Source organism: Streptomyces luteolus (genome assembly GCF_029968015.1).
In the GTDB taxonomy this organism is placed as follows: Bacteria; Actinomycetota; Actinomycetes; order Streptomycetales; family Streptomycetaceae; genus Streptomyces; species Streptomyces luteolus.
Window position 1 is genome coordinate 1 of record NZ_JASCIS010000041.1, and the last position, 57,671, is coordinate 57,671.

42 protein-coding genes and 3 tRNA genes (1 of these 45 running past the window's edge) are annotated in these 57,671 nt (G+C 68.8%); 22 read left to right on the forward strand and 23 right to left on the reverse strand.

The genetic code is table 11. The features are described from left to right. The 3 genes from QIT00_RS29830 to QIT00_RS29840 form a co-directional block, all read right to left on the reverse strand. Window positions 1–1,720: ABC transporter ATP-binding protein (locus QIT00_RS29830; protein ID WP_282538550.1), on the reverse strand; the 1,720-nt coding region annotated here is incomplete at its 3' end. 104 nt (window positions 1,721–1,824) lie between these two features. Further along, window positions 1,825–3,282 carry an FGGY family carbohydrate kinase gene (locus tag QIT00_RS29835; protein ID WP_282538551.1) on the reverse strand — a complete coding sequence of 486 codons (1,458 nt, stop codon included), beginning with the start codon at window positions 3,280–3,282 and terminating at the stop codon, window positions 1,825–1,827. A gap of 143 nt (window positions 3,283–3,425) precedes the next feature. After that, a complete protein-coding gene (locus tag QIT00_RS29840) occupies window positions 3,426–3,725 on the reverse strand; it encodes a YtxH domain-containing protein (RefSeq protein WP_282538552.1) in 300 nt (99 codons plus the stop codon). Between the two features lie 155 nt (window positions 3,726–3,880). Between QIT00_RS29840 and QIT00_RS29845 the strand changes: the two genes are divergently transcribed. The 3 genes from QIT00_RS29845 to QIT00_RS29855 all read left to right on the forward strand — a co-directional run bounded on the left by QIT00_RS29845 (window position 3,881) and on the right by QIT00_RS29855 (window position 4,271). After that, window positions 3,881–3,953: transfer RNA gene (locus QIT00_RS29845), tRNA-Asn, on the forward strand. Window positions 3,954–3,958: 5 nt separating this feature from the next. Further along, window positions 3,959–4,031: transfer RNA gene (locus QIT00_RS29850), tRNA-Asn, on the forward strand. Window positions 4,032–4,197: 166 nt separating this feature from the next. Continuing rightward, window positions 4,198–4,271, forward strand: a tRNA-Ile gene (locus QIT00_RS29855). Between the two features lie 637 nt (window positions 4,272–4,908). Here the strand turns inward: QIT00_RS29855 and QIT00_RS29860 are convergent. Continuing rightward, the gene (locus QIT00_RS29860) at window positions 4,909–6,678 is read right to left on the reverse strand and encodes a stealth family protein (protein WP_282538553.1); all 1,770 of its coding nucleotides are present in this window, start codon (window positions 6,676–6,678) and stop codon (window positions 4,909–4,911) included. A 139-nt stretch (window positions 6,679–6,817) separates the two neighbouring features. Next, window positions 6,818–7,711, reverse strand: coding sequence for an alpha/beta fold hydrolase (locus tag QIT00_RS29865; RefSeq protein ID WP_282538554.1), 894 nt, complete (start codon window positions 7,709–7,711; stop codon window positions 6,818–6,820). Between the two features lie 410 nt (window positions 7,712–8,121). Here QIT00_RS29865 and QIT00_RS29870 point away from each other — a divergent pair, with 410 nt between their 5' ends. From QIT00_RS29870 to QIT00_RS29885, 4 genes are all read left to right on the forward strand, one after another. Then, a complete protein-coding gene (locus tag QIT00_RS29870; RefSeq protein WP_282538555.1) occupies window positions 8,122–9,696 on the forward strand; it encodes an FG-GAP and VCBS repeat-containing protein in 1,575 nt (524 codons plus the stop codon). Between the two features lie 68 nt (window positions 9,697–9,764). Next, window positions 9,765–13,379: a LamG-like jellyroll fold domain-containing protein gene (locus QIT00_RS29875; RefSeq protein ID WP_282538556.1), complete on the forward strand. Its 3,615-nt coding sequence runs from the start codon at window positions 9,765–9,767 to the stop codon at window positions 13,377–13,379. A 131-nt stretch (window positions 13,380–13,510) separates the two neighbouring features. Next, window positions 13,511–20,446: a polymorphic toxin-type HINT domain-containing protein gene (locus QIT00_RS29880; protein WP_282538557.1), complete on the forward strand. Its 6,936-nt coding sequence runs from the start codon at window positions 13,511–13,513 to the stop codon at window positions 20,444–20,446. After that, the gene (locus QIT00_RS29885; RefSeq protein WP_282538558.1) at window positions 20,419–20,862 is read left to right on the forward strand and encodes an Imm10 family immunity protein; all 444 of its coding nucleotides are present in this window, start codon (window positions 20,419–20,421) and stop codon (window positions 20,860–20,862) included. Before QIT00_RS29880 ends, QIT00_RS29885 begins: the two co-directional genes overlap by 28 nt. Window positions 20,863–21,758: 896 nt before the next feature. On the opposite strand, the gene QIT00_RS29890 is transcribed toward QIT00_RS29885, so the two are convergent. After that, entirely contained in the window at window positions 21,759–22,247 is a 489-nt protein-coding gene (locus QIT00_RS29890; RefSeq protein ID WP_282538559.1) for a hypothetical protein, read from the reverse strand. A 217-nt stretch (window positions 22,248–22,464) separates the two neighbouring features. Here QIT00_RS29890 and QIT00_RS29895 point away from each other — a divergent pair, with 217 nt between their 5' ends. Next, window positions 22,465–22,671, forward strand: coding sequence for a hypothetical protein (locus tag QIT00_RS29895; RefSeq protein WP_282538560.1), 207 nt, complete (start codon window positions 22,465–22,467; stop codon window positions 22,669–22,671). A gap of 93 nt (window positions 22,672–22,764) precedes the next feature. Here QIT00_RS29895 and QIT00_RS29900 read toward each other — a convergent pair whose 3' ends face one another. After that, entirely contained in the window at window positions 22,765–23,262 is a 498-nt protein-coding gene (locus QIT00_RS29900; protein WP_282538561.1) for a GbsR/MarR family transcriptional regulator, read from the reverse strand. Between the two features lie 135 nt (window positions 23,263–23,397). On the opposite strand from QIT00_RS29900, the gene QIT00_RS29905 reads away from it, so the two are divergent. From QIT00_RS29905 to QIT00_RS29915, 3 genes are all read left to right on the forward strand, one after another. Beyond that, entirely contained in the window at window positions 23,398–24,018 is a 621-nt protein-coding gene (locus QIT00_RS29905) for a DUF6653 family protein (protein ID WP_282538562.1), read from the forward strand. A gap of 82 nt (window positions 24,019–24,100) precedes the next feature. Further along, window positions 24,101–25,471 (forward strand): TrkH family potassium uptake protein, encoded by a 1,371-nt coding sequence (locus QIT00_RS29910; protein WP_282538563.1) that lies wholly within the window; start codon window positions 24,101–24,103, stop codon window positions 25,469–25,471. After that, window positions 25,464–26,189, forward strand: a complete 726-nt coding sequence (locus QIT00_RS29915; protein ID WP_282538564.1) for a potassium channel family protein — start codon at window positions 25,464–25,466, stop codon at window positions 26,187–26,189. The genes QIT00_RS29910 and QIT00_RS29915 overlap by 8 nt, the downstream gene beginning before the upstream one ends. Window positions 26,190–26,199: 10 nt before the next feature. On the opposite strand, the gene QIT00_RS29920 is transcribed toward QIT00_RS29915, so the two are convergent. The 3 genes from QIT00_RS29920 to QIT00_RS29930 are packed head-to-tail and all read right to left on the reverse strand — an operon-like array spanning window position 26,200 to window position 29,283. Further along, window positions 26,200–26,463 carry a tryptophan-rich sensory protein gene (locus tag QIT00_RS29920; protein WP_349017214.1) on the reverse strand — a complete coding sequence of 88 codons (264 nt, stop codon included), beginning with the start codon at window positions 26,461–26,463 and terminating at the stop codon, window positions 26,200–26,202. Window positions 26,464–26,494: 31 nt separating this feature from the next. Beyond that, entirely contained in the window at window positions 26,495–27,331 is an 837-nt protein-coding gene (locus tag QIT00_RS29925) for an alpha/beta fold hydrolase (protein ID WP_282538565.1), read from the reverse strand. 50 nt (window positions 27,332–27,381) lie between these two features. Continuing rightward, window positions 27,382–29,283, reverse strand: coding sequence for a potassium channel family protein (locus tag QIT00_RS29930; protein ID WP_282538566.1), 1,902 nt, complete (start codon window positions 29,281–29,283; stop codon window positions 27,382–27,384). Window positions 29,284–29,576: 293 nt separating this feature from the next. Here QIT00_RS29930 and QIT00_RS29935 point away from each other — a divergent pair, with 293 nt between their 5' ends. The 5 genes from QIT00_RS29935 (at window position 29,577) to QIT00_RS29955 (ending at window position 36,708) form a co-directional block, all read left to right on the forward strand. Then, window positions 29,577–30,857 carry a cation:proton antiporter gene (locus QIT00_RS29935; RefSeq protein WP_282538567.1) on the forward strand — a complete coding sequence of 427 codons (1,281 nt, stop codon included), beginning with the start codon at window positions 29,577–29,579 and terminating at the stop codon, window positions 30,855–30,857. A 553-nt stretch (window positions 30,858–31,410) separates the two neighbouring features. After that, the gene (locus QIT00_RS29940) at window positions 31,411–31,923 is read left to right on the forward strand and encodes a hypothetical protein (protein WP_282538568.1); all 513 of its coding nucleotides are present in this window, start codon (window positions 31,411–31,413) and stop codon (window positions 31,921–31,923) included. A 13-nt stretch (window positions 31,924–31,936) separates the two neighbouring features. After that, window positions 31,937–34,093, forward strand: a complete 2,157-nt coding sequence (locus tag QIT00_RS29945; RefSeq protein ID WP_282538569.1) for a DUF6571 family protein — start codon at window positions 31,937–31,939, stop codon at window positions 34,091–34,093. 32 nt (window positions 34,094–34,125) lie between these two features. Next, window positions 34,126–34,671 carry a hypothetical protein gene (locus QIT00_RS29950; protein WP_282538570.1) on the forward strand — a complete coding sequence of 182 codons (546 nt, stop codon included), beginning with the start codon at window positions 34,126–34,128 and terminating at the stop codon, window positions 34,669–34,671. A gap of 1,740 nt (window positions 34,672–36,411) precedes the next feature. Beyond that, window positions 36,412–36,708: a hypothetical protein gene (locus tag QIT00_RS29955; RefSeq protein WP_282538571.1), complete on the forward strand. Its 297-nt coding sequence runs from the start codon at window positions 36,412–36,414 to the stop codon at window positions 36,706–36,708. 10 nt (window positions 36,709–36,718) lie between these two features. On the opposite strand, the gene QIT00_RS29960 is transcribed toward QIT00_RS29955, so the two are convergent. The 8 genes from QIT00_RS29960 to QIT00_RS29995 all read right to left on the reverse strand — a co-directional run bounded on the left by QIT00_RS29960 (window position 36,719) and on the right by QIT00_RS29995 (window position 43,322). Further along, a complete protein-coding gene (locus tag QIT00_RS29960) occupies window positions 36,719–37,606 on the reverse strand; it encodes a cytochrome c biogenesis CcdA family protein (protein ID WP_282538572.1) in 888 nt (295 codons plus the stop codon). A 6-nt stretch (window positions 37,607–37,612) separates the two neighbouring features. Then, window positions 37,613–38,200, reverse strand: coding sequence for a redoxin family protein (locus QIT00_RS29965; protein WP_282538573.1), 588 nt, complete (start codon window positions 38,198–38,200; stop codon window positions 37,613–37,615). A gap of 87 nt (window positions 38,201–38,287) precedes the next feature. Continuing rightward, window positions 38,288–39,010, reverse strand: coding sequence for a Crp/Fnr family transcriptional regulator (locus QIT00_RS29970; RefSeq protein ID WP_282538574.1), 723 nt, complete (start codon window positions 39,008–39,010; stop codon window positions 38,288–38,290). 191 nt (window positions 39,011–39,201) lie between these two features. Continuing rightward, window positions 39,202–39,687: a hypothetical protein gene (locus QIT00_RS29975; RefSeq protein WP_282538575.1), complete on the reverse strand. Its 486-nt coding sequence runs from the start codon at window positions 39,685–39,687 to the stop codon at window positions 39,202–39,204. An 82-nt stretch (window positions 39,688–39,769) separates the two neighbouring features. After that, window positions 39,770–40,588, reverse strand: coding sequence for a class I SAM-dependent methyltransferase (locus QIT00_RS29980; protein ID WP_282538576.1), 819 nt, complete (start codon window positions 40,586–40,588; stop codon window positions 39,770–39,772). Continuing rightward, on the reverse strand, window positions 40,585–42,183 hold the full coding sequence (locus QIT00_RS29985) for a radical SAM protein (protein WP_282538577.1): 1,599 nt from the start codon (window positions 42,181–42,183) through the stop codon (window positions 40,585–40,587). Before QIT00_RS29985 ends, QIT00_RS29980 begins: the two co-directional genes overlap by 4 nt. Continuing rightward, entirely contained in the window at window positions 42,180–42,656 is a 477-nt protein-coding gene (locus QIT00_RS29990) for a MauE/DoxX family redox-associated membrane protein (protein ID WP_282538578.1), read from the reverse strand. The genes QIT00_RS29985 and QIT00_RS29990 overlap by 4 nt, the downstream gene beginning before the upstream one ends. Before the next feature lie 90 nt (window positions 42,657–42,746). Beyond that, complete coding sequence (locus QIT00_RS29995; RefSeq protein WP_282538579.1) at window positions 42,747–43,322, reverse strand: SRPBCC family protein; 576 nt, start codon at window positions 43,320–43,322, stop codon at window positions 42,747–42,749. A 237-nt stretch (window positions 43,323–43,559) separates the two neighbouring features. Between QIT00_RS29995 and QIT00_RS30000 the strand changes: the two genes are divergently transcribed. Continuing rightward, on the forward strand, window positions 43,560–43,943 hold the full coding sequence (locus QIT00_RS30000) for a tyrosinase family oxidase copper chaperone (protein ID WP_282538595.1): 384 nt from the start codon (window positions 43,560–43,562) through the stop codon (window positions 43,941–43,943). Further along, a complete protein-coding gene (locus tag QIT00_RS30005; protein WP_282538580.1) occupies window positions 43,927–44,793 on the forward strand; it encodes a tyrosinase family protein in 867 nt (288 codons plus the stop codon). Before QIT00_RS30000 ends, QIT00_RS30005 begins: the two co-directional genes overlap by 17 nt. Before the next feature lie 48 nt (window positions 44,794–44,841). Here the strand turns inward: QIT00_RS30005 and QIT00_RS30010 are convergent, their stop codons facing one another. Beyond that, window positions 44,842–45,141, reverse strand: coding sequence for a chaplin (locus QIT00_RS30010; protein ID WP_282538581.1), 300 nt, complete (start codon window positions 45,139–45,141; stop codon window positions 44,842–44,844). A gap of 219 nt (window positions 45,142–45,360) precedes the next feature. Here QIT00_RS30010 and QIT00_RS30015 point away from each other — a divergent pair, with 219 nt between their 5' ends. Next, on the forward strand, window positions 45,361–46,446 hold the full coding sequence (locus QIT00_RS30015) for an MSCRAMM family protein (RefSeq protein ID WP_282538582.1): 1,086 nt from the start codon (window positions 45,361–45,363) through the stop codon (window positions 46,444–46,446). A gap of 92 nt (window positions 46,447–46,538) precedes the next feature. Here the strand turns inward: QIT00_RS30015 and QIT00_RS30020 are convergent, their stop codons facing one another. From QIT00_RS30020 to mreB, 4 genes are all read right to left on the reverse strand, one after another. Beyond that, a complete protein-coding gene (locus tag QIT00_RS30020) occupies window positions 46,539–47,273 on the reverse strand; it encodes a D-Ala-D-Ala carboxypeptidase family metallohydrolase (RefSeq protein WP_282538583.1) in 735 nt (244 codons plus the stop codon). A 159-nt stretch (window positions 47,274–47,432) separates the two neighbouring features. Further along, window positions 47,433–49,022 (reverse strand): GAF domain-containing protein, encoded by a 1,590-nt coding sequence (locus QIT00_RS30025; protein WP_282538584.1) that lies wholly within the window; start codon window positions 49,020–49,022, stop codon window positions 47,433–47,435. 25 nt (window positions 49,023–49,047) lie between these two features. Further along, a complete protein-coding gene (locus QIT00_RS30030) occupies window positions 49,048–49,317 on the reverse strand; it encodes a CBU_0592 family membrane protein (protein ID WP_282538585.1) in 270 nt (89 codons plus the stop codon). A 14-nt stretch (window positions 49,318–49,331) separates the two neighbouring features. Continuing rightward, complete coding sequence (gene mreB, locus QIT00_RS30035; RefSeq protein WP_282538586.1) at window positions 49,332–50,369, reverse strand: rod shape-determining protein; 1,038 nt, start codon at window positions 50,367–50,369, stop codon at window positions 49,332–49,334. 523 nt (window positions 50,370–50,892) lie between these two features. On the opposite strand from mreB, the gene QIT00_RS30040 reads away from it, so the two are divergent. The 3 genes from QIT00_RS30040 to QIT00_RS30050 all read left to right on the forward strand — a co-directional run. Continuing rightward, a complete protein-coding gene (locus tag QIT00_RS30040) occupies window positions 50,893–52,422 on the forward strand; it encodes a hypothetical protein (RefSeq protein ID WP_282538587.1) in 1,530 nt (509 codons plus the stop codon). 81 nt (window positions 52,423–52,503) lie between these two features. Then, window positions 52,504–53,787: an MFS transporter gene (locus tag QIT00_RS30045; RefSeq protein WP_282538596.1), complete on the forward strand. Its 1,284-nt coding sequence runs from the start codon at window positions 52,504–52,506 to the stop codon at window positions 53,785–53,787. Between the two features lie 481 nt (window positions 53,788–54,268). Beyond that, window positions 54,269–57,671: the 5' portion of a S8 family serine peptidase gene (locus tag QIT00_RS30050; protein ID WP_282538588.1), read on the forward strand. It continues 284 nt past the right edge of the window; 3,403 of the gene's 3,687 nt are visible here — the first part of the coding sequence; it begins with the start codon at window positions 54,269–54,271; its stop codon lies off the right edge, out of view.

Consider the following 57,671-nt stretch of genomic DNA (forward strand, 5'->3'; position numbering starts at 1 on the left):
CTTCCGTGAGCTGGGAGAGCACGATCTCCCGGTAGGTCTCGTTGTCGGCCATCAGCTCGTGATGGCGCCCGGTGCCGACGACCCGGCCCTCGTCGAGGACCACGATCCGGTCGGCGTCCCGGATGGTCGACACCCGCTGGGCGACGATCACCACGGTCGCCTCGGCGGTCTCGTGCCCGAGCGCGGAACGCAGCGCCGCGTCGGTCGCGTAGTCGAGCGCCGAGAACGAGTCGTCGAAGAGATAGATCTCCGGCCGCCGTACGAGCGTCCGCGCGATCGCGAGCCGCTGCCGCTGCCCACCGGACACGTTGGTGCCGCCCTGGGAGATGGGGGAGTCGAGCCCGTTCTCCAGCTTCCGCACGAACTCCGCCGCCTGCGCCACCTCAAGCGCGTGCCACAACTCCTCGTCGGTGGCGTCCGGATTCCCGTACCGCAGATTCGTCGCGACGGTCCCGGAGAACAGATAAGGCTTCTGCGGTACGAGCCCCACGGTGCGGGCCAGCAGCGCCGGATCGAGGGTGCGTACGTCCACACCGTCCACGAGGACCTCGCCCTCGGTGGCGTCGAACAGCCGCGGTACGAGTCCGAGCAGCGTCGACTTGCCGCTGCCCGTCGACCCGATCACGGCCGTGGTCTCCCCGGGCCGCGCCACCAGGTCGATCGCCTTGAGCACCGGCTCCTCGGCCCCCGGGTAGGCGAAGCCGGCGGCCCGCACCTCCAGGTGACCGTGGCGCTTCAGCTCCCGTACGGGATCGGTGGGCGGCACGACGCTCGACGAGGTGTCGAGGACCTCCTCGATGCGCTCGGCGCAGACCTCCGCGCGCGGCACCATCATGAACATGAAGGTGGCCATCATCACGGACATGACGATCTGCATCAGATAGGCGAGGAACGCGGTCAGCGCGCCGATCTCCATGCCGCCGCTGTCGATCCGCTGCGCCCCGAACCAGACCACCGCGATCGACGACACGTTCACCACGGTCATCACGATCGGGAACATCAGGGCGAGCAGCCGCCCCGTCCCGAGCGACACCTCGGTCAGCTCGGTGTTGGCCCCCTTGAACCGCTCCTTCTCGTACGCGTCCCGCACGAACGCCCGGATCACACGGTTGCCGGTGATCTGCTCGCGCAGCACCCGGTTCACCGTGTCGAGCCGCTCCTGCATGGTGCGGAACAGGGGCCGCAGCTTCTTCACGATCAGGCTGACCGCGATGCCGAGCACCGGCACGACGGCGATGAGCACCGACGACAGCGGCACGTCCAGACTGAGCGCCATCACGATGCCGCCGACGCACATGATCGGCGCCGACACCATCAGCGTGAACGCCATCAGGACCAGCATCTGCACCTGCTGGACGTCGTTGGTGGTGCGGGTGATCAGGGACGGCGCCCCGAACTGCCCGACCTCACGCGCCGAGAACGACTGCACCCGGTCGAAGATCGCGCCGCGCACGTCCCGCCCGAGCGCCGCCGCCGTACGCGCGCCGTAGTACACGGCACCGATGTTGCACAGCACCTGCACCACGGTGACCCCGATCATCAGGGCACCGAAGGTGAGGATGTAGCCCGTGTCCCCCCGCACGACACCGCGGTCGATGATGTCGGCGTTGAGGGTGGGCAGATAGAGAGTGGCGCAGGTCTGCAGAAACTGCAGCAGCACCAGAAAGACTATGGAGTTCTTGTACGGAGCGAGATGGCTCCGCAGGAGTCGTATGAGCACGCGATACCCATCGCAGTAGCCGGAGAAAGCGTTTCAAAGGGTCGCTCCATCCTCCGACACTCCCCGGGCCGGGGCTCAACTCATTAACCGGGCAGGGGCTCAGCTCATTGAACCGACCCGGTCGGCCAGCCCTCGAACGCCCCGGGATGCGTCTGCTCCCGCACCGCCACGTACTGCTGCCGCACGGCCTTCCCGACCGGAAGCTCCTCGCCCGGCTCGCAGACCTGCGCGGACGGCCCCTGCCACACCGGCGGCTGCTGCGGACCGAGCGTGCCCTGCGACACCCCGAGCGCCCACGCCGCCTGCCGCGCCGCACCGAGCGCCGCGTAGTCCGCCGCCTGCGGCACGACAACCTGCGCCCCAAGCAGCATCGGCGCCGCCGCCTGCACCGCGGGCAGCTCGGCGGCCGGCCCGAGCAGGAACACCCGCCGCACCTCCACCCCGCGCCCCCGCAGCACGTCGAGCGCGTCGGCCAGCGAGCACAGCATCCCCTCGAACGCGGCCCGCGCCAGGTGCTCCGGCTTCATGGACTCCCGCCGCAGACCGCTCAACGTACCGGCGGTGTGCGGGAGTTGAGGCGTGCGCTCACCCTCCAGATAGGGCAGCAGCACCAGGCCGTGCGCACCAGGAGTGGACTCCATGGCCAGCCGCGAGAGCCCCTCCAGGTCCGTGCCGAGCAGTTCCGCCGTCCCGCGCAGCGCCCGTACGGCATTGGACGTGTGCACCACCGGCAGATGCATCCCGGTCGCGTCGGCGAGCGAGGTGATCATCCCGTGCGGGTCGGCGAGCGCCTCGTGGTGCACGGCCATCACGGACCCGGACGCCCCGAGCGACACCACGGCGTCCCCGACGCCGATGCCGAGCCCGAACGCGGCGGCCATCGTCTCGCCCGTACCGGCCGAGATCAGCAGCCCCTCCGGCGTCGTCCCCGCGGCCTCGGACGGACCGAGCACCTCCGGCAGCGCCGTCTGCTGCCCGAGCGCCAGCTCCACAAGATCAGGACGGTACGAGGCGTCCGCCGCGGACCAGTAGCCCGTACCGGAGGCGCCGCCGCGGTCCGCGGTGCGCCGGGCCGGCCGGCCGAGCAGCTGCCACACCAGCCAGTCGTGCGCCTGCAGCACCGAGGCGGTGCGCTGCGCCGCCTCCGGCTCGGTCCGCGCCAGCCAGCGCAGCTTCGTCACGGGCTGCGGCGCCTGCGGGACCACGCCCACGGCCTCGGCCCAGGCCTGCCGACCGCCGAGCGCGTCGATCAGATCGACCGCGGCGACCTGCGCCCGCTTGTCCCCGCCGACCATCGCGGGCCGTACGGTGCCGCCCTGCGCGTCCAGCGGGACGACCGCGTTCTGCTGCGCCGAGACGCCGATGGCCTGCACGCCTTCGAGAAGCCCGCCCGCGGCGGCCTCACCCAGCGACAGCAGCCAGGCCTGCGGATCGACGTCCGACGGCCTGCCCTCCAGCGGATGAGGGGCGTACCCCTGCCTGATCACGGCACCGGTGTCGGTGTCGCAGACGACGATGCGTGTGGACTCGGAAGAGCTGTCCAATCCGGCGACTATCCCCATGCCAGATGATTTTGCCCTACGACCACACGCCCCGGCCCCGCCGGAGGGTTCGGGCCCTCCCGGCGGGGCCGGGGCACGTGTGCGTTATGCCACTTCTGGGGTTCGGTTCCTGGGGTTCGGTCCTTCAGGCGGAGCTCCGCCCCTCAGGTGTTGCTGGTACCCCAGTCGTCCTCGTCGCCCTGGCTCTTCTCGCGCAGCGACCGCACCCGGCAGGCCACCGAGTCCGGGACGCGGTCACCGACCTTGTCGCTCACCGTGGCGAAGGCCTTGCCCGCGAACTCGCGGCCGCTCTGGGCGGCGGACTCCACCGTGTTGCGCACGGCGGGGTTCTGTGCGACCTGGCGGGCCGACTTCTTCAACTGTTCGTAACGCTCGCGTCCGGCCCGCGTGCCGATCACGTAGCCCAGGGCCAGTCCGGCGACGAACGTGAGCTTGTACCGCATGGCTGCCACCCTTCCCTTACGCCTGACGTCCAGTGCAGGGCGCCTGCCCGATACCGATTGGCGGAGCACCCCCCTGCTTGCGCTAATGTATGTGTCGCAGCGAACGCGCGCCGCCCGGGCATCCCCAGGCAGGTGACGTCGTTGCAGCGGGACAATCCCCTGTAGCTCAATTGGCAGAGCAGCCGGCTGTTAACCGGCAGGTTACTGGTTCGAGTCCAGTCGGGGGAGCTCGGTCTCCTGTAGCTCAATTGGCAGAGCAGCCGGCTGTTAACCGGCAGGTTACTGGTTCGAGTCCAGTCGGGAGAGCAACGAAAGGACCCCCTCGGGGGTCCTTTTTCATGCCCGGTGGAACCATGCGCCCACCAGCGCAGTCCTCATGGTCGTGCAGAGCCGACCATCGGACGCAGGAGATCGTATGAGCGGCTATGCTGCGGCAGACGGCGCGTACATGTGTACGCGACACGCCGCTTGAGGGGCGGTAGCTCAGCCGGTTAGAGCAGCGGACTCATAATCCGTCGGCCGTGGGTTCGAGTCCCACCCGCCCCACCGCGTGCACCCGTCCTGACCTGCGAAAACGTGGTTGGACGGGTGTTTTTGCGTGAGGCAATTACCTCCGGCTGGTGAGGCAAACGCGTGTCTGTGCTGCCCGGATGAGCCTTCGAACCCCTTGTGACCTGGGGTTTTTCGCGACGTGTGGGTGGGATCGGTGGTTGACGGTCCCACGGCCGCCGTGGTCCCGGCTCCCGGTGCAGTAGTCCATCGATCGTCAGTGAGCCTGGCGTCTCTGCCTCGTGGGGCACCTGAACCGCGGACGCTTGCACGGGGCGGGGCTGGGTGCCCTCCGGCACTTGCAGCGAGCGGCGACAGCTTGCTGGCCGTCTGCTTCGGGAGCTCGAGGCGCCATGACCCAGGCAGTGCCAAGCCTCACCGACCAACCGGAATCCGCTCCTCGCCGCTCTGCGTAGCGGCTTTCAGGGAGTGCGGGAAGAGAGCAGGGGTGAGCGCGATCCGGTCCGCCACGATGACAGCGCTGAGAGCGTCACCTGTACCGGTTGTAAAAGCTTTACTGCCCGACAGTCCGCCAACCGCTCCACAACACCGAACCCCGAGGACGGGCTTGGGGTGCCGCTGTGGCCGAGCAGCGCGGTTCCGGCCTCGGAGCGGCCGGTCCTGCGTGACTTTGTCAGCCGACTTCCCAGCGGCTCGGGAGCGGGAAGTAGGCCTCGAGGAACGAGTGGACCTCCTCGGCGATGCGGTCCTGGTGGTCCGCCGGTGTGTTCACGTCGTTGAGGCAGAAGAAGTCGAAGGCCCGATCGCGTGCCAGGGCGGTCATCTTCTCCTGCGCGTCAGGGAGGGCCACGTCGACGTAGCGGAGCTTGTACGTGCCGGCGACGGCTCGGCCGGTGAGGTAGGCGTGGTGGTGGTGCAGGGACGCGGCGGTGGCGATGTCGGTGACGGCCCGGAACTTGGAGCGGCTGGTGCGGTCCAGGTCCTCGGGGAAGAGCTTCTCCAGGTCGCGCATCACGGACTGGATCTGTGGGTGCGGCGTGTGCATGAACTTGTTGACAGTGAAGCGCCCGTGGGTGTCCTGGATCAGCGTGCGGACGTTTTTTCCGGCGGAGTTGGGGGCCGGTTCGTCCGGGTGCGGGGCGCCGAGGCCGAGCTGGGCGGGGGAGAAGGGGAGCTTGGCTATGCCGTTGCTGTGGAAGAAGTGGCCGGGGGTGATGGGGCGGCCGAGGAAGACGTCGTCGTTGAAGTAGAGGTAGCGCTCGGACAGGCCGTCGATGTGGTGGAGCTGGGTTCCGATGGCGTGGGAGTTGAACACCGGGAGGGCGGTGGGGTCGCTGAAGATGTCCTTGTGGTCCACGACCTGGACGCCGGCAGCGGCGGTGTTCAGCCAGCCGGGGGTCTGGCCGTCGGTGACGATGAAGACGTTGCGGATGAACGGGGCGTACATCTGCAGGGAGCGCAGTGAGTACTTGAGTTCGTCGCGGCTGGTGTAGCGGGACGTGCCCGTCTCGCGGGTGTTGATGCGCGAGGCCTTGCCGGGTGTGGGGCGGTGGGCCTCGCGTACGGCGGCGAGTTTGGGGTCGTCGCCGTCGACCCAGGTGTAGACGACGTCGATGGGGAAGTCGGTGGCGTCGATGCGCTGCTGCCGGAAGGCGTCCCAAGTGGGGTGGGAGCGGCCGGCTATCGAACGTGTCGCGGGCACGAGGGCGTCGGCGGGCAGGACGTCGGCGACCGCGTTGGGGCGGGGCGCGACGAGGGCGCCGGCCAGCACGTCGTGGGGGGCCTGCACACGCAGGGCGGCGAGGCGTTCAGCGGTCTTGGGTTCGGTGGCTGCGGCGACCAGGTCTTCGCCGTCGCGCCAGAACTCGACGTCGCAGCCCTGGGTGAGGTCGGCGAGCACCTGGTCGTCGGGGCCGAGCAGGATCTCGCCGAAACGGATGGTGTCCTGGCGCTTGAGTGCGGTGGGGAGGGCGCCGTCCGCGTACAGGGCCACGTCGGCCGGCCAGCGGTCGCTGCTCGGCTTGAGTGCGTACAGAGCGGTGTCGGCGTAGAGATCGCGCAGCGCGGCGAGGAACGCCTTGCGGTCGGCGAAACGGACGCCGACGACATGGCGCTTGGGCGAGCGGCCTGGGACGAGGAAGTAGTCGAGGCCCGCATGCTCCAGGGCGTCCGTCACCAGGGCGAAATTGCGGGAGCGGGCGTCGGTGTCCACGATCGTGTGGACACGGCGCCCGAAGTAGGACTGCTCCGGGCCCGATATCTCGCGCAGGTCGGGATCCTGGGCGAGCAGCGCGGCGCGCCGCGCTGCGATCTTCTCGGCCCGCAGTACGTGCGCCGCTTCTGCTTCGGCCTTCTGCTGCGAGGCCAGGCGCTCTTCGACACGCTCCTGCCGGATACGCGCGGGCAGGAAACGTTCACCGATCGTCGTGAGGCGAGACGGCATGCCGGATCGGCCTTTCTGTCACAGGGGGTGAAGCGGCGCACCCAGAGCGGATCGCCGACGGAGGGGGATTGTGGAGGTGTGGCCGCCGATGCGGTCACGGCACGGAAGGCGAGGAGCCTGACCGCCGGTCAGGCGAGGTTCAGACGTGGCTCTCGATCCACTGCAGAACCTTGTCGGGCATGCCTGGCGCGTCGAGGAGCGCTCCACCATGGGCGCTGCTGCCCGCGACCGTTTCGACCGTGACGCCGCTCGTCGGCATGTCGTCGTCGGTCTCCTCGGCCCTCTCGAGATCGAGGGAGTGCTGTACCGGGATGAAGTCGCCCTCGGAGTGGATGAGGTACATGGGGGCGTCGTTGGCGCCGGAGGCGCGGTTCTTGACGACCATGTCCTTCCACGTGCCCCAGCAGCTGGCGTGGACCGAGGTGTCCGTGTCGGCGGGGTCGGGGAAGCAGCGGGCCAGGATGGCGGCGTTGTCGCGGACCTTGCGTTCCTTGGCGGTGCTGGTGTCGTGGTTGCCGTCGTTCCAGGACCGGTAGGGCGATGCGACGGGGGAGAGGCCGACGACCCCCTTGATCCGTTCGGCACCCGCGCCGTAGGTCGCGAGCGCTGTCGCGATCTGGCCACCTGCGGAGGAGCCCAGGACGACGAGGCGCTCAGGGGCGAGGTCGAACTTCGCAGCGTTGTCCCTGATCCAGTCGATCGCGGAGATGGCGTCCGTCCGGGGCGCGGGCCAGGCCGCGTCGAAATTCAGCCGATAATCGACGGAGAACACCGCATATCCCTGGTCCGCGAAATAGCGGGACCAGGTGGCCCAGCCTGAATCCTCGTACCAGTAACCGCCGTGGAGAATTACTATTCCTGGCTGCGCGGAGGCGGACGCGTTCCAGTATGCGTCGAGCTTCTGGCGTGTGTGCGAGCCGTACGCGTAGGTGGCCTCGCTGCGGTCGACCGCCGAGCTGGTTCCCGTGTTGAGGGTGGTCAGTCCCATGACCAGGGCCGCGCACACGGTGAAGCACACCCACAGGCGTCTCACGGAAATCTCTCTCGCTCTCCACATAGAGCGCAGGCCTTTATGCCTGGTTTGCCAGTTTGCACCCGCCTGGCAGCCTTCGGAGGGTGCATCGGCCTACGTGGAATCTGAACGACCTGCGACTTCAATGTGAACGGACTATGGACTAAGGGTGACTGCGCGTCAAGTGTGAAGGGGTGAATATGCACGACTTGCCCGTAATTTTAGCGGAAGGGGGTAATTCAATCGCTTGTGGTGATTGGGGTAGGTGATTTGGCATAAATGGGCCATGAGCTTGACATGGTGGCTACCTTGATTTCTATCTTTACCCCGCTTGATATTCCGGCCCCTGCGGTAAATCCGCTGAATGCGTTGCCGCGCTTCGAGGGTGCCGGGAGCGAAAACGGCATATAGAGGGGCGGGGTGGGTGTCTCATGCGTAAACGCATGGGCATGGTCGGATTTGCCGTCGCAGTCGGCGCGATCACGGGAGTGTCCGGCGGGGTGCTGCCTTCGGGGCAGCCCGCGGCGGCCGCCGCGGGCTGCACGGGGGGAACGTCGACCGATTTCAACGGCGATGGAGTCACCGACACCCTCGTCGCTGACCCTGGCGCGACCGTGGGTGGGGCAGCTCGCGCCGGACTGGTCCGCGTCGTGCTCGGTGGCGGCAAGGGCGTATTCGAGATCTCGCAGGCGACGAGTGGCATGAACGCCACACCGGAGCGCGGAGACCAGTTCGGATACGCGCGCGCGGCCTACGACGCGGACGGCGACGGCTGCACCGACCTGGTGGTCGGAGCTCCCTACGAGGATGTGCCGCAGGACGGCAAGAACCTCATCGATGCAGGCGGCATCTGGGTCATTCACGGCACCCCCACCGGAATCGGTGCTGGATCGCCGATGGAGAGCTACACCCAGCACCAGTTCGACACGAGCACGACGACTGAGGAGTACGACCGGTTCGGCTTCGCATTCCACGCGGGCACCACCTCGGCCTCCGCCCCCTACTTGGTGATCGGCGCGCCCGGCGAGAACGTCAGCAGCGGAGGCACGGACTACGCCGATGCCGGCTGCATCCACTACATGCAGGGCACGACGAAGTACACGGTCAACGAAGACGACCCTGGTGTACCGGGCGTGGTGGAGGCACACGACCGGTTCGGGTACTCACTGACGGGCACGAACCGCTACTTCGCGGTCGGAGCTCCCGGCGAGACCATCGGTGACGACGCAGTCTTCGCGGGCGCCGTAGCTGTGTTCAGCCACACCCTCACCGCCGGAGTGCCCACCGGGCTTGCCGGTATCGACCAGGGGGCTTCGGGCGAGGGCCTGACCGGTGTGGCCGAGGCGAACGACCAGTTCGGCACGTCGATCGACATGACGAACTACCGCCCCAGCGACCAGACCTACAACTCCGACGCACTTCTGGCCATCGGGGTGCCCGGTGAGGCGATCGGCGCGACGCCGGCAGCCGGAAGCGTGGCACTGGTGCGCGTCCAGCCCTCAGGAACGGTCACCGAGATCACATCCGTCGACGCCGGAACCACCGACGTCGAAGGAGACCCGACCGCCGGCGACTCCATGGGCCAGCGAGTTGCCCTCGCCAACACGGACACAACCGTGGTTAGCGGCGACGCCACCATCCGCCTCGTCGTGGGCATCCCCGGCCGTGATGTCGGTACTGCCAAGGACGCGGGAGTACTCCAGTCCTTCCGACCGCTGGGCCCGGCCATCGGCACCGGCGACAAGGTCATCAACCGGGCGGCCGACGGAAGCGTGCTTCCGGGGACAGCGACAGCCCGCGACTACACCGGGATCAGCCTGACCTCCGGCAGCGTCAACTTGTACGTCGGCGTGCCGTACAGCAAGGAGTCCGCCACAGCCAAGGGCGTGCTCTACGTCGTCCCGTGGACGGACATCGACGGCACCACCAGCACGGGCACCACGACGTTCCAGCCGGGCGCGGGCGGTATCCCCGACGTCGGCACCTCCTTCGGCGTGGTCGGGTGACCGGCGCCATGAACCGAGAGAACACGAGAGTGAACCGTCTCAGACCCGGTGCCCGATCGACACGACGGGTGGCGGTGCTCACGACGGCCCTGACCGCGTTCCTGGCTTCCGGTCTCGGCATCCTGCCCAACCTGACGGGCGAGGCGCAGCCCGCTGCCGCCGCGGATACTGGGCCGCTGTTCGCCGCTGGCACCGAGGACGCGCAGGCCAAGGCCGCCAAATCCGGCAAGAAGGTCGAAGTCCTGGCCCTCCGCGACGAGCGCAGCACAACGACCGCGAACCCGGACGGCACCTTCACCACCACTGAGTACGTCCAGCCGATCCGCACCCGGAAGAACGGCAAGTGGACGGACATCGACACCAGGCTCGTCAAGCAGGCCAACGGCACCTACGCGCCCAAGGCGGCGGTGTCCGCCATGGCGTTCTCGGGCGGTGGCGACACGGCGTTCGCCGAGATCGAGAAGGACGGGCGCTCGCTCTCCCTCGACTGGCAGGACAAGCTCCCCAAGCCGAAAGTCGACGGCTCCACGGCCACCTACGCCAACGTCATGAATGGCGTCGACCTCAAGATCACCGCAAGCGCCGAAGGGTTCTCCCATGTCCTCGTGGTCAAGAACGCCAAGGCCGCTGCGAATCCGGACCTGGCCCGGCTGGAGCTGCCCGTCGACACCGACGCCGTCAAGCTGAAGAACGCGGCCGACGGTGGCCTCGAGGCCACCGCGTCGGGCGGCGGAGGCACCGTCTTCCAAGCCCCGCAGCCCATGATGTGGGACTCCAGCCACACAACGGCAGTTTCGTCGCCCTCGGCAAGCCCGTCCCCCTCTGCGAGCCCGTCGACCGGCGACGACGTCGAGGGGGCGGTCGACGCCGTCACTCCACCGGACGGAGCACAGGTCGCAGACGTAGACATCGACGCGACCGCCGACACCGTCACACTCGCCCCGGACACCGACCTGCTCACGGGCAAAGACACGGTCTACCCGGTGTACATCGACCCGGTCTACAAGACGGCGAACCGCACCGGCTGGACCATGGTGTCCTCGTACTACTCCACGTCCGAATTCTGGAAGTTCAGCGACGACGAGGGTGTGGGGCGCTGCCCGGCCGACGTCTCCTACCGCTGCACCAGCACCAGCGACGTCAAGCGGCAGTTCTTCGCCCTGCCGACGGGCACATTCGAGGGCAAGGACATCGTCGCAGCCGAGTTCGCGGTGACGATGGTGCACACCTACAGCACTTCGGCCCGCGAGGTGCAGCTGGGACGCGTCAACTCCTCGGGAGCCAGCGCGATCAACTCGGGTACGAACTGGAGCAACCAGCCGTCCCTGAAGGACGCCATCACCTCGCAGTCGCCGACCAACCCTGCCGGGTCGTGCACGTCCACGAACCAGAATGTGCGCTTCAACGTGAAGAGCGCGGTGCAGAAGGCCGCGGACAGCGGCTGGGACACCACCACGTTCCGTGTCAAGGCCGGCGAGGAGGGGGACTACTCGTACTGGAAGCGGTTCTGCGGAAACGCACACCTTGAGGTCACCTACAACCGGCCGCCGCTGCAGCCGGACACAGACGACCTGAAGATGACGCCGGGAGGCTCGTGCGAGTACGGCCACGCCGACGAGCACTACGTCGCCGAGGCCCCCAAGCTCATTGCGTCGATCAAGGACTTGGACCACGGAGATACGGGCAGCAACTCTGAGAAGCTGCAAGCCCAGTTCCACGTCTTCTGGACCTCCGGCACCGCCACCGTCGACCACTACGCCACCACGGCAGCACAGAGCACGGTCGACGGCTCGAAGAGCGGACAGACCGGCGTCGCCAAGTTCTCCTACGTCGCCGGAACAGATATTTCCGGTGACGGCGAGGCGGGCTTCACCGTGCCGCAGAACGTCACCATCGGCTGGGCCGTGCGTGGCTTCGACGGCCAGTCCTGGGGGCCGTGGAGCACTGGCGGAGACGCCACGCGCTGCGAGTTCATCTACGACTCCACAGCACCCAAGGCCCCGGTCGTCACCTCGACCCAGTACCCGGACGACGACGTCTGGCACGCCGGCGTCGGCGACTACGGCGTCTTCACTTTCGACTCGCCCTCGAAAGACGTCGCCTCGTACAAGTACCGCTTCAAGGGCGGATCGTGGATGAGCGTGAACGCCGCGTCCGCAGGCGGCCCCGCCACCGTTCGGTGGATGCCGCCGGACGAGGGGCCGATGTACGTCGAGGCCAAGGCCGTTGACAACGCGGGCAACGCACAGAAGACACCCACGTCACACGTGTTCCTGGTCAGCGATGGTCGTGCCCCTGCCGCCGGTTGGACCCTCGGCGACGCCAAGGGATCCGCCACGGCCGCGGGCATGAGCGGCGCACCCGCCGCCACTCCCGGTTCCGGAGTCACGTTCGGCAACGAAGGCCCGCTCGGCCCGACGGACACGGCGGCGACGCTCGACGGCACGGACAACGCCTACCTGGACTCGGGCAAGCCCGCGGTCGACACGAGCGGCACCTTCTCGGTGAGCGCCTGGGTGAACCTGCCCGAGCGTCCCACCGACGACGTCACGATCGTCAGCCAGGACGGCACCGCTGCCCCCGGTTTTGATCTCGGGTACGACGTGGACACCCAGTCCTGGACGTTCCGCACCCCGATGAACGACATGGAGACCATGGGCACTTGGAAGGTGTCCGGAGCGACCGCCGTCCCTGGAAGCTGGACCCACCTGATCGGCGTTTACGACGATGAAACGGGTGCCCTGAGCCTCTTCGTCAACGGTGACCTGATCGAGGAGGACGTCCAGAAGCGCCGCACGAAGTGGAACGCGACCGGCAGCCTGCAGATCGGCCGCAAGCTGTCCCTGGACGGCTACACCAGCAACTTCAAGGGCAGCATCGCCGACGTCAAGGTCTACGACCGGGTCGTCCCGGAGGCCGAAGGCCAGGTGCTGGGAGGGATCTCCGCCACCCAGCTCGCCTACTGGCAGGTCGACTCCGCGGCCAGCCAGGCCGCACCGGAAGAAGCGGGCGGGGCCGCGCTGACGCTCGGTGGCGCCGCATCGGTCTACCTGCCGGACGACTCATGCGACCCCGCCCTCGACCCGGAGTGCGTGGCGCCCGCCGAACCCCTGTGGGGCGACGGCCATCTGCTCCTCAACGGCACGGACGCATACGCAACCCGCGCCGCCGGCCTCCTGGCCAAGGAGGACAGCTTCACGGTCACGGCGCGCGCTCGTCTGGCCGCCGCCGGATCCATGAAGGACCAGACTGTCCTGTCCCTCGCTGGTGCGAACGGCAGTGCTCTGACCGTGAAGTACCTGGCCTCCGCAGACCGCTGGCAACTGGTGTCCACGGACAAGGACGCCACCACTGCCACCATCGGCACGGCCACCGCTACCGGTGTGCTGCCCAGCAGCGAGGGCGACGGAGACCACATCGCTCTGGTCTACTCCGCGGTCTTCGGTGACGCCCTCCTCTATGTCAACGGCGTACTCGCCGCACAAGCCCCCTGGGACAACGCGTGGGACTTCACCACCGCCTCGCTCCAGGTCGGACGAACCCTGACCGGATCCACCGGCTCTGCCTACTTCGACGGAGCCGTCGACGAACTGCGCATGTACCGCGGAGCGCTGGACGCGTCCATCGTCCCCACCGTGGCCGTGCTGCCGGCGGGTTCCAGCATCGAAGAAACCGTCACCTGACGGTGTGAAGCACGGGCGAGCACCCCGCGCCACGGGCCACATGGCCCGACCGCGGGGCGCTCGCCCTTCTTCGTCGTACCCGATTCCACCCCACCCACAGAACAACAACCCATTCTCCCGACGGAGTTGTCATGCATTCGCCCTACCGGTCACGGTGGCGAATACCGGCTCGGAGCACAGCGCTCGGAGTCGGTATCGCCCTGGCCGTCGGCCTGCTGCCGCAGTACGCCCCACAGGCAGTGGCCAAGGACGGCGGTCTGACCAGACCAGCGACCCAGAAGAACCTCGACGATCCGGTCGACGGCAAGAACCTCAAGGCCCGCACGTACGGCAAGACCGACCAGGCCGCCAAGGCAGCGGTCAAGTCCGCCGAAGACGCTGCATGGCCCAAGGCGGCATCGGACGACATCACCCTCGCACCTGCTGCGGGCAAGAAGACCAAAGCCGCGAAGGCCACGGGCCTTCCGGTCACGGTGGCCGCCACCGGGGCCAAGAGCCCGGGCTCGGTCCACATCGCCGTGCTGGACCGCAAGAAGGCCAAGGCGGCCGGCGTCGACGGGCCGCTGATGACGGTATCCCGCAGTGACGGCCGTGCCACATCCGCGCCCGTCGAAGTCGCACTGGACTACAAGGACTTCGCGGACGCCTATGGCGGAAGTTACGGATCCCGGCTGCGCCTCGTCCAGTACCCGGCCTGCGTGCTGACCACTCCGCACAAGAAGGCCTGCTCCACGCCCAAGCCGCTGGCCAGCAGCAACGACACCGCCAAGCAGACGCTGACGGCCAAGGTGACCGCGGCCGCCGACACCTCCGGCCACAGCACCCAGCTCGGCACCGCCGAGCCCGCAGCCGACGAGACCTCGTCGATGACGGTGTTCGCCGCGACCGCCGGCAGCTCCGGTGACCAGGGCAGCTTCTCCGCCACCCCGCTGAAGGCCTCGTCCGAGTGGAGCGTGTCCAACGCCTCGGGCGCCTTCAACTGGTCCTACCCGATCACCGCGCCGCCTGCGCCGGGCGGCCTGGGACCCCAGGTCTCCCTCGGCTACAGCTCCCAGTCCATCGACGGACAGACCGCGACCACCAACAACCAGGGCTCCTGGATCGGCCAGGGCTTCGGCTACGAGCCTGGCTTCATCGAGCGGCGTTACAAGCCGTGCGCCGACGACGGGCACGACGACACGAACGGCGACCAGTGCTGGGGCAGTGACAACGCCACCATCGCGCTCGGCGGAGGCACCTCCGGTGAACTGATCAAGGACGACACCACCGGCGAGTGGCGCGTCAGCTCCGACGACTTCTCCAAGGTCGAAAAGCTCACCGGCACCTCCAACGGCGACAACAACGGCGAGTACTGGAAGGTCACCTCCAAGGACGGCACCCAGTACTACTTCGGTCTGAACCAGCTCCCGGGCTACACGGCCGGCAACGAGGAGACCGACTCCACCTGGACCGTCCCCGTCTACGGCGACGACTCGGGCGAGCCCTGCTACGACGCGGCCCTCGCCAACGCCTACTGCACCCAGGGATGGCGCTGGAACCTCGACCATGTCGTCGACGTTCACGGCAATGCCATGTCGTACTTCTACGGCAAGGAGACGAACTACTACACCCAGGGTCTGAAGACCGACGAGAACGGTAAGCCGTACATCCGCGGCGGCTACCTCAAGCGTGTCGACTACGGTCAGCGCGCGGGCAAGGTCTACGACACCAAGCCGGCTGCCCGCATCACCTTCACCACGGCTGAGCGCTGCATCGGCGACCTGACGGACTGCTCGGCCTCCGCGCTGACCGACGCCACAGCGGCCGACTGGCCCGACGTGCCCTGGGACAGCAACTGCAAGGTCGACACCAAGTGCCCGGGACAGAACTCACCCACATTCTGGACCCGTAAGCAGCTCGACAAGATCACCACCCAGATCCGCACCGGCGACGCCACCTACGAGGACGTCGACGCCTGGACCCTGGGCCACGTCTTCACCGACAACGGTGACGGCTCCAAGTCCCTGTGGCTCAACTCCATCGACCACACCGGCAAGGTCGGCACTGACGCGACCGTGCCCTCGGTCAAGCTCTACGGACAACAGCTCGCCAACCGCGTCGATGTGGCCGGCGACAACATCCAGCCGTTCATCCGCTTCCGCATGTCGGCCGTCGAGAGCGAGTCCGGCAGCGTCCTGTCCGTCAACTACGCGGACACCCAGTGCACCTCCTCCACACTGCCCACCCCCGGCAAGTCCACCGTGCGCTGCTACCCGGTCAAATGGAACCCGCCGGGCGTCAAGGACCCGATCACTGACTGGTTCCACAAGTACGTCGTCTCCTCCGTCGTGGAGGCAGACCTGGTGGGCAACAGCCCCGACCAGGTCACCTCGTATACCTACCTCGGTGACGCCGGCTGGCGAAAGACGAAGGCCAACGGCTTCACCAAGTCCGAGTACCTGACCTGGAGCGACTGGCGCGGCTACGGCAAGGTCCGCGTCGAGACCTCCGACGGCACCAACAACGCCTCCAACACCAAGACCGAACACGTCTTCTTCCAGGGCCTGGACGGAGACGCCGACCCCGACGGCGGCACCAAGTCCTCCTCGGTCACGACCTCGACCGGCACCACCTACACCGACGACGACTGGAAGTCCGGCCTCGAGCTGGAGACCACGACGTACGACGGTGACAAGGTCGTCTCCAAGGCCACCAACAGGCCCTGGACCAGGGTCACCGCCACGCAGACCGAAGACTGGGGCACCCGCCGCGCCCGGTTCGTGGCCACGGACCGCACCGACAACTACGAGGCGCTCGCCTCAGGTGGGTGGCGTGAATCCGGTGCCCTGACGACGTACGACGACACAACGGGCCGGCCCGTCCAGATCAACGACTGGGGCGAGGTGAACGTCGCCGACAACGAGTGCACCCGCACCGAGTACGCGGACAACGCGGACAAGCACATGTACGCGTTCGTCTCCCGGGTGGAGGTCGTCAGCGTCGACTGCGCCACCACCCCCGACCGCACCAAGCAGGTCCTGTCCGATGACGTGACCCTCTACGACGACACGACCATGGTCGGCGCGGCCCCCACCCTCGGCAACGCGACCAAGGTCAAGCGCCTGTCCTCGCACAGCGGCTCCCTCGCCACCTACCAGACGGTCTCCTCGACGACGTACGACCAGTACGGCCGTCCCCTGTCCGTCAAGGACGCCCTCGGCACCGCGAAGACGATCGACTACACCGACACCTACGGCCTGGCAACCGCCAAGACCGAGACGAACGCGCTGGGCTGGACCAACAAGACGGAGTACGCCCCCGAATGGGGCGCGACGACCGCGCAGGTCGACGCCAACGGCAAGCGCACCGACATGGCCTACGACGGCCTGGGCCGCCTGACCTCGGTCTGGCTCCCCGACCGCCCCAAGGCGTCGAACTTCTCCGCCTCGCTCAAGTACACGTACGGCATCCGCACCACCGGACCCAACTACGTCCGCACCGAACGCATCGAGAACGGCGGGACAACCTACAGCAGCGAGTACCAGCTGTACGACGGCCTGCTCCGTCCCCGTCAGGTGCAGACCGAGGGCCAGGACGGCGGCCGTCTCATCGCGGACACCTACTACGACGGCTCCGGCCGCACCATCAAGACGAACGACACCTACTGGACGGCCGGGGCACCAAGCTCGACTCTGTTCGCGCCGCTGAACGCAGACATCGACGGGCAGACAGTCACCGATTACGACGGAGCCGGCCGCACCACCGCGACGGTCCTCAAGGTCGCGGGCCAGGAGAAGAACCGCACCACCTACTCCTACGGCGGCGACCGCGTCCATGTGAACCCGCCCGACGGCCAGACCCCGACCACCACGCTCACGAACGTGCAGGACCGCACGGTCGAGCTGCGCCAGTACAAGGGCAACGCCCCGCTGCCCACAGGCACGACGGCGGACTATGTGTCGACCAAGTACGGCTACACGTCTGACGGCAAGCTCAACAAGGTCGTGGACAACGAGGGCAACACCTGGACGTACGAGTACGACCAGCGCGGTCGCAAGAAGACGGCTGTCGACCCGGACACCGGAACGTCGCACTTCGGCTACGACGACCTGGACCGCCAGACGTCGGTCACCGACGCCCGCGGCAACACCATGACAACGGTCTACGACCAGCTCAGCCGTATGAAGTCCACATGGCAGGGAGCGGCCGACACCGGCACAAAACTGTCCGTGTCGACCTACGACACGATCGCCAAGGGAGAGCTCTACGGCTCGTACACATACAAGAACGGCGCGGTCTACTCGTCGGTGACCTACCCGGTCCTTGACGATAAGAACGACTACAAGCCGACGTCGACGAAGTACACCCTGTCCAAGACCGCAGAGCCGGAACTGGGCGGCACGTACGAGTTCAACACCCAGTACAACGACGACGGCACCGTACAGGGCCAGAACTTCCCCGCAGCGGGCGGTCTTTCGGCCGAAGCGATCTCCTACCAGTACGACGAGCTCCAGCGCCCCCGCTCGCTCAACACCTCACTCGGCGGCCGCAGTTACGTCTCCGCCACCACGTACTCGCCCACCAACCAGCTCGAACAGCTGGAACTCTCCACGGGTGACGCCGGTACCAAGAAGACGTGGCTGACCTACGACTACGAGCAGGGCACCCAGCGCCTCCTCAACGGTCGCGTCGACGTCGAAGGCGCTTCCTCGGTCGCCTACGACGCCGACTACACGTACGACGACGGCGGCAACGTCACCTCCATCGTCGACAACCCCACTGGTGGCTCACGCGATGTGCAGTGCTTCCGCTACGACAGCCTGCGCCGGATGACTGAGGACTGGACGTCCTCGCAGACCCCGGACGGAGCATCCGGCACCGGTGGCACGGACGCGGCCTGCCAGGCCGACCCCTCGTCGACCACCGTCGGAGGCACCGCCCCCTACTGGAACTCCTACACCTTCGACGCCACCGGCAACCGGAAGACGGAGGTCAACCACGGCATCAACGGCGGCGCCACCTCGACCAAGACCTACACGTACGGCGAGAACGGCGAAGGCCCGCACCAGTTGACCACCCTGGTCACCGACACCACCGCCACGGACACGACACCCGCGGTCAAGTCGCAGAACACCTACACCTACGACGAGACCGGCAACACCGAGACCCGCGTCCTGAACGGAGACACTCAGACCCTCACCTGGGACAAGAACAACGACCTGACCAAGGTCACCAACGCCGACGGCAGCGAGTCGTCCTACGTCTACGACGCGAGTGGCAGCCGACTGCTGCGCAAGTCGCCGACGGAGACGACGTTCTACCTGCCCGGCATGGAAGTGCGGCTCGACCAGTCGACCAAAGCCGTCACCGCCAAGCGCTACTACTCGCTGGGCGCGCAGACCGTGGCGGTGCGCGACGCCAAGGGCGTCACCTTCCTGGCCGGCGACCACCAGGGCACGGCCCAGCTCGCGATCGACCCGGACACCGGAGCGACCCAGCGCCGCCGCCTCGACCCGTTCGGCACGGGCCGTGACGGAGACTCCAGCGACCCGTCGAAGTGGGTCGACGACAAGGGCTTCGTCGGCGGCACGAACGACGAGACCTCGGGTCTGATCACGCTCGGCGCCCGCGAGTACGACACAACAGCCGGCCGCTTCATCTCCGCCGACCCGATCATCGACTACACCGACCCACAACAGATCAACGGCTACACCTACAGCAACAACAACCCCGTCACCTTCTCCGACCCGGACGGCCTGAAGCCCGACGACTGCATCCACGTCGGTATCCAGTGCAGCCCGACCGGCAACGGTGGCTGGGACGTCAAGCCCACGAAGACGTACTACACGTACTACGGGATCCAGGCTCCGAAGGAATCGACGGCGTCCTTCAAGCAACGCCAGGCCAACGCCAGGGCAGAGGCCGCGCGCGAGCGTGCAGCAGCAGCCAAGCAGCGAGCGATCGCCATTGCCAAGGAACTCGGCGGAATCATCGCCGACGAGCTCGGCATCACGGATGCGCTGGACTGCTTCACCACGGGATCGCTGGGCGCCTGCGGAGCGACCGTCGGAAACATCGTCACCACCCTGATCGGCGGTGGCCCCGTCGCCAAGCTGATCGCCAAGTACTGGTACCGCGTCGACAAGGCCTACGCCCTGGGCAAACGAATCCTGCGCCTGGGCGAAGAACTCTGGGCGGCCTTCAAGGACTGGAGGCAGAACAAGGAGGCCGCGGGCGCGGTTTGCGCTGTTGCCAACAGCTTCACCCCGGACACCCGAGTCCTCATGGCCGACGGGACAACCAAGGCCATCGAGGACGTCGACATCGGCGACGAGGTTCTCGCCACCGACCCGAAGACAGGCAAACCCGAGGTACGAACCGTCACTGCTGAGATCAAGGGCAACGGCGTCAAGCACCTGGTCAAGGTCACCGTCGACGTCGACGGAGAGAAGGGCGACAAGACTGCATCCGTTACCGCCACCGACGGGCACCCCTTCTGGGTTCCAGAGCTCAGTGAATGGGTCGACGCGACTGACCTGAAGTCGGGCGAATGGCTCACCACGAGCGCGGGCACGCGAGTTCAGATCACGACGGTAAAGCGCTGGACAGTCCAGCGAGCCAGGGTTCACAACCTCACCGTTGCCGGCGAGCACACGTACTATGTGCTGGCGGGGGCTACGCCGGTCCTGGTTCATAACACTGGTGGCAACGGGCACATGTGCGATATCTCTGTGACCTCGTCAGATGGAAGCACGAGCGATATCTCGCTGGAAAGCGGCGATATGACGCCTGAAGAGGCGGCACTCGGGTATCCCAATAATGCGGCGTTCACGCATACGGAGCACCGATTTTCGCGCATGGCTGGCGCATCTACAGGGCCGAAGGTTTCACTCCCGAATGACCCATTCGCTGGCGAGCTCCCATTGAGTGCAGGCGATGCGGTTAGGATGCAAGGCCAACTCCCTCCCTGCTCTCGGTGCAAGGGCGCGATGAACCGTATGGTTAACGAGTTGGGAGTGTCGGTCACGTACGAATGGTCTGGCCCTAAGGGGGGCGGGTCATGGACAGCTGGAAGGAGGAGGCGCTAACAATGAGGTTGACCGCCACAGAGGTTGGGTTCTTCGAGGATTACGAGGACGAAGAGGCCCTTGAGGTGGGGTTTGCTGGGGTGGACGAGTCCGGCGTCCCGAGATCGTTCTCAATTCAGCGATCCACGTACGAACCGGACGAACAGGAAATCCAATCCGGAATGGATTCCTATAACGTCTCTACTGGGCGAGGCTTCACCGTATACGGCTGCCTTCGGAGCGTGCGACTTTCCGGCCTGGTCCTCACGATGGAATTCTCCGCTGAGGATGCAGAGATCCTTGAGATCTCGACGCCCGTTGAAGTGCATCTAAGTGAAGCGCAGGCTGACGAGGGAAATTTGCCTCGGAAGCTTCGTGAGATTTTGGACTGGGGCTCTCCCGAGAAGCGGCCGAGTTTGGTTGGGCTGGAGGTCTAGGATCCAGCCGCCGGTGCGTAGACCGTGCTTCTTGCCGGGGATTCGCAAAACAATTTCCGCAAGGAGGATTCGGTAGCCCTGTACGTGTGAGGGTCCCCTCTGCGCTTCTGCGCGGAGGGGACCCTTGGGTCGTTTGACGGCAACAGTGACGGCAACGTCAGCGGACGACGGCTGTCGCAGGTGGTCGTCGGGGTCGTTGTCGGCGGGGCTGAGTGCGTTGCCGGGGGTGTCGAAGTTCCTTGATCACGACGAGGTTGACGCCCTGTTCCAGCGGTAGGGTGGCGGTCGAGTGTCGTAGGTCGTGAAACCGGATGCGGCGAAGTCCTGCGCGGTTGAGGCGTATGGGGATGACCTCATGGGTCAGGTGTTCTTCGCGACATCGCGTCCTCGCTTGCTGTAGGTCGACTACTCTGCGTATGCGCCGGGTGGAGTGGCACTCGCGCCCGTCGAAGGTCCCTTCTGCAGGGGTGTCGTGCAGGTTCCGAGTTGAAGTACCGCGGCCCCGAGCCGACTGCTATTACCGATATGGGCCCGAGGTTCGGTGTGGCAATTTGCCTCACCACCCCAGATTCAGCCGGATCGAGGCGGACTCAGCCGGATCGAATCGGATAGAGATGTCCGCTTCTCCGGTAAAACCGCAGGTGAGAAGCCTCACCCATTTAGGTTCGAGTCCCACCCGCCCCACCGCGCGCAGGTCGGAAACCCTTCTGACCTGCGCAAACTTGTTTTCGGCTGCCCGCAGGCGGAACTCTTACCCAACGGAGCCGACTCTGTTGGCTACTTCGGTAGACGTGTGGGGTGTTGCGCGAGGCTCGGCTTCCTCTGCGTATGGCTGTTGTTCCGTCGCGCCGAACTTTGAGCGGTTCTCGTCGAACGTCGAGCGACTGTGCCGCTGCTTATCGGTCTCCCTCGGCCAGCACCTCTCTGGCGGCGACCGCGAAGGCTTCACAGGCATGCTCCGCTGCCTCGCCTCGGGCGAGCATGTCCGCCTTGTCGGCAGCGAAGAAGATCTCCCGAGTCTTCACCTGTATCGCAGCAGCCTGCTCGGCAAGCTGCTGCGCCTCCGGGCCAATGGCAACAAGGCGGAGCCGGAAGACGCTGCTTCGGACCTCGACGTACAGCCGGTACGACTCGGCCCGGGCTGTGACGATCGCTTCGGAGTCGGGAGCCGCGTGCTGGCTGGTCCACCGGTCGTACTGCGCGCGCCGATAGTCCTCCGCCAGGCCAATGAAGCTGGTACACGCGTCGAGCAGCCGCTGGTAGCTTCGCTCGCGGTCAGCATGAGCCGCAGACCGGGCTGCGATCTTCTGCTGGTAGCGGTGCGCGAAGACAGCACCCAGCAGCGTTCCGATGACGGCGATGGCGGCCGCGATAATCCCCGACACAGGCCCAGCCCATCATCGGCAGAACGCGAAGGGCAGAGCGCGAATCGGCCACTACCCATGCCGCTATTTGCTCAGGCTTCAGTGAGAACGCTCAACCCTCCCTGCGACTGATCACTTGTGCCCTGTGACAGCGAACGTCGAGCGCGTGGATTGTGTCGCTCAACCTTCGACAGCATCGACCTTGCTGGTGTTGAAACGACATAGGTCGGGACTACCGGTGGTGGAGCTCTACGACGAGCTGGAGCCGGTGGAGTGGCGGCAGTGCACGGGCCTGGACGACAAGGCCCTTGACCTGCTTGAGAAGGTCGGCGGCGTGTCCCTGGGTGAGGCGAACCTGGATTTCGCCGGCGTGCCATTCATGTTCCTGCCCGCCGAGTTGGAGCGCGCCGGGGCGGCGTTCGACGCGGCCCGCTCCACAGCATGACTCGGCACGCCGCCTTCTTCGACACACTGCTCGATGGCAACGCTGCCGTCGAGTTCGGTGCCCGCACCGCAGCACCGACCTGGTCCTGACCGCTCAATCGGCTTGATGTGTCTCCTGGTTGGCCTGCTTCGCCGTGAAGTCCGTGCGCCACCGTTCGATCAGCGGGGGCAGTTCGCGCAGCATGAAGGAGTAGAAGTCCCTCATCTCCGCCATCCGCTGCCCGGCGGGGGTGGACGGGTCGCCCGCCGCCGCGAGGCCCTGGTCTGCGACCTCTCCCATGGTCGCCAAGAGCTGGTTCTGCTGCGACATGAGCGTTGCCCAGGCGCCATCCGGGAAGCGGTAGTGGTCCCTGCGGCTGCCCGGTGCCGGGACGCGTTCCAGCAGGCCGCTCGGTGCGAGCTGCTTGACCGCGCCGGACACCGCTCCGGAGCTGATCTGAAGCTCGGTGCACAAGTCGGCGGCGGTCAGCGTCTCCTGCTGGCTGAACAGCAGGCAGGTCATCACCCGCGCCGTGGTCTTCTGCATTCCGCCCTGCGCGAGGATCAGCGCCAGCTTCTCCGCCGCGTCCCGTAGCCGCTTGTCGTCGCCCATGCCGACACCCTAGCCGAGCCTCCTCATCATTCAGAGTATTCACAGATCTCTGAAACTTCTGTACGGTTGAGTCCTGAACGTGACCGGCCCTCGCGGCCGGAGGGCGTTGACATCCCCAGTAGTGAGGAACAGCTCATGGTCCAGATCAAGACAGCAGCCGACCTGCACGGGATGTCCGAAGACTCCTGGAGGCGGCACGCCAACCCCTGGAGCGTCTGGACCCGATTCGCCGCCATCCCGGCCTTCGAGCTTGCCGTGTGGAGCCGGGAGTGGCTCGGCTGGTGGTGCATGCCCGGCGTCGTCGCGGTCGCGGTCTGGCTCTGGCTCAACGTGCGCCTGTTCGGTCCCGTGGGTCCCACGAGCTGGGCCGCGAGAGGCATCTACGGCGAGCAGCTCCACGTCGACGGCCAGGTTCCGGCCGAGCACAGGACGATCCTCAACTGGCTGATCGCGACAGGCTTGTTCGGCTTCGCGTTGATCGGCTGGGGCCTTGTCGCCCTCGACATCTGGCCGCTCGTCCTGGGGACGGTCATGGTGGTGCTCGCCCAGCTGTGGCGGATCGACCGCTACGGCCTGCTGTTCCAGTACGTGGGTGACCAGGCACGGGACGGCCGGACACCGGACACCGGACGCCGGACGCCGGACGCCGGACGCCGGACGCCGGACACCGGACACCGCAGCGTGAAGCAGCTCCTCGAACCCTTCCACGGCCCTCAACAGGAAGCACCCTCCGCGGCCCCCACCTGGATAGGGTGACGGCCGTCATGATCCTCACGGAACGTTGGCGTTTCGTTGACGGTCCCTTGGCGTCGAACCTCCATGAAGGGGCGGTGATGTGATGGCGCGCGCGACGCGGGTGTGGCACTCGCTGTTCACGACTCACCCGGCCCGCACCGTCGTCATGGCCTTCGCGCTCGTGACCGTCATCGGTGCCGTGCTGCTCGCCCTGCCGGTCGCCGCCGAGAGCGGGGACGCCACCGGGCTTGTCGCCTCCCTGTTCACCGCCACGTCGGCGGTGTGCGTGACGGGTCTGGCCGTCGTGGACACCGGCACGCACTGGAGCGGGTTCGGTGAGGGCGTGATCCTGGCGCTCATCCAGGTCGGCGGCTTCGGCATCATGACCATGGCGTCGCTCCTCGCCCTGCTGGTCTCCGGCAAGCTGCGCCTGCGTATGCAGCTGACGGCGCAGGCCGAGACGAAGAGCTTCGGCATCGGAGACGTACGACGGGTGCTGCTCGGCGTCGCCGGCTCCACGATGATCGTGGAGCTCACGGTGGGCGCGCTCCTCGCGCTGCGCTTCCGGTTCGGGTACGGCGAGTCCATCGGGGACGCCACCTACCTCGGGTTCTTCCACGCCGTGTCGGCCTTCAACAACGCCGGGTTCGGCCTGCACGCCGACAGCCTCACCCGCTACGCGCAAGACCCGTGGGTCACCCTGCCGATCTCCGCAGCAGTGATCCTCGGCGGCCTCGGCTTCCCCGTACTGCTGGAAGTCCTGCGCCACCGCAACCGGCGTACGAGGACGGGACGCCGCAACTGGACCCTGCACACCAAGCTCACCCTGCTCACCACGGGCGCCCTGCTTCTGATCGGCACCCTGCTCACGTGCCTGATGGAGTGGACCAACAAGGGCACGCTCGGCGCCTTCGACTGGCCCAGCAAGCTCCTCAACGGCTTCTTCCACTCCGCGATGACCCGCACCGCCGGCTTCAACAGCCTGGACATCGGGGCCATGCAGGCGTCGACGCTTCTGGTGAGCTGCATCCTCATGTTCATCGGTGGCGGCAGCGCGGGCACCGCCGGTGGCATCAAGGTCACCACCTTCGCCGTCCTGGCCGCGGCCATCGCCGCCGAGGTACGCGGAGAACCCGATGCCTCGGTCATGGGCCGCAAACTGGCCCCGCACGTCCTGCGCCAGGCGCTCACCGTGGCGCTGCTCGGGGTGGGACTGGTCATGGCGGCGACCCTCGCCCTGCTCAGCATCACCCGATACCCCTTCGAACAGGTCCTCTTCGAAGTCGTCTCCGCCTTCGCCACCGTAGGACTCTCGACCGGAATCACCGCCGACCTGCCCGCCACCGGGCAACTGATCCTGACTCTGCTCATGTTCGTCGGCCGGCTCGGCCCGATCACCCTGGTCTCGGCGCTCGCCCTGCGGGAGCGCACGCGCCGCTACCACCTGCCCGAGGAGCGACCCGTCATTGGCTAACTACCTCCACAACCTGCGCCGACGCCGCCGCAAGCGCCTCGCTCACCAGTACGCGGCCAAGGCCCCGGCCGACCAGCGCGTCGCCGTCATCGGCCTCGGACGCTTCGGCAGCTCGCTGGCCAACGAGCTCACCCAACGCGGCTGGGACGTCCTCGGCATCGACACCGACGACCGGCTCGTGCAGAAGTACAGCGACAACCTCGCCCACGCCGCGGTCGCCGACTGCACCGACCCCGAGGTGCTGCGCCAGCTCGGGGTCCACGAGTTCACCAGCGCGGTCGTCGGGATCGGCACCGACATCGAGGCATCGATCCTGGTCACGTCCAACCTCCTGGAGGCGGAGGTCCCCAACATCTGGGCCAAGGCGATCAGTCGCCAGCACGGCCAGATCCTCGAACGCCTCGGTGCGCACCATGTCGTCCTGCCCGAGTACGAGATGGGCGAGCGCGTAGCCCACCTGGTCACGGGCCGGATGCTGGACTTCATCGAGTTCGACGACGACTTCGCCCTCGTCAAGACCGTCGCCCCCGAACTCGCCACCGGCGTCCCGCTGGGCCGCAGCGAGGTCCGCAGCAAGTACGGCGTCACCGTCGTCGGCATCAAACGCCCCGGCGAGGACTTCACGTACGCCACCGCCGAGACCGTCGTAGAGAAGGGTGACGTCATCATCGTCACCGGGAAGACCCACGCCGTGGAGGCGTTCGCCGACCTCGGCTGAGCACGAGCCGTCAGGCGTCGAGCCGCCACAGTGCGCGGGTCCATGCGATGTCGTAGAGCACCCACGCGAAGTAGATGCCGACGAGAATCAGCGACAGCGGATCTTCGGCGACAACAGCCAGCAGCGCGAGCAACGGGACAGCGAACGCGATCATGCCGACGAAGCCCGCCCGGGGGCTGCGGCGGCCGAAGAAGAGCCCATTCCATGCCTCGTTGCCGACCAGCAGGAACCCCGGGGTGCTGCGCGAGCACTGCCTACGCGGGCTGCGGGACAGCCGGAGGAGGTGTCGCCGTGGCGCATGCTGGCTAAGGGGTCACAGTGTCCACCAATCCGGCCACCAACTGAGGATGTTCCTCGACGACGAGATGACCGGCATCGGCGATCACGTGCAGGTCGGTGCCGACTGCCGTACGGACCGCCGGGGCGAGGATGCGCGGCGGCATGAACGTGTCGTGCTCCCCCACAACGGCCAGACTCTGACGCGGTGTTGAGGGCAGTGGAGCCTTGCCGGGGGACGCACTGGAGCGTGCGTGGCGGGCGATGAGCGTCATCCACTCCACCAGCTCGGCACGCGGCTCGTGGCCCGGCGCGTGCATGGCTCGGAGCAACCTCGCGCTGTGCGCCTCGGTCGGCCGCAAATACCACGTTGCGGATGCAGCAAGCACTTTGGGCGTGACTCGCAGCCTCGTCAGGCCGCCGGGAGAGACGAGGACGAGCCGGTCGACGAGAGGCGACTCGCTCGACAGCGCGATTCCCGCGCCGAGGGAGTGCCCCAACACCGTGACACGCCCGGTATGGAGCTGCTCCAGCGCCTCGCTCAACCAGGCGCCGTACCACGGCAATCCGCCGCGGGGGCATTCCCCGCTGCTGAGGCCGGGCTGTCCTGGTACGTCCAGGAGCACGACCCGGTGGCCCGCCTCGACGAGGGCCGTGGCCAGCGGCAGAGAGGAGGAGGCGTTGAAGTTGGTCCCGGCGACGAACACCACGGTCCCGGGCCCGGAGCCGGCGGACACCGCGTGCGTGGATGCCTCCGCGGCCGCCACCGTCGTCCGCTCGTGCGGAACGGGCCACCGGTCGAGCTGGTCCGCACACCAGCGCCGGACGAGCTGTTGGCCTGCCTCACTGCGATAGATCGAAGCCATCGGGCGAGTATGTCGCGCGGCGCTCTTCGGCAAGACCTGGCTTCGCACCCTCACCGTGGCCGGGGTGCCGGGTGTCGGCCGAGGAGCTCCGCGAGGCCCTGGCGGGTGGCGGCCAGGACGACGCGGTCCTGTGCCTTGAGTACGTAACGGGGGTCGGTGTTCCACACCAGGCCCGGGGCATGCTCGTCGTCCGGGGAGGGTGTGGTTGCCAGGTCGGGCATGCGCTCGACGGGGTCGGTGATGTCGAGGGCGAGGACCCGCCACCGCCCTGGGTGGAACGCCTCGGCGACCGTGCGGCCCTCCAGCTGGGGGTGGCCTGCGACCTGGAGGGCGGCGAAGACCAGGACGCGGCGTTCGACGGGGATGGCGCCGAGGATCTGGCGGCCCATCATGGCTCCGGCGAACGCGGGTGCGGCGAGCGAGGTGACGCTGCGGCTGCGGGTGAGGGCCTGGGGGTGGGCGCTGCGCAGGGTGCGGTAGACGGCGGTGGCGAAGTCGTCGTCGTACAGGCGCAGGGCGACCCGGAGGTCGGTCTTGACCGAGCGGGCGTACAGCGCGGCTTCCAGGTTGGTGGTGTCCGTGCTGGTGAGGGCGAGGAGGGCGTGGGCGCGGTGGATCTTGGCCGCTTCGAGGACGCCTTCGTCGGTGACGTCGCCCAGGACGACGGGTACGCGCAGGCGCCGGGCGAGAGTGATGCCGCGGGCTTCCGGGTCTTCTTCGACGCAGACCACGGGGATGTCGAGTTCGCGCAGCCGGTGCAGTACGCGCGTGCCGATCTTGCCGAGGCCGAGCAGGACGACGTGCCCGGAGAGACCGCGTGGCGGGCGTCGGAGGGCGGAGGCGCTGCGGAAGGTGCCGAGGGCTTCCAGGGCTGCGGCGAGCAGGACGGGCAAGAGCAGTAACCCGGCGAATCCAGCGAGGAGTTGAAGGACCTGTCGGCCGGCTTCCGCGTCGGTCGCGGGGTCGTTGATGGCGAAGAGGTCGAGCAGGGTGATGTAGGCGGCGTGCAGGGGCGGATCGTCGGTGGTGATCCAAGAGGCGACCGCCAGAGCGACCACGCAGGCCATCAGGCCGAGGAGGGACCAGCGCAGCCTGCGGGAGAAGAGCTGGCCGAGGGGCGCGGTTCGGCGGGCCAGGCGGCCCGGTGGCAGCGTCGGTCCGGTGTGGGACACGGTCTCCAGGACGACCGTTCCGCGGCCGGTGGCCATCGTCACAGCGCGGTCGTCGGGGAGGAGTTGAGGGCCCTCGTCACCGCTGTTGTCCGAACCTTCCGCACCCGCTGGGTCGTTGCTGGTGGCGGAGAGCAACGCGAGCGTGCACAGCCCCGGTTCGGGGACCTCGCCACGGCCCGAGGGCATGCGCTCGACGGCCCGCAGCAGGAGCCCGTCGGCCTGAACGACCTTGCTGGTTCCGGCGATCGCGGTGGCCGCGAGGGCCGGTGCCGCGGTGTCGGCGTCCGACAGCACGGTCGTGGAGGCGTCCAGGGTTGCGAGGTCCATGTCGGGTGCGGCGACGACGGCGGCCTGGTCGAGGAGCTCTTCGAGGTGCTGGCCGAGCTTGCGGTTGTAGAGCCTGATCACCAGGCGCAGACGGGGGTTGAGGCGGCGGGCCGCGAGAGCGACGCGGATGTTCGTCTCGTCGTCGTCATGAACGAGCGCGAGCGCCGCGGCATGCCGGGCACCTACTTCCAGCAGCGCGGAACCGCTGAGCTCCGCCGCCTCGACAACGCGCGGCGAGGCAGTGGCTGTTGTCCTGCTACCGCTGACGACGGTACGTCCCATGACGGAAGACGACATGCGGCCGAGCAGCGCGGTGGCTCGGCCCAGGCCGGCCACCGGCTGGGACAGGTTGCCGGCCGAGGGCGGCAGCACCAGGGTCACGCGCTCGCCGTAGACCTCGTGCAGCTCGGTGGCGAGGCGTTCGGCCAGCGCGTCGTCACCGCAGACAATCATGTGGCCTGCGACGGGACTTGACTGAGGTTGGCGCGGGAGTGCTGGCACGGTCACGAAGAGTGCCCGAAGCTGCCGGTTGGTTCCAAGAGGGGCGCCGGAAACGGTGGGGGATGCCCGGACCATGGCTCGTCCGGGCTCGCCGCTGCCGGGTTCCGGAAGTCCCGCGGCCCCTTGGGTGCCTGTCAGCGTCCTGTCAATGCCGCGTATGCAATGTGTAAAGTCCACCGTGGTGTGCCGGGAAGTCTGGTCGGCGGTTCAGGGACAAGTGTCTTTGCCGATCGGGGGCGTACGTCATGGTGCTGGTTGCTGTCTTCGGAGTCGCACTGCTGACAGCGGTGCTGCTGTCCGGGCTCGCCGCCCGTACGGTGCTTTCCACCTCGCTGTTGTTCCTCGTCGGCGGCGCGATCGTCAGCGACGGGTTCCTGGGCCTCATCCACATCACCCCGGACAGCGAGATCGTGTCCGTCACCGCCGATCTCGCCCTGTTCGCCGTCCTGTTCACCGACGGCATGCATGTCTCGTTCCCGAAGCTGCGGGCCAACTGGAAGAACCCGGCCCGTGCGCTGGGTCTCGGCATGCCGCTCGCCTTCATCGGGACGGCGCTCGTCACGCACTACTTGGTGGGTCTGGACTGGACGACGTCGTTCCTGGTCGGGGCTGTGCTGGCGCCGACCGACCCGGTGTTCGCGTCGGCGATCGTGAGCCGCAAGGAAGTGCCGTCCAAGCTGAGGCAGTTGCTGAACGTGGAGTCCGGCATCAACGACGGTCTCGCCCTGCCGGTGGTGCTGATCTTCCTCGCCGCCGCCGGGCCCACCTCGGGGAACGCCCAGACCGACCCGGCCAAGATCGCCCTGGAGCTGTTCCTCGGCCTGGCCTTCGGCATCCTGCTGCCGCTGCTCGTCAACGCCCTCGTACGCTTCCGGCTGCTCGGCGCGGAGCCGAAGCTGCAGCCGCTGCTGCCGCTGGCGATCGGCGTGATCCTCTACGGCCTGTGCCACCTCACCCACGCCAACCCGTATCTGGCGGCCTTCTCCGCGGGCGCGGTCCTCACGGCCGTGTCACCGGAGGCGAAGTCGGCGTTCGAGCCGCTCGGTGAGGCGCTTGCGGAACTCGCCAAGTTCGCGGCCCTGTTGGTGTTCGGCGCGCTGCTGACGCCGCAGCTCTTCGCCGACCTCTCGTTCGGCGGCTACGTCGCGGTAGTCCTGGCCATCGCCCTGATCCGCCCTGCCTCGCTGCTGCTCTCCCTCATCGGTACGCGCTTCGAGCGCCGCGAGAAGCTGGTCGCCGCCTGGTTCGGCCCCAAGGGCTTCGCCTCGGTGGTGTACGGACTGCTCGTCCTGCAGGCCGGGATCCCGCAGGGTCAGGAGGCGTTCACCCTGATCGCGGTCTGCATCGCGGTGTCGATCATCGCCCACAGCAGTACCGACGTACCCATCGCCCGCCTCTTCCACGTCGACGAGCTCGCCGGGATTCCCGGGGGCCGGTGCGAGGTGAGGAGGGAGCCGGTCGAACCCACCGCGGTTCGTGCGGCGTCCGCAGCGCACCGCGAGAAGGACAGCCGTGCAGATGCGTGAGGAGGGTGCACCATGCGTCGCCCACCCGCTCCCCACAGAGCGGCAAAGGGGCCGTTGGAGTCATCTGATCTGCAACTATGTTGCCGAGTACAGGCATGGTGGGGCTCGGTGACGAGTCATAATCTGCGCGACGACGGAGAGGCGTTTCCGTCTGCTCGAAGTCAAAACGCCGTTCTAGCTGGCTCAGAGCGTGCCGCCCGGGACTCGGTGGCACGTGCGTACAAGGGGGATCGTGAGTTCCGAAATGGATGACGTGCGTCCGATATCCGCGCCGAACACAGGCCCGGACCCGCGTGCAGCGCATCACATGCCACCACCCGACGAGCCGTTGGACGTGCAGGATCTACGGTCCGCGCCTGAGGTCGCTGATCCAGGTTTCCAGTTCAACCCGGGTGGCCTGCAACCCATGTCCGCAGCGGAGGCGGAACATGTGAGCACGGTCCGACTCCCACCGCCGGATCGGCCCGCCGACGTGCGTGACCTCGACCCCGCACCGGGCGTGCCCTCTGGTCCTGGTCCTGGTCCTGGTTCCGGTACCGGTGGCCTGCAGCCGATGTCCGCCTCATCAGAGCGCGGGGAGGGCGCGCCGATCGGGGCGGCAGAACGTACGGCGGATGTGCGTGACCGCGATCCCGCTCCGGGCACCGCCGTAGATCCCGGCTTCCACTACAACGGGATCCAGACCATGGCCGGCGGCAGCAGCGGCGGCTCCGGTGGCGTGCAGTCCAACGGCTTCAGCGGAGTGAACGACCCTGCCGCCCTCAACCGCGCCGGTGAGAACGCCAACCAACTCGCCAGTCTGGTGCACTCGAACGGCGATGTCGGCGACGACCCGGAGATCACGGCCGCCGCGGGATCGCTGTGCGGCGACCTGTGGGGCGGCGACCTGGGTGTCGCCCTCTTCGACACCATGGAGACCTGGGACAAGCAGGCCAAGCGCCTCACCCGGATCTGCGCCGACATCGGCGAGAAGTGCATCACGACCGCGCACAACCAGACCCGTACGGAATCGGCGAACGAGGCCGAGATGAACTCCGTTCGCGCAACGATTTCCGACTTCGGGTGACAGGAGAATTCCCGTGAGCACAGTCGCCTACGAGCAGCTCTACCACCTCGACGTCGAATCGATCAGCACCGCCGTCGACCGCTGGAGCGACGTCATCCGCCGCTACCAGGAGTGGGACCAGGCGTACAACGACGGCGTGGTCAAGCCCTTCGACCAGGCCGGCTGGACCAGCATCGACGGAACCTCCGTGTACGCCCAGGTCCAAGTCGCGAACGCCAACAAGGAGTTCAGCGACGCCGTCGTCGAGGCGAAGGGCATCCGAGCCGTCCTGCAGGACGCGTACGACGAGCTGCGCAAGTACAAGACAGACCTGCACCAGCTCACCGCGGACGCCAAGAAGGAAGGCGTCGTCATCAGCGGCACCGGCAAGGTGACGCTGCGCGACCCGGACGAGAAGGGCGACGAACGGCGCGGGCCGGGCGGCGTGCTGCCGTCCGAGAACGAGGAGAAAGTCCTGCGCTGGCAGGCCCGGATCGGCTTCATCCTGGTGGCCGCCACGAACGCGGACCAGTCCGCCGCCATCGCCTTGAAGCGCAACACCGGCAAGGGCGGCGACGAGGGCTTCAACGACAAGACCGTGAAGTCCGTCGACCAGGACGAGTCCCAGCGCGCCACCAGGCTTCTCAACAAGGTCGAGAAGGGCGACGAACTCTCCCGCGCCGAGCTCAAGGAGCTCGAACGCTTGATGAAGCACAACCAGAAGGACCCCGAATTCAGCAAGATGCTGCTCGACAAGGTCGGTCCGGAGAACGCAATCAAGCTCACGAACCAGCTCAACGACCTCGCGTACGACACGGACAAGGGCAACCGGCAGCAGTACACGGGAATTCAGCAGGGCCTCGCCAACGCCATCGCCACCGGCACCCGCGATCCGGACTCGGCCACGTACAAGAAGTGGCGGGCCGGCATGGAAGAGGCCGGAATGAAGCGTTACGAGTGGCAGGGCGAGGAGGTGCGGGGCTATCAGTCCCTGGTCACGCTCATGCAGCACGGAGACGGCTACTCCGAGCGTTTCCTGCACGACCTCGGGGACGACATCATCGCCGCCGAGAAGGCGGACGACGGGGACGACAACTGGGACGTGCACAAGACATTCCTCAACAAACACGAGGAGTACTTCTCCAACGACCCGATGGACGGGCTCCTGCAGGTCATGAGCCGCAACCCCGAAGCCGCTGCCACTTTCCTCGACCCGCAGAACGACCCGAACCCCGACGACGACAAGAAGCAGTCCAACGACAGGCTCGAATACCTGACGCGGGAGCGGGACTGGAATGTCGTCGACGGGAACCCGGCGATGTGCAACCCCCATGACCCCGACAGCATTTTCGGGGACCCCCTCAGGGGCAGCGACATCGAGGACCCGCATACGAGGGAGGGGCTCGCTGCGGCTCTGACCGCCGGGGCCACGGGCATCGACCCCGCGAATTCTGGAGGTGGATACGTCGAGCACTCGGACTCCAACCGCCGCGTGTTCGAAGCCTCGTTGAAGCACCTGTCCGCCGAAGGAAACGACTTCCCGCCACAGCTGCGCACCCCCATGGCTCAGGTCATGGGCAACTGGGGCGACGACGTGCATCAGGCGACCAGCGCGCACAGCGACGGCGAGAGCCCTCTGAAGCGAGGCGAGGTGCTGGAGGTGGCGAAACAGATCTCACGGGACCAGCACGCCTACGGCACACTCCAGGACGGCATCAACCGCGAGATCGTCCATGACATCAACACCAACGAGGGTGGGGCGGAGGAGACCTGGAGGCGGGCCGGAAACACGATCGGCTTTCTCGAAGAGGCTCGTTACCAGGCGCTCAAGATGGACGCCGACGACGAGAAGAGCAAAGCCATGTGGGAGGCCAAATGGGACTACCACACGTGGGGCGGCGTCGTGAACTTCATCCCGCATGCCGGTGATGCCGCGCAGCGCGGCGTGGACGTACTCACGACGAAGTGGCTCGAAGAGGAGAACGCACGCATCGACGCCGGTCTGGCGCGCGACAACATGGCGACCAACGATGGCCGGGAAGGGCGCCTTACCGCCCTGGCCGATCATTGGCGGGCCGAGAACCCCGAGGCGGTCAACGGGGATTCGAGGTACACGACGGTCGACAAGTTCGTCAGTGCGGCGAACGACGGCAACGCGGCAGCCCGCCGGATGGCAGGCAACGGATCATGAGAACTCGGTATCGCGCCACGGCGGCAGTCAGCATGCTCGCACTCATCGTCGGCTGCTCGGGCGACGATTCGGCCCAGAACTACCCCATTCCGAAGAAGATCTGCGGCGTCGAGGCCAAGGAATCCGCCGTAAAGCCCCTGTTGCCGCCAGGCGGCACCCTGGAAGAGCAGAGCCGTGCCGAAGTCGGAGAGACCCGAGATGTCGGCGAGCAGTGCCACGTGTATGTCGACAGGGAGGAGTACGGCAACGCCAAGTACTTGTCGATCAGCCAGGACCGGGAAGCCGAGAAGTCCGATGCTGTCGTCGAAGCCGATCGCGGTCTGCACTACAGGAACCTTGACTCGCTTCAGTTGGGCGGGCCCGTCACCAGCGCCGCCACCGGGGACGAAGGAGCACTGGTCGTGATGCGATGCGAGTCCACTGAGGCCGCCTCCTCGAAGTACCCCTACCTTGTCACCGAAGTCGGGTTGGGCAAGTGGGCGCTGAATCCCGAGGATCCGACGGCCAGGCGTGCACACCTTCAAGCGTTCCTGCGGGACTACATCCCCGCCACAGCGGCCGCCAAGTGCAAGCAGTAGCGGACACGATCAAGAAGGCAGCCACAAAGGCACGAGACGGCGATGCACTGGCGACGACCGTGCCCCTCTCCCACGCTGTGGAAGCGCGGGTCGCCCGATGAACATCCCCGCAGCACCCGGAGACCACAGAAGGTGACGCGTCCACGTGTGACTCCCTGATGTCCGACAAGTCCCTGCAGCGCGCGCTGGGCGGCAGTATCAGGCCGACCATGAGCAGCCCTCCCGCCTACAGGACTGATCCCGCCCAGCACATCGCGGCCAGTTGGCAGCGCGACGCGGTGCGGCAAGTAGAGGCGGGCCGCCCCCAGTTCCCAACGGACGACAGCACGCGGATCGTCGACATCTGGGCCACGGCGAGGACCAAGGAACAGCTGCGGTGCACGAGGGATCCATCCAAGTGCCCGTAGGTCACGTGAGTATCAGCGGACCGGGATCACGAGAATTCATCACGGGAGGGGAATTTGGACAGGGCGGAGCCACGGGGATTGCTCCCGCAGGTCCTGGTGTGGTGCGGTGTTGCTGGCGCGACGGAGTGCATGGCGCTCGGCATGGCGAAGCCCGCGCCGCGGTCGGATGTACTCGCCTGCGTCGCCGTGGGGTGCGTCGGCCTCTTGCTGCGGATCCGCAATGTGCGCCGTGGGCATGCGATGGCGGGACAGGTGCCGCCAGGCACTGGACCTCCGCGTCCGAGCGCCATCCGCCTCTTGGATTCCTGGCCCCTGTCCAAGGACCGATTCCTGACTGTGGCCATCGTGGCGGCCTCGGTCGTGCCCCTCTTCCTGGCAGTGGAGTGGGCCTTTGCCGCTGCTGTTGTCGACAGACCACCCGACGCCGGTGGGGCTGTGTTCCGCTGGGTGTTCGTTGCTGGGGCTATCGTTTTCTGGGCAGCTCTATTCGGCCATGCCAAGGAACGGGAAGGTGCCCAGGCGGCCACCCGTGTCGTAGAGGCATGCCAGGCCGGTGCGGCGCGAGCCGTGCGTGTGGTCGTGGCAGGGGGCGCAGCCGGCACGCACATGCCCCCTCCGTTGCGCGCGCATGTGGACTTCGACCCGGCCAACCTTCGCGGAACTCCGCCGCACCGTCAGATCGCAGATCGTCGGATCCCGCGGCGGGCCGGAGCCCTGAGGCTCAACTCGGGTACGAGGGAAAGAACGCTCTTCCTCGAGTCTCCCGTGGACGCCGAGGCTCTTTCGACTGCACTGGACTCAAGGCAGGGCTGGCTGTACTGGGCCCCGGCCACCACCGTCACCCACGCAGGCTGGACCGCCCCGGCGGTTCTGGCCCTTGACGACGGCCGCTACGTGCGGGGCTGGACCCAAGATGCTCCGGACCCGCTCGTAGCGGACGGTGAGGCCGTAGGAGGTGGAGGCGTCCGCGGATACGTTCAGCAGCTACGTCCTGTCGAACTGGCCGCCCTCCGCAGCCAATCCCTTCGCCGACCCGCAATCATCTTCCACACTGCTGCCCTCGTAGCAGTGTGCTCGGCCTTCGCCGGTTCGTGGAGCACGGCGAAGGAGGGCGCCGCGGGGCCGCTGATGAGCGCGCTGGTCCTCGTGGCGGTCGGGTTCGCCGCCGATGGCATCGCCTACAGAATCCGGCTGAAGAAGTGGGCCAGCCACTTGTCCACCGTTTCTTGCGGTCCTCAAGGAACTACAGCAGCGGGACGTCCGCGCCTGAAAGCTCACGACCCTCTCTTCGGGCTCTTCGGGCGTAGAATTCACGTGCATCCAGGGAGGCGCCATGCGCCGCACCATAGGAATCGGGCCGTTCAGGCTCGGGATCGGCCGCAACCGGAGTTCGGTGGTGGACGGGTCGGTCAGCCGCGATCGGTTTGTCGTTGATGTGGCTGAGGGCTTGATGGGCGTCGGGGTCCCCTTCAGGAGCGGGTGCAGCGCCTTGGGGTTCCGGGTCACAGTCACCGACATGGAAACCGGCCGTCGGCAGTATGTCTCCGAGAACTACACCCACGACCTCGCGTACGCAGACGGCGAAAAGTACATCACCAAACTGGTCAACGGCAGGAAGAGCGTGAAGTAGGCCTGGTGAGTCAGAGGTGTGGCTGCCGTGCCGCCTTCTCGTCGGTGGGGCCGGAATCCCGGCGGGCTCTGCGGCGGTGGAGCATCAGAGCAGTGAGCAGCAGCAGAGCGAGCACTACCGTGATCCACGGCACGCCGATGCTGTTCAGGCCCTCCGCCAGCCACCGTTGCGCGGTTCCCGCCGCGTCGATCACGGGGTCGGCGACGCTGCCTCCGCGCAACACACGGATCTCGTACCAGCCGTAGTAGGCCACATACGCGCCGACAAGGAGCAGCAGGCAGCCTCCGAGACGGGAGGCGACAGCGCCGAGGCGGCGGAGCCCGCCTACTCGTGCGGTGCGGGTCAGCGCCACAGTGAGGGCGGCGGCGCCGACGATCACGCCCATGCCGGCCGCGTACGCCCCGAACAGCACCACCCCCTCGGCTGTGGATCCACTGCGGAACGCGGAGACCACGATGGCCAGGAACGGGGCGATGGTGCAGCCCAGCGAGGCGATGGCGTAGGCGGCGCCGAAGAGGGCCATGGAGGGGAGAGAGCGGGTGACCGCGGGGGCGCGGCGGAGTTTGGGCAGAAGGGTAGGCAGGCTGCGTCCGGCGAGGAGCCAGGCGCCGACTAGGGCGAGCAGCGTGCCGAAGCCGATGGTGAACCAGGGCAGATGCTGCTGGACCTGACCCGCGACCGGGGCGACGGCCAGGCCGAACAGAGCGAATACGGCGGTGAACCCGGCCGTCATGGCGGCGGTCGCGGCCAGGGCGCGGCCGACGGCTGCGGTACGGGTGGGCGAGTCGTCGCCCAGGACAAGGATCGACAGGTAGGCGGGCAGCAGGGCGAATCCGCACGGGTTGACGGCGGCGAGCATGCCCGCCGAGAGGGCGAGGGCCAGGGGCAGGTCGGACATGGCGGTTCAGTCGGCGAGCCGGTCGACCTTGTCGGCGAGCCCCTTGCCTTCTGGGAGCACACCGCGGTAGACGGTCTTGCCGTTCTTGTCGAGGATGACGTAGACGCTCTGTTCGGTGATCTCGAACCGCTTCCAGATCTCACCCGCCTCGTCGGACAGGTGGGGGAAGGTGCCGGTCCTGGTTTCGGATACGAAGTCCTTCATGGCGGCGTTCTTGTCGAGGCCCGCGACACCGATGACGTTGGCCTTGCCCGTGTAGTCGGCGGCGACCTTCGCGGTCTCGGTGGCCTGTGCGCGGCATTTCGGGCACCAGGGCGCCCAGAACCACAGCACGGTGGGCTTGCCCGCGAGGGTCCTGGCGTCGAAGGGCTTGCCGTCCACGGTCCTGCCGGTGAACTTCAACGCCTCGGGCACCTCCGTGCCAGCGCCTGTCTCCGCGCTGTCGGAGGGGGCGGTCTGCCGCGCGGGGGACGACGCCTTCGACGGCGCGGCAGCCTCGTCGCCGGAGGAGCCGGAGCCGTCCTGCGTTCCGCATCCGGTGGCGGTGAGCAGGGCGGCGGCCAGGATGGCCGGGAGGAGGGTGCGGGCACGCATGGCGGACTCCTGTGTGTCGGGACGGTGTGACTGTAGATCCACCAGGCCCGGCAGGTGAGTGGTGTGTGGCCTTACGGTTCGGTGACGTCAGCCTGCGGCGTCCTTGAGCCTGGCCGTGTCGAGGACGGTGATGCGGCCGCGGGCGAGGCGGAGCAGCCCTTGGTCGGCGTAGTCGTGCAGCACCTTGGTGCAGGTTTCGCGGGAGGTGCCGGCGAGGGCGGCAAGCTGCTCGTGAGTGAGGGCGATCTGCGGGTGGCGTCCGCCGGGCCGCAGGAGGCTCGCCGGGGGCTGCGCGGTCGCGAGGGTGTCGAGGGTGGTGGCGACGCGTTGCGCGACGGTCTTGAAGACGCTGTCGGACAGGCGCTGTTCGAGGTCGGCGAGTCGGCGGCCGAGGATGGCGGTGATACGGGCGGCGATCCGGGCGTCGGTCAGCAGCAGGCGGTTCACGTCGGCGCGGCTCATCACGCAGACGGTGACGTCGTCGAGAGCTTCGGCATAGCTGTCGTACATGTGCTGCCCGAGCAGGAGCATCTCGCCGAAGATCGTGCCCGGGGCGATGATCGCGGTGGTGAGCGCCCGGCCGTCGGCGGAGACGCGGAAGATGCGGACCCTGCCTTCCTTGAGGATGAACAGCACCTCGCTGGGCTGGGCGGGCGAGTAGAGGATCTCGCCGGCGTTGTAGGTCTTCATCGGCGCGGCGGTGGCGATGGCCGCCATCTCCCGCTCGGAAAGGTCGCAGAAGATGTCGACCTCGGCCATGCACCAGGCCCCGTGCGCGTCCCCGGCGTCGTCCGTACCGGCGTCGATCATTGCGTACGTCTCCTCGCGTCGTCCCGGTGCCCAAGGTGAGGGCGCGGTGCCCCACGCCGGGTCGGCCAGCGCATCGGCACTGTCGGCCAGACAGTAGGGCACCGCCGTGCCGTCGTCGCCCATTCGGCGCGGTGGTGCTCCCGGCCGTCGACCACGGGGGCCGGGCATTGACGCGGACGGCCGAGGGCTCATTACCCGGCCGGGCCCGTACGCTGCTTGCCCGCCTGCTGGGCGATCACCGCGAACGTCACTCCGGCGAGCAGCCCGAACACCAGGTGGGCCCCGAGGCTGGAGCTGGTGACCTCGTTCCAGTCGAACACCGGCATGCCCATGTTCGCGGGCATGATCCACAGTGCGCCGACGCACCACCACACCGCGCCATAGACGAGACCGAGGACGACGGCGGGCGCGAGGCGTCGGGCGAACTGGCCGAGCAGAGCGCCGAAGGTGATGCCCGCGAAGGTGGCGATGGACAGGTGTATCAGCCAGCCGACGAAGGCGTTGGCCGAGCCGAGGAGGCCGGCGACCATGGTGATCATCGCGGTGTCCATCATCGGCCTCGACACCGACATCCAGATGCCCATCCCGACCCCGCCGACCAGTCCGGCCGCGCCACCCCATGCCGCATGGACCGGGAGGGCGGCTGTGCTCGGGGATACCTGCATGGTGGTTGCCATGGTGAGCCCCTCTTCCCGTTCGGTGGTGTCTGTTTCCGCCTTGACGCTATGACCGTTGGGTGGGGCAGGTATGTGAGGGGGCTTACGTACCCGGCGGTAGATCATCCCGTCGCGACTTCACGGCGGTCAGCAGCGCATAGCCGAGCGTGCCGTCGGCAACCGCTGTGCGTGCCGCGTTCAGGACGGCTGGGGCCGCGTCCAGGTTCAGTCCCGCGTCGGCGAGTCTGGCCGGGGCGGTGATGCGCAGCAGGTTCAGCCTTGCCTCGATCTGGTCGACCATCCGGAGCATGGCCCGGTCGTGGCGTTCGGTGGTGATGACGCGCAGGCCCGCACCGGCCAGGATGTCGGCGTACTCGTCGAGCGGGCGGGCGTCGGCGACGCAGGCGATACGCGCACCCAACCCGCCCAGCTCCGGTGGAAGTCTCTCCGGGACCGCGGTGACGTCGGTGATGCCGACCCGCCCACCGGGGCGCAGCACGCGGGCGAACTCGGCGGCGGCCTGCGCCTTGGCAGGGAACGTACACATCGCGCATTCGCACACCACCGCGTCGAACACGCCGTGTGCGTAGGGCAGATGCTCCGCGTCTCCCGTGACGAACACGGCCCGCCCCGCGAGTCCCGCGGCCTGGGCCGCTCCTCGGGCGAGAGCCGTGTTGGCGGCGGAGTAGTCGACGCCCTCGGCCCGGACGCCGTAAGCAGCGGCGAGCATGAGCGCGGTGGTGCCCCGGCCGGAGGCCACATCCAGCACGCGGCTGTCCGGGGCGAGCCCCAGCCCGCCTGCGAGGCGGCGGGTGAGGGCCGTGCCGCCGGGGTGGTAGGAGTCGCCGAGCAGCAGGGCGACGACATCCCTCGCGTAGGCGTCGGCGCAGCAGGCTTTGACGTCTTCGCGGTCCGTGCTCACCGGACGTCCCCTTCCGTACGGGCCGCTTTCGAGCCGTACGGCGTCGTGGTGAGCCGGTCCGCGAGCGGCAGGGCGTTCGGAACGACCTGTGCGACGGGCACGCCGGACATCTGGGACCGGATCTGTTCGCGGTAGCCGACAGAGTTGTAGGCGCAGAACGGAATGAGGCGCCCGTCGGGCGTGATCTCCTCGACGCAGCACTTCATCAGCTGCTTGACGTTGAGTGTGTAAGGGTCCTGGAAGTCCTGCACCACGACCATGAACGCCTTGTCGTTCAAGTCCTTGACGGCGGAGGGGAGATCGATGCCGCAGGAATCCGCGCAGTCCAGGGCCTCGGCGGTCGCCCGCAGCTTCTCCTCGGTCGTCGCGGTACCCATGAACGCGGAAGCCGACCACAGCTTCTCCAGGGCCTCGCGGACGCCGGGATCGGGCAGGACGCGGTTGGTGACGTAGTCGAGGTAGTCCTCGACGTTCAGCAGCCGTGGGATGGGGACCACGGTCCGGTTGCCGGGCTCGCCGTCGACCAGGAGGTAGGTGACCGACCGGCAGGTGGGGAAGCAGCAGGGGACGGGGAAGAAGTCGCCCTTCTGAAACCACTCCGGGCGCTGACTGCTGATCAGTTCGATGACGTCGGGGTTGGTGAGCCGGTTCAGCGGGTCGAACTGCACATGCCGCCCCGAGTGGGTGACGGGCTGGAAGACCACCGAGCGTACGGCGGGGTGGTCGATGCCGTACTCGATGATGGCGCCGACTTCGTGCTCGTTCAGGTCGCGCTCGACGGCCGCCACGAGGGTGACGGTCAGTCCGGCCTCGGCACAGTTGTCCAACGCGCGCTGCTTGAACGTCCGCAGGTCCCGACCCCGGATCTCCCGGTGGGTGCGCTCGTCGAAGCCGTCGAACTGGAGGTAGACGTTCACCGACCTGTCCGGCACCTGGTCGCGCGTGCCCAGTTCGGCGACGAAGGCCCGGTCGGTGGCGAGGCGGATGCCGTTGGTGTTGAGACTGACGTTCCTGATGGGCCGGGCCTGCGCGAGGTCGATGAAATCCAGGATGTGCCGGTGGATGGTGGGCTCGCCGCCGGAGAACATCACCACCTCCGCTTCGCCCTCGGACTCCACGAACACGTCCAGCATCCGTGCGCACTGCTCATGCGTGATCGAGTAGCCTCCCCCACTCTCGGCTTCGCTCGAGCGGGGGGACCCCCATCTCTGGTGGCCGGAGTCGGCGAAGCAGATCGGGCAGTCCAAGTTGCAGCCGGTGTTGACCTCGATGATCCCCAGGCAGGCGTGCTGCTTGTGCTCCGGGCACAGTCCGCAGTCGCTCGGGCAACCGTCCCGCACGTCGGTCTGGAAGGTGAGGGGAAGGGTGCCGGGCTTGTTGAAGCGGGCCGACGACAGGTACTCCTCGGCGTCGCCGTACACGAGCGCCTCGAACTGCCCGTGCGCTGTGCAGCGTTTGCGCAGGTACACCTTGTTCTCGCGGATGTTGACCTGGGCGTCGACGGGCGTCTTGCACACGGGGCAGATCGACTTGGTGAACTCTACGAAGACCTCATCGCGGTCCACCTTGCGCCCCGGCGTGGATGCCTGGGTCATCTCAGTCCTCCCATCGGTCTCGGCCGGGTTCCGCGACCCGGTCGGCGGTTCGCACGGTCCTGGCGGTGCCGTGGCGTATCACCTGGTACGCGGATGAGCAGTCCGGCGTAGAACAGCAGGAGTGCGTCCTCGACCAGCACGAACCAGCTCAGGCTCTGGGCCAGGTAGATCCCGAAGCAGCCGCAGTTGGCGACAGCGAGCCCGCGTGCGTACGCCTGTGCTGCCAGCAGCGCCCACACCACGGCGACGGCGGTGAACACCCATACCGGCGCCATCGTGCGGGACCGTGGGCGAGCCAGAAACCACACCCCGCACACCAGCTCGCCCGCGACCAGTGCCACGGCGAGCGCCGTCGCACCCGAGCCGGCGACCAGCCCGTACCCGGCCAGAATCCCGGGCATCTGCCGAAAGGACGCAATCTGCCCGGCCGCCATCGCGACGCACAGCGCGCCCAGCACGATCCGCAGCACCATGAACCCGACGCTAGGCCCGCGGCGCTGCCGGCGACTGTAAGCGCGCTCACCGAAGAGCAACCTGCCGCGCCTGCGGCAACCTGGTCCGGATCATGAACAGCAGGTTCGCCGTTCGGCCTCCTTCGCCACCAAGGCCAGCGACGCCGCGACAGTCTCCTCCCAGCGTCCGGCCACCACATGCCCCCAGCGCTGCCCGAGCGCCCACAGGTCGGTGCCGAGCTCTCCCTCATAGACCAGGCGGGTCCCCGCGGCGTGCTCGGTCAAGGTGAAGGACTCGACGACGTGCGGTACCGGGCCGCGCACCAGGCGGAAGTCGATGCGCTCGGGTCGGAGGAACCGGACCGTCTCCACGGTGACGGCCTTCCGTCCGCCGCCGACAGGCGTGTAGTGGGCGGCGAGCACCATGTCACTCCCGCGTTCCAGAACCCGCACCTTCTCCCGCATCGTCCGCGTCGTCCGCCCCAGGTACGGCTGGGCAATCACGTCGAAGACGACATCCCGGGGAGCCGCCAAGTCCACCGTCTGCGGCCCGAGCCGCCGGACGCGCCGACCCACCCCCAGGTCGACAGGCAGCGCACCGGAGACCAGACCCGCGTAGCTGCCCGCGGCAACGGCTGCGGCGCCCGCAGTCCACGCTGCCGCTCGGGCAAGGCGGCGGCCGGTCACGAAGCGGCCTCCGCCTGGTTGCCATCGACTGTCCATACTCCTCCTCCGCGCCGGAACCTGGACATTCCCGGGTTGTGATGACGCTATGCATGAGCAGCGGCGGTCCGGCCGATCTCCGGAGCCGTATGTCTTCCTGTGCACCGGCGCCGCGCGCTGCGAATCGCCAGATCAACGCATTCCCTTCTCCGTGATGCGCTCCGTCTAGCATTCTCGTCTCGACGACAGGAGTTGCTCATGATGCCTTCGCGCCGTGTGCTCGTCCGTTCCCTGGTCGCACTCCCCGCCGCATTCCTCGCCGTACGCCATTCCCGTCACGGGGCTGTGCCGGACAAGGGCAGTGGTACGAGCCTTGACTTCGACGAGTGGTACCGGGGGCGCCGGATCCAAGTGGTCGCCGGATCCGGTGGTGTTCCGCAGCTGCTCATCGATCGACGGCCACTGCATCTCATGCGCTGCGCCGATGGGGGATACGTCACTCCGATCGACCACTATCAGTCCTGCCCTACGCCGGTCTCCGCTGCCCGTGCGGCAGTTGACGTGCTGGGATCCGCCCGGCTGAGCCGCTATGCCGCGGCGCACGGCGGCGGTGCGGAAGGGGGCACGCATGGTGTACACGCGTAAGGACGTGCGCGATCTGAGCAGGACCGAGCGCCGAAGGTTCGTCAACGCCGTACTGGATCTCAAACGGTCCGGGGAATACGACGAATTCGTCCGCGTGCACATCGACTACTACGTGTCCGACGGTGAAGACCGCCTCCGGCTCGCACATATGGCGCCGACCTTCCTGCCCTGGCACCGGAAGTTCCTGCTCGAATTCGAGCGCGCGCTGCGCAGGATCGACTCGTCGGTGACCGTGCCGTACTGGAATTGGACCCGGGACCGCAGGCCGTCCGCGGGCGTGTGGAATTCCGACTTCATGGGCGGCAGCGGACGCCGGCGCGACCTCCAGGTCATGAGCGGGCCTTTCGCCTACTCCGAGGGGCGCTGGCGCGTGCGCTACTCCATGACCGAGGACCGTTTTCTGGCCCGGGACCTGGGCCGCCCCCGAGATCCTCTGTCACTGCCCACCAAGGCCCAGTTGGACCGTGTGATGCGGGAGAAGACGTACGACGTCGCGCCCTGGAACTCCACGAGCCGGTCCGGATTCCGCAACGCGCTGGAGGGCTGGGGGCCGGGGCGCGGCGACACCCGATTCCTGATCCATAACCGTGTGCACCGGTGGGTCGGAGGGCTCATGCTCGGGGGCGCCTCGGTGAACGACCCGATCTTCTGGCTGCACCACTCGTACGTCGACCTTCTCTGGTCCCGCTGGCAGCAGCGCAATCCCCGGGCGGGGTACGAGCCGAGCAGCCCCCCTCCGCCAGGTGATCCGCAGTTTCGGCGGGTGGCGGCACGGGGCGAGCCCATGGGGCCCTGGGGTGTGGAACCCGAGCGGATGCTCGATCACCGCCGGATCTACCGGTACCAATGACAAAGTCCCCTCGGCCCGCGGGCCGAGGGGACTTCGCGGTACGGAGGCTCAGCGGCCGACGGCCTTGGCGTGGTCGCCGTAGCCGTTGCCGCCGCCGTTCTTGCCGCCGGACTCGTTGATGCAGGTGTTGCCGAAGGCGGGGTTGAGCACGGCGATCACGTTGACGGTGTTGCCGCACAGGTTGATCGGCACGTGGATCGGGACCTGGGCCAGGTTGCCGGAGGCGACACCGGGCGAACCGACAGCCGCGCCCGACGCGCCCGAGTCGGCGACGGCAATGCCGGCCCCGCTCAGGGCGACGGCACCCGTACCGGCGAGGACGGCGACAGCCTTCGCGATGCGAGACATCAAGTACTCCTTGGACAGTGAATTGGCCGTGGGGAAGACGGCCACGCGTCTCGTCCAACGGCGCGACGGCACCGTAGACACGGCAAGGGGGTCAAGTGGGATCTTCAGTCCGCAACGGACAGATCGTGCGAGGACTCGCCCTAGGGCGTTCGGATGACAGTGCACGCGCCGACCGGCCGAAAGCCGAGTTCGTGTGTGCGCGCGGTGTCTCCTGGCGGCATGTGGTCACTCTCACGCCCCAAGGAAGCCTTGTCGGGCAGGTCCCGGCTGCACCTCTCCGCACAGTTCACCGCCGCCACGGCCGGTGCCCTCGCCCTGCTGTGCACGCCCCTGACGGCGGCGACGGCGCACGCCGAGCCGACGGAGCAGCGCCCGTCCGCCGTCGAGGCCGCCCCGATGACCGACGAAGGCGGCCTCTGTGTGCCGGGCTACTGCCCGGACACGTTTCCGCCCGTCAGCGTCGACGCCCACGACTACCTCGGCGGCGTCCTGAACCCGCACCAGCACAAGCCCCACGACGAGCCCCCTCGCAAGCCCCACGTCAAGCCCCACGAGAAGCCCGGCAAGCCCCACGACAAGCCAGGCAAGCCCGGCAAGCCGAAGAAGAAGCGCGGTCCCGTCAAGGTCGTCAAGACCGACAAGAAGACCGGGAAGCCCCTGGCCGGTGCCGTCTTCGAGCTGTGGCGGGAGAGCAACGACACCGCCGGGCTCCAGACCGAGGGTATGAACCCCGACACCCGCGCCGGCGAGCTCTGCACCACCGACGACCAGGGTGTCTGCCGCCGCACCGTGGCGACCGGCACGTACTACTGGCGCGAGACCAAGGCGCCCGCCGGGTACAAGCTCCCGTCGCCGACCGTCTTCGGGCCGCTCGAGCTCACCAAGGGAAACCACGAGAAGGGTGTGACGGTCAAGGCCGCCAACGCCCGCAAGACGCCCCCGGAGCCGCAGCCGAAGCCGAAGGGGAAGCTGCACGTCGTCAAGGTCGACAAGACGACCAAGAAGCCGCTGCAGGGCGCGGTGTTCCAGCTGTGGCGCGAGACCAACGGCCGTGCCGGGCTGCAGACCTCGGGGTCGAGCAAGGACACCAGGATCGGAAGGGGCTGCGCCACGGACACGCGCGGCCGCTGCGGCTTCAAGGACCTGAAGCTCGGCTCGTACTACCTGCAGGAGACGGACGTGCCCGACGGCTACCAGCTGCCGGCGAAGCCGGTGAGCGGGCCGTACAAGGTCACCAAGGAGAACGCGTCCAAGGGCGTCACCGTCCGGCTCAGCAACAAGCGCGGAGGACCGGGCAAGGGCTAGCGGCGGCCGCGTAGGCGCGGGAACCGCGCGGGTACGGTGCTTCGGCCGTGCACAGTGGGCGTGGGCCGGACGGTCCACGCCCACTGGTGTGTTCAGATACCGCAGTTGGGGGCCGACCAGTACGGGCTCGGGTCGAACGCCACGTGCGTGTGGTCGTTGTGGCCGGGGTAGCCCGGGCCGAGGATCTCCGAGAAGCCGTGGGTCCTGGACTGCTGCGCCAGGCGGCAGAGGCTGGGCGAGCCGGTCAGGTCGGCGGCGTCGCCGTAGAGATGGCGGCTGGTCGGGGAGCCGCCGACGGCGCTGTTGCAGGACTTCGAGCGGAAGCCGCTGGAGATCGTGATCGGTACGTCGCCGAGGGCGTGCCGCATCGCCTCCAGCTTCCACATGGTCTTCAGGGCGTTCGCCTTGGCGGTGGCCGCGGAGACGGCGCCGCCGGACCAGTCCGAGTTGCACTTGTTGAGCTCGGCGTAGGTGAAGTGGATCGGTGTGCAGTCCGCGTCCTGGAGCGCGTAGATCTTGTTGAACGTGGCGGAGCCGGCGACGCCGTCCGCGGCCAGGCCGTACGCGGACTGGAACTTCTTGACGGCGGCGGCGGTGCGGGCGCCGTACTGGCCGTCGTACGAGAGGCGTTCGCCGGAGGTGACCCAGCCGGCGACGCGGATCTGGAGCTGCGTGACATCGCTGCCGGAGGTGCCCTGGGACAGGGTGCGGCTCCAGGTGTAGCAGCTGTCGGCCTGCGCGGTGCCTGCGGTGGCGCTCACACCGAAGACCGCGCAAGCCATGGCCATGACAAATAACCCGAGCGTACGTGCCGTGCGTCTGAGCATGTCGGCCTCCCGACCGTCGAACCCGAGTGGAACGACCGCCACCGCCTCGACGGCGGCCGCCCCCAAGAGTGGGGCCGCTCCGCTACGCGCGTCAACCTTTCGGAGGGCTTCCGGAGGGCTCCCGGGGTGTGACCACGCCGAGAGTTCATCTCGGCGTGGTCAGAGCGGCCACTGGGACGTGGCCGTCGTGCCTTCCCCGCCGCCGTCGTCGTACACCGTCAGGCGCAATCCCGGGCGTCCGTCCGGGAGTTGGGCTTCCGCGTCGACCGTCACGCGGATCGCGGACACCCCGGAGCGGCGGGCCGTGGCGGCCAGCGCGTGGCGCAGGGCGGCGAGCAGCTGGCTCGCGACGGGCTCCTGGACGCGGCTGTCGACGGCGCCCTTGAACTGGGTCGAGGGCGTCACGCCGAGGAGCGCCGCCGCGCCTGCGGCCTCCTTGAGGACCTTGCCGCGCAGGCTCGTCGGGGCGTCCGCGGGCGGCTGCTGGAGGGCGAAGATCGCCGTACGCACCTCCTGGATGGTCGACTCCAACTCGTCGACCGCCCTGCCGATGGCCGTGTCCACCTCCGGGGCACCGGCCCTGCGCTGGGTGGACTCCAGCATCATGCCGGTGGCGAAGAGGCGTTGCACCACGAGGTCGTGGAGGTCGCGGGCGATCCGGTCGCGGTCCTCGAACACCGCGAGCCGCTCACGGCCGCGCCGGGCGTCCGCGAGGACCAGGGCGAGCGCGGCCTGCGAGGCGAACTGCGTGGCGAGCTGCCGCTCCACCGGCGTGTAGCCGCGCGCGCCGCGGCTGCGGGGCAGGGCCAGGGTGCCGATCAGGCGGCCGCCGCTCTGCAGCGGAAGCAGCATGCTCGGGCCGAAGCGGCCGCGTACCGGGGTGGTCATCCGCGGGTCCGTCGCCGAGTCCTCGACGAACACCGGCTCGCCGCCGAGGAGTTGCTCCAGGACCGGGCTGCCCGGGGTGATCGTGGTGCCGACCAGGGCGGCCGGGTCGCCGTGCGTGGACGCCGTGACGATCTCCATGCCGCCCTCCTCGGTGGGCTGCAGGATCACGCCCGCGGCGGCATCGGCGAGCAGGCGGGCCTGTTCGGCCACCACCATCAGCGGGTCGTCGCTGCGGGCGCCGCTGAGCAGGGCCGTGGTGACCGCCGCCGCGCCCTCGATCCAGCGCTCGCGCTGCCGGGCGTTCTCGAAGAGCAGCGCGTTGCCGATCGCGATGCCGGCCTGTGCGGCGAGGATCCGGATCAGCCGCTCGTCCTCCGCCGTGAACGGCCCGCCGCGCTTCTCGGTCAGATAGAGGTTGCCGAACACCTCGTCGCGTACGAGCACGGGTACGCCGATGAAGCTGTGCATCGGGGGATGGCCCTGCGGCATGCCGCAGGAGCGCGGGTCCGCCGTCAGGTCGTCGACGCGCAGCGGGCGCGGGTCGCGGATCAGCACGCCGAGCAGGCCCTTGTCGCCGCAGGGCAGGCGGCCGATGCGGGCCCTGGTCGCCTCGTCCATGCCGACCGTGAACAGCTCGGTGAGCCGGGGGCCTTCGCTGCGGTCCGGGTCCACGACGCCGAGCGCGCCGTACCGCGCGTCCGTGAGGCGGGTCGCCGCGTCCACCAAGTGCTGGAGCGTGGCGCGCAGTTCGAGGTCCGCGCCGACGCCGACGACCGCCTCCAGGAGCAGCGGCTCCCGGTCCACCGCCGCATCGCCGGTAGCTCCCGCGGGCTGCCCGGCGCCGCCCGAGTCCGCTGCCATGCCCGTCCCTTCGGTCACCGCCCGGCTATACGGATTCCCCGTTGCCCACCGGTTCCCTGCCGCTCACCGGGCGTCCACGGGCCCAGTCCACCAGACCGAGCAGCGAGTACAGGCCCCAGGCGCCCTCAAGCAGGGCGAAACCCCACTGCTTCTCGGCCACCGCGTCGATGGCGAGGAGCGAGGAGCCGATGAAGTTCAGCCACAGATAGCGGGCCGAGCCGAAGGCCAGGCGGCCCGTCTGGGCGAGGACGAACGACACCAGGATCAGCAGGGCGCCGATGAGCTGCAGGGTCATGGACACCGGGTGTCCTACTCGGCGAGCGGGTCGAGGCGCAGCGGCGAGATCTTGCCCTCGATCATCTCGCCGAGGCCGCGCACCGCGCAGGTGTCGGGGCGCTCGGCGATGTGCACCGGCATCCCCGTCGCCGTACGCAGCATCTGGTCGAGGCCGGGGAGCAGGGCGCTGCCGCCGACCATCATGATGCCCCGGTCGGCGAGGTCGGCGACCAGGTCGGGCGGGCAGTTGCGGAGGACCTTGCCGAGGCCGTCGAGCACGGCGGTCAGCGGGGTGTGGATGGCCTCGCGGACGGCGGCGGTCTGGACGTGGACCGAGCGGGCCAGACCGGTGGCGACGTCACGGCCGTGGATCTCGGTGGACTCCGGGCCCTGGGTGGTGAGGCCGTTGCCGCTGAGCGCCAGTTGCAGCGGGCGCACCGACTGGCTCGGCAGCATCAACTCGTGCTGGTGGCGCAGGTGTTGGACGATCGCGTTGTCGATGGCGTTGCCGCCGACCGGGATCCGCTGGGCCGTCACGATCGCGCCCATCGACAGGACCGCGACCTGCGTCGTGGCCGCCCCGCACACCAGGATCATCGTGGCCTCGGGCTGCTCCACCGGAAGTCCGCAGCCGACCGCCGCCGCGATCAGCGTGTCCACCAGGTCCACCCGGCGCGCGCCGAGGCCGATCAGCGTCTCGGTGGCCGCGCGCTGCGCGAGCGGGTCGGCGTCGTGCGGTACGCAGGCCGCCGCGCGCAGCCGGGGCTTGCGGCGCAGGGCGCGGCGCAGCTTGTCGTCGAGCAGGTGGCTGAGCATCCGCTGCGCCATGTCGATGTCGACGACGGTGCCGCCGGAGACCGGGCGGACCACCCGGATGTAGCCCGGCGTACGGCCGGTCATGCGCTCCGCGAGCTCGCCGACCGCGATCAGCGCGCCCGTCTTGGTGTTGACGGCGGCGACGCTCGGCTCGTCGACGACGAGGCCCGCGCCCTTCACGTACACACGGGTGCGGGCGGCGCCCAGATCGACGCCGAAGTGGCAGCGATGCAGATGCTCGAGGTTGAGGGTCATGGCAGTTCCTCCCGAGAGCGCAGACCGGGTCTGGTGGTTGTCTCCTGGCATCGTCCGGCGGTCGGACGGTTCCCGCGCGTTGAGGGGGGCCGGGCGGGGTGCCTCTGTACGGGTGGTTTCGCTCGCAACGGTGCGGCAGGCGCCTTTGGCAGGCGTTGCTCTTCAGCCATTCGCGTACGTGACCGTTCCGAGGGCGGCCGGTCATCCCATGGGGAAAGCGGTTACAGCCCGTCGCTTTCTGGCCGTTGATGTTGAAAGTCCGTCACATGGTGTGTTGTTGCCGTCACGGTGCGAATGGAAATCTCCCTCTCGGTGCTCGGAAGGCACCTCCCGGCCGGGCCGTCGCCCGGTGCGTGCGACCGGCCGGGCCGGGGCTTCGACCGCTGTCGTGGGGGCGGTGGTCGGGTCCTGGGGGGAGAGAAAAGGGGAGCGGTCCCGCCTCGCCGATCATGGGGGGCGGGGCGGGACCGCCACCGGGCCGTGCCGACACGGCCCGTGCTTGTACTAGAGGAGGGGCGCGGCCATGGCGGCGCGGAGAACACCCAACGACCGTCTGCGGGAACGCCTGGAGGAGGCCGAGTGGAACGGGGCCGAGCTGGCCAGGGCCGTGAACGCGGCCGGCCGGCAGGCCGGGGTCCGGGTCTCGTACGACCGGTCCAACGTCTCGCACTGGCTGGCCGGGACACGGCCCAGGCCCTCCGCCCGCGACCTGCTCGTACGCGCCTTCGCGAAGCGGCTCGGGCGTCTGGTCACCGTGGAGGAGCTGGGGTTCGGAGCGGTCGGCGCGGCGCGCGGCGACATCACGGGTGCGGAGTACGGCCCGGTGTACGGCGGTGTGGCGTACCGGACCGGGACGTACGGGAGCGATGCGGCGATGCGGCTCGTGCGCGGCGGGGTGCGGGCCGCGGGCGCGCGCCGGATGCCGCTGCAGCGCGGGCCCGGTGACGCGGCGGACGCGGGCGGACTGGTCGGCTTCGGGAGCGCGGTGGACGCAGGCGGGGCGGGGTGCGCGTGGGGCCGCCCCGGGGCCGCCCGCCGGGAGCTCGCCGACCTCGTCCTCGAACACCGCGACCCGAGGCAGGTCAAGCGGCTGCGTGAACTGCCCTACCGTGCGCCGGGGTTGCCGGTACCGGGACCGGTCGGCGCCGGGCGGCCCGGCGAAGGCGGGGGTGCGGACGAGGACGCGTACGGGGACACGGGCGCGGGGACGGAGCCGGAGGCCGGCCCGGTGGACGAGGCGTACGGCGGGCGGGCGGGGGCCGTGGTCCGCACCGCGCTCGACCTGCTCGAACGCAGCGGGGGCCGGGCGGTGCGGGAACTCGTCGTCGGCGAGCTCTCCGGCGCCGACCGTGCCGAAGCCGCCCGGCTCTGCCGGATGCTCGGCCGGGCCTGGGCCGACGACCTCGGCCACGGCGCCGCGCAGCGCGCCCTCGAACTGTCCGCCGCGCTCGCCGCCGAGGCCGGCCGGCCGGTGCTGCGGGCGGCGGCGCTGCGCGACATGAGCGTGCTGGCCCTCGAACTGGGCCGTACGACGGAGGCGTTGGCGCTCGCCGAGGCCGCCGTGGACCAGGGCTTCGACGGGGCGGGCGCCGGAACCCGGGCGTTCCTGCTCACCCAGCGCTCGGTCACCCGCGCGGTGACCGGGGACGGGCCCGGCGCCGTCAAGGACATGGACGGCGCGGAGTACTGGATCGACCGGGGCGACGACGACGAGAACGGCTCGTACTCGCTCGGGGCGCTGCTCTACCAGGTGGCGCGCATGCACCGGGCCGAGGGCGACCTGCGCCGGTCCGTGTCCGCGCTCGAACTCTCCCTGTCCCTGCGGCGGCCCACGGAACAGCGCTCCCGCGCGCTCATCCGGATCGAGCTGGCCCATCAGCGGCTCGGCTCGGGCGACTTCGCGGCCGCCGCCGACGAGATGCGGATGCTGGTGCCGGGGCACGAGTCGCTGCGCTCGGCGCGGGTGGACGCGGCCCTCGCGTATCTGCGCAACCGCGCGCTCAGCCCGGACCCGGCGCCGCTGCCGAGGATCGCCTACCGGGGGCGGTGCTGAAACTCCCGGGAGGCCGGGCCGGGGTGCGCGTTAGCATCCCGTGTGACCAGCGAGACCCAAGCGAACAGCGAGCCCAAGGACATAGCGGACACCACGGGGGAGTCCGCCGACCCGACCGGCACCGGGCGACCGAAGCGGCGGGTCCTCGCGGACCTCACGCCGCTGCGGACCTCCGCCGACTACCGGCGGATCTGGATCGGCAGCACCGTCTCCTGGCTGGGCCAGGCCATGACCGCCCTCGCGATCTCGCTCCAGGTGTACGACCTCACCCACTCCAGCCTCGCCGTCGGCCTGGTCGGCCTCTTCTCGCTCGTACCGCTCGTCGTCTTCGGCCTGTACGGCGGGGCCATCGCCGACACCGTGGACCGTCGCAAGCTCGGCCTCGGCAGCGCGGCCGGGCTCTGCCTGCTCAGCTTCCTGCTCGCGGGCGCGGCCCTCGCCGGGTTCCACGAGCTGTGGCTGCTCTACTCGATCGTCGCGCTGCAGGCGGTGTGCGTGGCGCTCAACCTGCCCGCCCGCTCGTCGATGATCCCCCGGCTCCTGCCGCCCGAGCAGCTGCCCGCCGCCAACGCCCTCAACACGATGACGAGCACGTCCGGCACCATGTTCGGGCCGATGCTCGGCGGACTCGTCGTCGGGTTCTGGGGCTACCAGGCCGCGTATCTGATCGACGCCGTCGCGTTCAGCGTCGCCCTGTACGCGATGTGGCGGCTGCCGTCGATGAAGCCGGACCGGGGGGCGGGCGCCACCAAGCGCGCCTCCGTCGTGGACGGGCTGCGGTTCCTCGCGACCCGGCCCAACGTGCGGATGACGTTCTTCACCGACATGTGCGCCATGGTCCTCGCCCACCCGCGCGCCCTGTTCCCGGCCGTGGCCGTGCTGTGGTTCGGCGGTGACGCGCGCACCACCGGTCTCCTGGTCGCCGCGCCCGCCGTGGGCGCGCTGCTCGGCGCGGTGTTCTCCGGATGGCAGGGCCGGATCCGGCGGCACGGGCTCGCGATCCTGCTCGCGGTGGCCTCGTGGGGCGTGGCGATCGCCGTCTTCGGCCTCACCCGGAACCTGTGGCTCGGCATGTTCTTCCTCGCCGTCGCCGGGTTCTCGGACTCGGTGTCCATGGTCTTCCGGTCGACGATGCTGCAGGCCGCCACACCCGACGAGATGCGGGGGCGGCTCCAGGGCGTGTTCATCGTGGTGGTCGCGGGCGGGCCGCGGCTCGGGGACTTCCTCGCTGGGGCGGTGGCTGATCTGACCTCGCCGCAACTTGCGGTTACCGGGGGTGGGGTGGCGTGTGCGGTCGCGGTGGGGGTGCTGGCGCTTAGGTGGCGGGGGTTTGCTCGGTACGATGCGCGGTCGCCGCGGCCGTAAGTGTGCGGCTCGGGGGTGCCGCCCCCGGTCCCCCTTCGGGGCTGCGCCCCGGGGCCCCGCTTTGAGGTCGTTCTTCGGCTCTCCCGCCGTCGTGGCTGGTCGCGCAGTTCCCCGCGCCCCTGTCGGGGCCGTGCTGCCCCGGGCCGTCGTTTGGCTGCCGCGCCGTCGTGGCTGGTTGCGCAGTTCCCCGCGCCCCTATCGGGGCTGCCGCCCCGGTGCGTCGTTCGGCTTTCCCGCCGTCGTGGCTGGTTGCGCAGTTCCCCGCGCCCCTAACGGGGCCCCTGCAGCCCCTCCGGCGGGTGATGGGGAGGGCCCGGGGCGTACGTACGGGGACTTACCCCGCGATTCGGCTGGCAGGAAGGTGCCATGGCGGATTTCCGCCCGGTTTTGTCAACTGCCGTGCGGCGCGCGGCTGTTGAGACTCTTCGCAGTACCCGGGCGCCATCCCCGCCCGGGACGGTTGAGGAGAGGGCGACCCACCATGACCAGAGCCGCACCTTCCCGTCGCAGACCCAGGCTGCTCGTCGCCGGGCTGGCGCTCGCGCTGCTGCCCGCGGGCCAGGCGAGCGCCGCCGGGGCCGAGGCGGGGACACCCCCGCAGCAACGGACGCAGGCGGCCGCCGCGGCCCGTACCGTCACCCTCGTCACCGGCGACCAGGTGACCGTCACCGACCTCGGGGGCGGCAGGAAGGCCGTCGCCGTGGAGCGGCCGCGGGGCGCGACCGGGGCCGTCCGTACGCAGACCTCGAAGAGCGGGCGCATCAGCGTCGTACCCGACGAGGCCGCCCCGCATCTGCGCGCCGGCCGCCTCGACCCGCGGCTCTTCGACGTCACCGGACTGATGGACCAGGGGCTGACCGGCCAAGCAGGGCTGCCGCTCATCGTGACCTACGGCAAGGAAGCCCGTACGGCCGCGGTGCCGAAGGGGACCGACAAGGTGCGCGCGCTGCCGAGCGTCGACGGCGTGGCCGTGCAGGCCGAGCGGAACGCCGAGTTCTGGCGGGCGCTCACCGCAGGCGAACGTGGCTTCACGGCCGGCGTGCGCAAGGTCTGGCTGGACGGCCGCGTCGAGGCCGAACTCGCCGAGTCCAACGCCCAGATCGGCTCGCCGGAGGCCTGGCAGGCGGGCATCACCGGCAAGGGCGTGAAGGTCGCCGTCCTGGACACCGGCGTCGACGACGGGCACCCGGACCTCGTGGGGCGGATCGCCGCGTCGGAGAGTTTCATCGAGGGCCAGGAGGTCGCCGACAAGGACGGCCACGGCACCCATGTCACCTCCACCGTCGGCGGCAGCGGCGCGGGCAGCGACGGCAAGGAGAAGGGCGTCGCGCCCGGCGCGGAGCTCGCCGTCGGCAAGGTGCTCAGCGACGAGGGTTCCGGCACCGAGTCGCAGATCATCGCCGGGATGGAGTGGGCCGCGAAGGACGTGGACGCCAAGATCGTGTCCATGAGCCTCGGTTCGCGGGAGCCCAGCGACGGCACCGACCCGATGGCGCAGGCCGTGAACACCCTCACCGAGGAGACCGGCGCCCTCTTCGTCGTCGCCGCGGGCAACTCCGGCGCCCCCGGCTCCATCGGCTCGCCCGGCGCCGCCGACTCCGCCCTCACCGTGGGCGCCGTCGACGCGGACGACCGGGCCGCGGACTTCACCAGCAGGGGCCCCCGCCACGGCGACCAGGCACTCAAGCCCGACCTGTCCGCACCGGGCGTGCGGATCCTCGCCGCCCGCTCCCAACTCGCCGAGGGCAGCGGCCTCTACACCTCGATGAGCGGTACGTCGATGGCCACCCCGCACATCGCGGGCGTCGCGGCCCTGCTCGCCGAGAAGCACCCCGACTGGACCGGTCAGCAGCTGAAGGACGCGCTGATGTCCAGCGCGAAGACCCTGCCCGACTCGCCGTACGACCTGGGCGCCGGACGGGTCGACGTGCCCGCCGCGATCGGCGCGCACATCACCGCCACCGGCAGCGCCGACCTGGGCTTCCACAGCTGGCCGTACGACGCGAACAAGCCGGTGACGAGGACCCTCACGTACGCCAACTCCTCTGACGAGGACGTGGAGTTGAAGCTGTCCGCGCAGGGCGCCCCGGACGGGGTGGTCAGCCTCGCCGATCCGACGCTGACCGTGCCCGCGCACTCCACCGCGCGGACCACCGTCACCGGCGACGGCACGAAGGCGGCGGTCGGCACCACCGGCGGCCGGATCGTCGCCGAGGCCGCCGGGAAGCAGGTCGCGCACACCGCGTTCGGGCTGGTCAAGGAGGAGGAGCGGTACACGCTCACCGTCCACGTCAAGGACCGCGACGGCGCCCCGGCCGCCACCTGGCTCAACCTGCTGCGGCTCGCCGAGGGCGCCGAACCCGTCCAGGAGTTCGTCGGCGACTCCGGCACCGTGCGGCTGCGCCTGAAGCCCGGCACGTACTCCCTGAACACCTTCCTCGACGTACGCGGCGCCCACGGAGAGGACTCGCTCGGCCTCGGCTTCCTCGCCGAGCCCGAGGTGAAGCTCGACCGGAACCGTGAAGTCACCCTGGACGGACGCGAGTTGCGCCAGGTCGACGCCCGCGTGGACCGGCGCACCGAGACCCGGCAGCTCGTCATGGAGTACACGCACGAGGCGGCCGGTACCGGCTTTGGCGGCGTCGTGCAGCTCCCGATGACGTACGACTCGGTCTTCGCCGCTCCCACCGGGAAGGTCGACGCGGGCACCTTCGAGTACCGCACCGTGTGGCGGCTCGGGAAGCCGCTGCTCTCCGTCGAGGCGGGCGGCAAGCGGCTCCGCGAGGTCACCGCGCAGCCCGGTTCGACGCTCCCCGACGGCGTGTCGCGCCTCGCCGTCGTCGACGCGGGCGACGGCGCACCGGCCGCGTACGAGGGCAAGGACGTGCGCGGCAAGGCCGCCGTCGTCCGCGCCGACGGGTCGGTGGAGCCCGAGCGGCTGGCGCAGGCCGCGCAGGACGCGGGCGCGAAGGCGCTGTTCGTCACGGACGGCGCGCCCGGCCGCCTGATGGGCTGGTTCGGCACCGCGGCGGGCGAGGACCGCGCCCTGACCGTCGGCACGGTCGACGCGGCGGACGGCGCCCGGCTCCGCGCGGCCGCGCACGACGGCCGCCGCGTCACCGTCGACGGCACCCGCAACACGCCGTACGTCTACGACCTCTCGGAGGGGCACCCCGGGGGCGTCCCGGACGAGGACCTGACGTACCGGCCGGGAAAGCGCGAACTGGCCCGTATCCAGAGCGAGTTCCACGCGGCGAAGCCCGCGCCCGGCGGGGAGTTCCGCTACTCCATCAGCGAGAACTTTCCCATCGGCTTCGGCTTCCCCGAGAAGATCGACTTCCCGGCCGAGCGCACGGACTACGTCTCCACCGGGCCGGGCCAGCGCTGGCACGAGTCGGTCACCAACGGTCCCGGCACCATCGAGCAGCGCTCGGGCACACCCACGTACGAGGGCGGCAGCCGCACCGAGCTCGACTGGTTCAAGCCGGTCCTGCACCCGTGGCTCGGCACCGGCCTCGGCTGGGGCCAACAGCGCAACGGCAACGACCTCCGCTTCAACGTCCCCGGCTGGGGCGACTCGGGCCCGGACCACACGGGCTTCGGGGACGTGTGGGACGAGTCGTCCGGCCTTACGCAGCAGACGAAGGTGTACGTGGACGGGGAACTGGTCGACGAGGCCACCAGCTCCGGCGCGTACGCCTGGGACGTGGCCCCGCACGAGCAGGAGTTCAGGGTCGTCACGGACACCACCAGTGACCCGGACCGCTGGCGCCTCGCGACGAAGGGTCACGCCGAGTGGACCTTCCGCTCCTCGGAGACCCCCTCGGACCGCTACACGTTCCTGCCGATGCTCAACCTCGGCTTCGACGTGGAGACGGATCTGA

What these genes read in the sequence shown, in the direction of transcription:
- QIT00_RS29985 (WP_282538577.1), bottom strand. Translation starts at nt 42,183, where the DNA reads ATGACCCAGGCATCCACGCCGGGGCGCAAGGTGGACCGCGATGAGGTC.
- QIT00_RS29930 (WP_282538566.1), bottom strand. Translation starts at nt 29,283, where the DNA reads ATGATTGTCTGCGGTGACGACGCGCTGGCCGAACGCCTCGCCACCGAG.
- QIT00_RS29885 (WP_282538558.1), top strand. Translation starts at nt 20,419, where the DNA reads ATGGACAGCTGGAAGGAGGAGGCGCTAACAATGAGGTTGACCGCCACA.
- QIT00_RS29935 (WP_282538567.1), top strand. Translation starts at nt 29,577, where the DNA reads ATGGTGCTGGTTGCTGTCTTCGGAGTCGCACTGCTGACAGCGGTGCTG.
- QIT00_RS29860 (WP_282538553.1), bottom strand. Translation starts at nt 6,678, where the DNA reads ATGCCGTCTCGCCTCACGACGATCGGTGAACGTTTCCTGCCCGCGCGT.
- QIT00_RS29965 (WP_282538573.1), bottom strand. Translation starts at nt 38,200, where the DNA reads ATGCGTGCCCGCACCCTCCTCCCGGCCATCCTGGCCGCCGCCCTGCTC.
- QIT00_RS29870 (WP_282538555.1), top strand. Translation starts at nt 8,122, where the DNA reads ATGCGTAAACGCATGGGCATGGTCGGATTTGCCGTCGCAGTCGGCGCG.
- QIT00_RS29880 (WP_282538557.1), top strand. Translation starts at nt 13,511, where the DNA reads ATGCATTCGCCCTACCGGTCACGGTGGCGAATACCGGCTCGGAGCACA.
- QIT00_RS29925 (WP_282538565.1), bottom strand. Translation starts at nt 27,331, where the DNA reads ATGGCTTCGATCTATCGCAGTGAGGCAGGCCAACAGCTCGTCCGGCGC.
- QIT00_RS30025 (WP_282538584.1), bottom strand. Translation starts at nt 49,022, where the DNA reads ATGGCAGCGGACTCGGGCGGCGCCGGGCAGCCCGCGGGAGCTACCGGC.
- QIT00_RS29970 (WP_282538574.1), bottom strand. Translation starts at nt 39,010, where the DNA reads ATGATCGACGCCGGTACGGACGACGCCGGGGACGCGCACGGGGCCTGG.
- QIT00_RS29900 (WP_282538561.1), bottom strand. Translation starts at nt 23,262, where the DNA reads ATGGGCGACGACAAGCGGCTACGGGACGCGGCGGAGAAGCTGGCGCTG.
- QIT00_RS29840 (WP_282538552.1), bottom strand. Translation starts at nt 3,725, where the DNA reads ATGCGGTACAAGCTCACGTTCGTCGCCGGACTGGCCCTGGGCTACGTG.
- QIT00_RS30030 (WP_282538585.1), bottom strand. Translation starts at nt 49,317, where the DNA reads ATGACCCTGCAGCTCATCGGCGCCCTGCTGATCCTGGTGTCGTTCGTC.
- QIT00_RS29905 (WP_282538562.1), top strand. Translation starts at nt 23,398, where the DNA reads ATGGTCCAGATCAAGACAGCAGCCGACCTGCACGGGATGTCCGAAGAC.
- QIT00_RS30020 (WP_282538583.1), bottom strand. Translation starts at nt 47,273, where the DNA reads ATGCTCAGACGCACGGCACGTACGCTCGGGTTATTTGTCATGGCCATG.
- QIT00_RS29950 (WP_282538570.1), top strand. Translation starts at nt 34,126, where the DNA reads ATGCTCGCACTCATCGTCGGCTGCTCGGGCGACGATTCGGCCCAGAAC.
- QIT00_RS30010 (WP_282538581.1), bottom strand. Translation starts at nt 45,141, where the DNA reads ATGTCTCGCATCGCGAAGGCTGTCGCCGTCCTCGCCGGTACGGGTGCC.
- QIT00_RS29975 (WP_282538575.1), bottom strand. Translation starts at nt 39,687, where the DNA reads ATGGCAACCACCATGCAGGTATCCCCGAGCACAGCCGCCCTCCCGGTC.
- QIT00_RS29960 (WP_282538572.1), bottom strand. Translation starts at nt 37,606, where the DNA reads ATGTCCGACCTGCCCCTGGCCCTCGCCCTCTCGGCGGGCATGCTCGCC.
- QIT00_RS29835 (WP_282538551.1), bottom strand. Translation starts at nt 3,282, where the DNA reads ATGGGGATAGTCGCCGGATTGGACAGCTCTTCCGAGTCCACACGCATC.
- QIT00_RS29910 (WP_282538563.1), top strand. Translation starts at nt 24,101, where the DNA reads ATGGCGCGCGCGACGCGGGTGTGGCACTCGCTGTTCACGACTCACCCG.
- QIT00_RS29955 (WP_282538571.1), top strand. Translation starts at nt 36,412, where the DNA reads ATGCGCCGCACCATAGGAATCGGGCCGTTCAGGCTCGGGATCGGCCGC.
- QIT00_RS29990 (WP_282538578.1), bottom strand. Translation starts at nt 42,656, where the DNA reads ATGGTGCTGCGGATCGTGCTGGGCGCGCTGTGCGTCGCGATGGCGGCC.
- mreB (WP_282538586.1), bottom strand. Translation starts at nt 50,369, where the DNA reads ATGACCCTCAACCTCGAGCATCTGCATCGCTGCCACTTCGGCGTCGAT.
- QIT00_RS30000 (WP_282538595.1), top strand. Translation starts at nt 43,560, where the DNA reads ATGCCTTCGCGCCGTGTGCTCGTCCGTTCCCTGGTCGCACTCCCCGCC.
- QIT00_RS29940 (WP_282538568.1), top strand. Translation starts at nt 31,411, where the DNA reads ATGTCCGCCTCATCAGAGCGCGGGGAGGGCGCGCCGATCGGGGCGGCA.
- QIT00_RS30040 (WP_282538587.1), top strand. Translation starts at nt 50,893, where the DNA reads ATGGCGGCGCGGAGAACACCCAACGACCGTCTGCGGGAACGCCTGGAG.
- QIT00_RS30005 (WP_282538580.1), top strand. Translation starts at nt 43,927, where the DNA reads ATGGTGTACACGCGTAAGGACGTGCGCGATCTGAGCAGGACCGAGCGC.
- QIT00_RS30015 (WP_282538582.1), top strand. Translation starts at nt 45,361, where the DNA reads ATGTGGTCACTCTCACGCCCCAAGGAAGCCTTGTCGGGCAGGTCCCGG.